We start from the raw sequence: 57671 nt of genomic DNA, 5'->3' as shown, positions 1-57671 counted from the left end.
GGCATTCATGCGGGCCATGCGTCCCGTCATCCAGGTCTGCATGCCCGAGCCGATCAGCGTGGCGATCAGCAGCGAGCCGCCCCCCGCGATGGCGGCGATGCCGAGCGTGCCGAACTGCATGAACGCCGCCACGCCCAGGCAGATGGCGATCAGGACCGCGCCGAAGTAGGGCACCAGGTGCAGCGCGGCGGCGGCCAGGGCCCAGGTGCCGGCATTGTCGATCGACAGGTACTTCAGCAGGACGTACACGCCGACGCCCAGCGAGGCATTGGTGATCAGCAGCATCAGCATGTAGCGCTGGATCGAGCGGTTGATTTCGTCGAGCATGTGTACGCTGATTTTCTTCTGGCTGATGGTGGTGCCCACCATCTTGACGAACTTGCGCTTGAAGATGTCGCCGGCTAGCAGCAGGAACCACGTCAGGAACAGCACCACGATGGTCTGGGCCACCATCTCGAACGCACCCCGCCAGCTGGCCAGCAGCACGGTATTGAGGCTGTCCGCCGGGCGTTCCACCATGATCGGTGCGCCACGCACCGGCAGCGGTTGCCCTGTGCCACTGAGCACCGTGGCCGCGCGGCGGATTTTCTGCAGCATGGAGTCGTCCCCGCTCAGCAAGGCGCCCACGGAGCGCGAGAGCTTGCGGGCGATCTCGGGCAGGCGGTCGACGATTGACTCCACCTGCCCCTGCAGCAGATACGCGCAGCAAAGCACGATCGCGAGCAGACCCATCAGCACGGCGGTGGCGCCAATCGCACGCGGAATGCGCTGGCGCTGCAACAGCGCGACCAGGGGATTGAGCAGGTAGGCCATGACAATCGCCACCACCACGGGAACGATGAACGCCTGGGCGATATGCAGCGCGGACAACGCGGCCAGCGTGGCCAGGATGGTGAGCGCGGTGCTGGCGCGGCGCAGGGACAGGGTCCAGGCGGGCGGCGTGTCCTCAGCCGGTTCCGTGGGTGCCGCAGGCGTCTTGTCCGGGACTTCGGAGGTGTCGGGGCTGTCGGCGTCAGCGGGGATTTCCGGGACAAAGGCCACCGGGTCCGCGGCAGGCGAGGCCGTAACCTCAGGTGAGGCGGCCCGCATGGCAGGCCGGGACGTGTCAGACGGCATGGGAAGCAGGGCGGCAAACCCGATACATGGATCGATACATGGATGGCGGCGCATCTGGAATCACAGGTGCGCCAGGCCCGCGCATGCAGGGCCGCACGACACCCTGTGGCGCCTGCTCTAACCATAGCGAGGGTGGCGATGCTGGATGTGTCGGCGCGTGGCGCCTTGTTGTGTAGGACAGCGGCGCAACGGCGGGTGGAAGCGGGAGCGTGTGCCGGGCGCGGCACGAGGAAGGGGCCGGTGGGCTGGTGATCCGGTGGCCGCTCCGGAGCGCTGGTGAGGCGGGAAAAAAGTAGGAAAGAGGAGGCCGGGAGGGCGACGCTGGAAGGCGCGTGCGAAACGCGCGCGAAAACAAAAAACCCGGTCTCGTGAACCGGGTTTTTCGATATTAGCGCGTCAGCGTGGGATGCTCGTCAGCGTGCGGGCCAGCGCCCGGGTCCAGCATGTGCTGCTGCTTGAGCAGCGGATCATTCTTGAGCACCCAACGGGCGCCAATGGCCAGTGCAACGATGCAGGCCAGCATATACGCAACGATCACAGTGAGGGTAAGCATGGTCTTCACAGGAGTGGGTTGCGACCGCAGTGCCAGCGCGATCCGCGGAGGTCGCGGGTCAATGTGGCGGGCCGGATGGGAACGAATTGTATGTGACACAAGACGTTATTCCGCCCCGAGATCGCCTGAAATTTTCTGTATGCCGATCTAAGCACCGCTAATATCGGCAGGTTGTCCGACGCACTGCGCCGCAGCACGCAAGACGAGCGCCTCATGTATGCGACATGGACGCACAAACGCCGCCGCAATCGGGCCGCAACCGGTTCACAACCGGGCCACCATCGATCGCGTCAGCGAAGAAAAATCAGAAGATTCCGACGCCAGGTGCCGCGCGCGTCAGAACACGCAACCCATCTCGTACTGCTGGGCGCGTAGCGCGCGGACGTCGTTGCGATAGCGGTCGGCGTAGCTCCAGTATTCGGTCTGGTGCATCGCACGCTCGGTCGCACGGGCCTGGTACTCGAGTGCCCGGCACTGGTTCCAGAACGCATTCTGGGCGCGCCAGTCCAGCTCGTCTTCCTGCGCGTTCCAATTCTGGATCTGCTGGGCCATCTGGGCGCGGTTGCGCAGGTATGCCTGCTCGTCCTGCCGGGTCTTGGCGGACTTGGCGACCGTGGTCACGTTGCCGCGCATGCCCGCGCTGACATCCTTGTAGCCGGCGGGGCAGGACGCCGTCGTGTAGAGCGTTTCCCGGCCGCTCTCGCACTTGGTCACGGCCTGTGCCGCACCTGTGGCGGCCAATAACAGCAGCATCACGGCAAAGTGTCTGGACATGGCGGCGATCCCGGCGGATGGCGATGACCTCAATGTAGGCAGCGATCGGGCCCACCGCCAGTCCGGCAAGGTATCCAGATATTTCACAGGCTTTCAGTTTGCTTGCAGCCGGCGCGCGGCCGTCCGCACGGTTGTCTGATCTCCCGCGTTGCGTCCCTTCTTGCGCCCCGTGTCGCCATCGGCGTTGGCGGTGAGCAACATGTCGTAAAGCTGCTGCGCTGCGGGAGACAGGGACCGGCCGCGCTTGCGGATCAGGCCCACGGTGCGCGACACCGTCGGCTCCACCAGCGGCACGCTGGTGAGCGTGGGATGCTTGCCCGGCGGCATGGCCAGCCGGGGCACCGCCGCCACGCCCAGCCCGGCTTCCACCAGGCTGACCAGCGTGCTGACGTGACGGACCTCGCAATACCACTGGGGGCGCGTCGGCACGTCCGTCAGCGCCAGGTCCAGCAGCATGCGGTTGCCGCTGGCCTTGCCCACGGTCATGTATTCGTAGTTGCCCAGCTCGGCCCAGGTCACCTTGCGCTTGCGCGCGAGCGGATGATCGGGCGGGCACGCCAGCACGAAGGATTCCTTGAGCACGGGCTCGAAGTCGACGTCCGGTTCCTGCGTGCCGATGTAGTTGAGCCCGAAATCGGCCTCGTTGCGTACGATCAGGTTCAGAACCTCGTTGGCGCCTTCGTCGATCAGGCGCACCACGATGCGCGGATAGGTCTCGTGGTATTTGCGCAGGACCGCCGGCAGGAAATAGCGCACGGCGGACGGCACGCAAGCCACCGTGACCTCGCCCGTGACGCGCGTGGCGACGTCGCGGATGCCCAGCAGGGACTCATCCAGCCCGTTCAGCAGCTCGCGCGCCTTGCGCGAAAACTCACGGCCCACGGCAGTCATTTCCACGGACCGCGTCGTGCGGTCGAACAGACGAACGCCCAGCGCGTCTTCCAGCTTCTCGATACGCCGCGACAGCGCGGGCTGTGACAGGTGCAGTTCCGCCGCCGCGGCGCGGAAGCTGCTCAGTTCCGCGACGGCCACGAAGGCGCGCAGGTCCGACAGGTTGAAATTCATGCAGTCCTTGCATCAATCTTGAGGAAATTTGCAATTCACAGTCTAGCACCGGGCGGCGATGATGCGGCTTCATCCAAGAACAAGGCGCCACGCGATAAAGGCGCATCTGGAGGAGACATGAATCCGAAACGCCGGGTCCTGATGAAAGCCAGCACCTTGCTGCTGGCCGTGCCTGGCCTCGCCGAGGCCCAGGACAGCTTTCCCACCAAGCCGATCCGCTACGTGGTGCCGGTGTCCGCCGGGGGCGGATCGGATCTCGTCGGCCGGACCGTGGCCGAGCGCTGGGGCAAGGTACTGGGGCAATCGATCGTGGTGGAAAACCAGGCTGGCGGTGGCGGTGTGATCGCCTGCCAGATGACCGCCAAGGCCAGTCCGGACGGCTACAGCCTGATGCAGGGGTACGTGGCCACGCATGGCACCAATCCGGCGACGCGCAAGGTGCCCTACGACCCGGTCAAGGACTTCACGCCGATCGGCATGATCGGCGGCACGCCCAACGTGCTGGTGGTCAACAGCGCGGTGCCGGTGGCCAATCTCAAGGAATTCATCGAGTACGCGCGCAAGCAGCCGGTGGCCTACGGATCGGCCGGGCCGGGATCGCTGACACACCTGACGATGGAATTGTTCGCCCAGCAGCTTGGCCTGAAGATGACCCACGCGGCCTATCGCGGCATTGCCCCGGCTTTCACTGACCTGATCGGCGGCCAAACGCAGGCGATGTTCCCGGGGCTGGCGGCGGCGCTGCCGAATATCCGCTCAGGCCGGGTCAGGCCGCTGGCCGTGACCGGCCACGCGCGCCATCCGCTGGCGAAGGACGTGCCGACGCTGGAAGAGGCCGGGCTCAAGGGCTTCGACGCCATGCAGTGGTACGGCGTGGTGGGCCCCGCCGGCATTCCGGCCGATGTGGTGAAGCGCCTGAATACGTCGCTGACCACGGTGCTGCAGAGCCCGGATCTGAAGGACAGGCTGTCGGCAGAGGCGCTGGACCCGACCCCGATGACCCCGGATCAGTTCGGCCATTTCATTGCCGACGAGGTGAACCGCTGGAGCCAGCTGGCCAAGGCGCGCGGCATCCGGCTCGACACCTGACATCCTCCCCTCGGCGCGCGCCTGACTATCCGGCCTGACTTCAGGCCAGATGCCAGATGCCGTCGATTTCCCGCGCCACACCGTCCGCCTCCAGCTTGCGCAGGTGGGCCAGCAGCGAGCGCTGTGCGACGGGATGCATGCGCGGAGGCACGTCGTCATAGACGCTGGCGAGGACGGTGGCAAGGTCCGCCGGGGCCAGCGCACGCAGTGCATTCACGACCTTGGCTTCGCGTTGCCGGCGATGGCGGATCAGCAGGCGGATGGCGTCATGGGGCCGTGACATCAGGAATCCGTGCCCGGGCGCGATCCACTCCAGGTCTTCGTCCAGCAGCGCCTGCAATGACGCCAGGTAGGCTTGCATATCGCCATCGGGCGGGTTGATGACGACCGTCGAGCCCTGCATGACATGGTCGCCGGTGAAGAGCGTCTTTTCTTCCTCCAGCAGGTAGCAGAGATGGTTCGACGCATGGCCCGGCGTGTGGATCACACGCAGCGTGGTCTGCGGCCCCAGCACGATCCGGTCGCCGTGGGCGGGCATGTGGTCCGGGGCGAAGGTTTGGTCCTGGCGGTCCTGCACGGCGGTCACGCGACCCCAGACCGGCGCGCCGGTGGCTTCGCGCATGCGGTTCGATGCCGGCGAGTGATCCAGGTGCGTATGCGTGACCAGGATCCATTTCACGGGCCCCGGCGCGGCGGCCAGCACGGCATCGATGTGCGCGGGATCGTCCGGGCCCGGATCGATCATGGCCCAGGTATTGTCCGGGGCACCGCCGACGAAATAGGTATTCGTGCCCGGGCCGGTCATCACGTTGCCATTGTTGGCCGTGACGCGCCAGACGCGATCCGACAGCTTCACCGCTACCCCGGGCTCCAGCGCATAGCGGCCGTGGCCAGCGCCATCCGGGTCGATGCGGGCGATTTCCGCGTAAGGCGATTCTTCCGGCATGACCGGCCGCACGCCCTTGGGTCCATTGGCCAGCCGGGGCATGATGAGGGAAACGCTGCGCAGTTGCCGCGCATGGTCGAAGCAGGCCTGCGCGCGATCGAAATGCACGATCGACTGAAGCATCTTGCGGGTGACATTGACCAGCGAGATGTTGTTGGCGGGGTCCAGTGCGTCCGCGGGGCGCATCCAGCGGTGTTCCTCCGCCTCCACGCCATCGTGCTGCGCGGTCTGGCCAGCCGGCGCCAGCGCCAGGAAAAATCGCGTATCGAAGCGCTTGGGCAGGCCCGGCGGCGTCAGCCAGTGGCTGCAGTACGCCAGCTTGTCCACGGCGATGCGCAGGCCCAGGCCTTCGCAGGCGTGGGCCAGGCCCTTGCCATCACGCGCAACGGCTTCGCGCAGTTGGGCGCGGGTGTCCGCGTCGAGCTGGTCGAGCGCGATGACCTCGCCGCGCGCATCGTAGGCGAACAGCAGGCTGGCTTCCTCGAAGGCTTCCCGCACCGCGCAAAGGTAGTAGTCCAGTCCGTTCGCATCGACATTCAGCCGGGCGCTGGCGGCGGCGTCATCGAGCCCCGCGCAGTGTGGATGCAGCGCGGCGTCCTGCGGATCGAGCGTGCCGCCCGGGAAAACGAAGGCGCCGGCGCTGCGGTCGTCGTCGCGCTGCGGGCGGCGCATCATCAGGACTTCCATGCCTTGTGGCCCGTCACGCAAGACCAGCAGGCTGGCAGCCTTGCGCAGGGCTTTGGAACGGTCGGTGGGAACTGCGGCAGCGGTGGTCTGGGACATGAACGGCAGGGCGGGGCGCACGGGGGAATTGGCGGGAAGCCGCCAGTGTACTGGTTCGTCGCCCCGTCATTTCCCCGCAGTGCAGCATCAAACCGGGTCATATCGGGGCATTGGCCGCCCGCGCGGGGCTTCCCGCTAGTCCGGGAACAACGCCATCTGCCCGGTCAGCAACGTTTCGAAGTCGTCGTCCAGGAACGGCAGGATCGCATCCGCCACCGGCTGTAGCTGGCGCGTGACGTAATGGTCATAGTCGATGGCGGCCTTGCGCGTCTCCAGCGGCTCCGGACCGCTCATCGTCATGACATAGCTGATCCAGCCGCCGTTCTGGTACTGACGGGGGCGTCCCTGCTGGTCGTTGAAGGCATCGGCCATGCGCGCCGCGCGCACGTGGGGCGGCACGTTGCGCTGGTAGTCGTCGAGCTGGCGGCGCAGGCGCTTGCGATAGATCAGCAGTTCGTCGAGCTCGCCCGCGCGCGTCCGGCGGACGATGTCGCGCACGTAGTCCTGATAGGGCTCGCGATTGAAGATCTTCGCGTAGAGCGCCTGCTGGAATTGCTGCGCCAACGGCGACCAGTCCGTGCGGACCGTTTCCAGCCCCTTGAACACCATTTCGACGCGACCGTCGGCATGCGCCACCTGGCCTGCATAGCGCTTCTTGCTGCCGAGTTCCGCGCCCCGGATCGTCGGCATCAGGAAGCGCTGGAAATGGGTCTCGAACTGGAGTTCGAGCGCGCTGTCGAGCCCGAACTGCTGCTGCAGATGGTCGCGCCACCACGCGTTGACGTGCGTGACCAGCTCGCGGCCGATGTGCGCGGCGTCCGCTTCCGCGTGGGCGCGCCGCAGCCAGACGAACGTGGAGTCGGTGTCGCCATAGATGACGTCGTAGCCCCTGGCCTCGATCAGGGCCCGCGTCTGGCGCATGATCTCGTGGCCGCGCATCGTGATCGACGAGGCCAGGCGCGGGTCGAAGAACCGGCAGCCGCTGGACCCCAGCACGCCGTAGAACGCGTTCATGATGATCTTGAGCGCCTGGGATAGCGGCTTGTTCTTGTCGCGCTTGGCGGCTTCGCGCCCCTGCCAGACCCGGGCGACGATGGCCGGCAGGCAGTGCTTCGTGCGCGAAAACCGTGCCCCGCGAAAACCCGGCACGGAATCGGCATCGCCCGGATGCGCGAGGCCTTCCACAAGGCCAATCGGATCAATCAGGAAGGTGCGGATGATCGACGGATACAGGCTCTTGTAGTCCAGCACCAGCACCGATTCATACAGCCCCGGGCGGGAATCCATGACGAATCCCCCCGGGCTGGCCTCGGGCTCCAGTTCGCCCAGGTTGGGCGCCACATAGCCCTGCCGGTGCATCAGCGGCATATACAGATGTGTGAACGCGGCGACCGAACCACCGTTGCGATCCGTCGGCAGGCCGGTGACCGTGGCGCGCTCCAGCAGGAAGCTCAGCAACTCGGTCTTCTCGAAGATGCGTGTCACCAGCTCGCAATCGCGCAGGTTGTACCGGGCCAGCGCCGGTTTGTCTTCGGCGAACATCCGGTCGATCGCGTCCATGCGGTCGTACGGATTGTCGATGGCCTTGCCTTCGCCCAGCAGGGTCTGCGCGACGGACTCCAGGCTGAACGACGGAAAACTCCACGTCGCCGAGCGCAGGGCCTCGATGCCGTCGATGATCAGCCGGCCCGCCGCCGCCGCAAAGTAGTGCTGCTGCCGGTTGTGTTCGCGCCATTCCATCTCGGCGCCCCCACGGCCCAGCCGCAGCGGCACCTGGAACTGCTTCGCGTGGGCTTGCAGTACGCGCAGATCGAACTGGACGAGGTTCCAGCCGATGATCGCGTCCGGATCATGCGTGGCCAGCCACAGGTTGAGTTGTTCCAGCAACTGCGCGCGGGTCTCGCAATACGCGAGATCGAAGTCGGTGGGAACGGTCTCGCCCTGCGGGGCCGTGCCGAGCATATAGACCTGGCGCTGGCCGCAGCCCTCGAGCGCAATCGAATACAACTCGCCGAAGGCATTGGTTTCGATGTCGAGCGAGGCGAGACGCAGCGTCGGGCGATAGTCGGCGGCGGGCTTCATCTGCGCGTCCCGCAGCACGCCGTCGTCGCCCGGCTGACCATCGAACCAGACCGGCGCGGTGATGAAGCGCTCCATCAGATAGCGTTCCGGCGGACGGATATCGGCCTCGAAGACATCCACGCCGCCCTGGCGCAGCGTCCTGTCGAGCTTGATCAGCTGGCGATGCTGCGGGCAATAGAGACCCAGCACGGGCCGGCGCCGGAAATCCTGGAGTTGCAGCGCACGCAGTTCGACATTGCGTTCGTTGCGCAGCAACGCCTCTGCCTGCTCGCGTTGCTCGGCGGGCAGGAAAGCGACGGACGGTTGATAGGGCAGGCGCAGCTGGCGCGGGCCGTGGTCGGTCGCCAGCCAGAAATCGACTTCCGTGCCGGCGGGGGTGTCGCGCCAATGTCGGGTCAGGATAAAACCCTGCTGAAGTGCCACGCTGGAAACCTTGGGGGGACGACTGGAGACTGTTACTGAGCGCGATTCTAGCGGAGATCGCCGCCATGCCAGCGCTGTCAGGAGACGGCAGCAAGCTCGGAAACCTGCGGAGGAAGACGTTGCAGGATGGGTTGTGCCGCATGGTGGCTGACATGGTGGCCGGCATGTCGCCGCTCGCCGAGGTGGGATGGCTGTTGCGGGTCGGACCTTCGCAGGGTCGGAACTATCTGGCTGAGAAGGCGTGCACCCAGCCTTCGGCGGCCGCATGGCCCAGGAAGTCGGGGTCCGAGATGGCAGCCAGGCGCCGTTTGATCGACACCTTCTGCGCACTGACCGTCTTGAAGCTTCGATCCAGCATCGATGCGATCGCCATGACGGGGAAGCCGCTCAGCAACAAGCCGAGGATCTCCAGTTCGCGCCGCGAAAGCGTCTTCAGCGCTTCCGCGGCCCTGACGCCTGCTGCGCTGGCGCGGGCGGCTTCCGCCATCGGCGACAAGTATTGCTGGCCGGCGACCGCCGACCTGACCGCCGTGACAATGTCGCCGGAAGCATCTCTCTTGCTGACGATGCCCGAGACCCCCAGCCTGGCAAGCGCCACGACGAGCTCGGGCGCGTCGAAGGCGGTATGGCAAACCACTGGCGTGCGTGGCAGCCGGTTCAGAAGGTTGACGAACAACGCCCATTTGTCGTTGGAAAGCCCCTCCGACATGGCGTAGTCCGTCACGATGGCGTCGCACGGCACGCGATCGAGCAATGCCGTCAGGCGTTCCGCGCTGTCGGCCGTGCCCACGACATGGATGCCGGATTGCGACAGGAGCGCGCACTTCAAACCATGAAGCGCGAATGGATGGTCATCGGCCAGGATGGTCCGGATATTGGCACGTTTATCTGTCATGGCGTCAGATTTACTCGGCAACCTTCAGGTGATCGATTCCCAGCGTATGACGCGGCGGAACTGACCCGATATCGGAATACTCCGAAAGTCGAGTATCCGCAAATAACAGCACAGGTTTTTTCGGGCGATCACAAAGATTAATGACGAGCGGACCGATAGCATTTCCGCACCTTGTTTCCACGCAATGCATTTTTGATATTTTTAATATTCTTTGGTGCTAATCGGCATGAAAATGATGCGCCTGGCGTCCGCTTCGGACCTGATTGGGTTGATTTTTGTGATGTCCGTGCTTCTGCTGTGGATTGGCTCGGTGATTGCGGTTCGAGTGCTGTCGTCGCACTGAATCCCCTCGGAATGCCATGTGGCGCGCCGGAGCCATCGGGCGCACTGCGAATGTGTCCGGATGGATATCGTGATGATTCAGCGGGAAATACCGGCACCGGCTGAGCGAATACGCGAGCCGGACTTCGGTCACTGCAGAAATAAAGCCGGCGTGCTTGTGCAAAAAGAACCCAGGCCAAAAAGGTAAATGCTGGCCTGGGCGACGGAAGTCCAGACGAGCGGGGTCAACGTCTCGGCTGATCCGACATCTTGCTGAATCGATATCGGACCGGCGGTATTTCCGCTGAAATCTCGACGCGCAACAATCGACAACCCTCGAAAATTCCGAAAATGCAGTGCGAGGGAGTATGTGGAACGTTATGCACATCGAGATGCCGTCATGATTCCGGGTTCCGTTGATAAGAATTCGTCTGTCGGTTTTCGAACTTCTCCCATTCACCATCCGGCGCATCGCCATTACCCTTGCGCGCAGGGATGTGCTGCAAGGTGGCGGGATTTTCAGTGCTGCATTGCGGCGCCCATCGGTTTGAAAGGATTCGAGGTAACTGTGGTGAATAAGGCAGGGATACCGGGTGAGGCGAGGGTACCGGGATGAAGGTGGCATGCGTAGGGGCGGGCCTCGGCAACTTGGCCAGGATGGACGACACGGGCCCGCTGGGCATGGTGTTCAACCACTTCGACAATATTCCAGACCTGCTCCACAGGCTTCGACATGAGGACCATTGCCTGATTGTCCTGGAGCAGCAGGGCGACAACCGGTGCGCCGCGGGACAAATCCGGGCCGTGCGCGGGGCGCTCGGCACAGAGATGCCGATCCTGGTCGTTGCCGAAAACGTGCGCGAGGACGCTGTCGTCGATGCACTCCACGCCGGGGCGGACGACTACATGGGATTTCCCCTGCGCCGCCGCGAGTTCATCGTTCGCCTGATGGCGCTGGATCGCCGCGGCCTGCGCCGGGCCGCCTGCCGCCGGATGGAGGTCAGCCGGGTGGGGCCGTATGAGATTGACCGCATCTCGCGCAGGATCATGATCGACGGCGGTCCCATCGCCATGACGGCGATGGTGTTCGAACTGGCTTGCCTGTTCTTCGCCAATGTGGGGACCGTGCTCGGACGGGGTTATCTCGAACGAGCGCTGTGGGGGCATGAACTCAGTGCGACGTCTCGCGCGCTCGACGCACTGATCTACCGGGTCCGCAGGGATCTTGGGCTGACGTCGGAGCGCGGCGTCATCCTGGCGACGATCCGTACCCGCGGCTACCAGTTGATAGCCATCAATCAAGCTTGAACCCGTCACAGGCTGACATATTCCGGCATGCGCCGGCCATGTCAGCTACCGCGCATTGCAGTAAAGGGCGGCACGCATTCAGCCGGATGCGTGCCGCCCAATTTATCGACGTCCGAATGGTCCACATCGACGCATGTCCCGATTGTTGCCCGGACCATCCTGGCGACCTTTGCAGTAAAGCGGTCAGGGATACGACAGGCCGATCCCGCGGTCCCGCTGCCTCCTGCCCCCATCATCACGGATATCCCGGAAGACGAACATGAAGGTTCAGGTCATTCTCGCTGACGATCACCCACTGATCATCTTTGGTGTAAAGCAGACGCTGGTTGGCACAAAAGGCGTCGAGGTCGTGGCGGAAGCATCCACCCCGCGGCAACTCATGGAAAAACTCGTGACCGTGCCGTGCGATGTGCTGATCACGGATTTCTCCATGCCTGCCGATGACGGTCCGGACGGACTCGTCATGCTGAATGCCATCCGCATCAAGTATCCCGGCGTAAGGGTTATCGTGCTGACGATGCTGGAGAACCCGGGCCTGCTGGTCAGCATGCGCGATGCGGGCGTGCGCGGCATCCTGAACAAGCGCGACGACATCCCCGAGTTGCCGGTGGCGCTGGTCGCCACCCACCAGGGGCGCACGTACTTCGGATCTTCAGTGCGCCGGGAAATCGCGCGAGTGGAATCCGGCGCGATCGCGCGCTCGCTCGAACGCACGCTGAGCCCGCGGGAGCTGGAGGTTGTCCGCCTTTACGTGAACGGCATGACGATGACTGAAGTGGCCCGGCATTTGCATCGCAGCGTCAATACGGTCAGCACCCAGAAGGGTAGCGCCATGCGCAAGCTCGGCCTGACCAGCGATGCCGAACTGTTCGACTATGCCGTCGAACATGGCATGCGGGGCTGACACAGGACGATCCGTCCACGACCCATGTAAGCCACTGATGTCCAGCAAGGGAACCGGAAGGTTCCCTTGTTGCTTTTCCGGCGCCCCCATTTCGGCGCGCCGTCTCGGCGCCCCCCGTTTCGCCTCCCCCTGTTTTGGCTCCCCCCCCCCCCGTTACGGCTCCCCATTCCGGCGCTGCGAGATCGCTAGGGTTTCCCCCCGGTTGAGTTCTTCGGTTGCGCGGTATTTAATTCACCGTGAATTAATTAATAGGAGCCGCCAGCAGCCATCCAGCTGCCAGAAGCGGCGCATCCGACACCGGAGACAGCATGACCCTTTCCAAAGCCGGCCGTGGCGTCAACTCGGCAAGCCTGCGGCTGTATAACGAACGTGCGCTGTTGCTGGCATTGCGTCGGGCAGGCGAGGCGTCCAAGGCCGACCTCGCGCGCATGGCCAGGCTCACCAACACGGCCGTTGGCAGCATCGTGCAGACGCTCACGGAGGACGGGCTGGTCCAGCCAGTCGGCCGGCGGGTGGAGGGGCAGCGCGGGCAGCCGGCAAGCCTGATCCGCCTGCAGTCCAAGGGCGCCTTCGGGATCGGTGTCCGGCTGGACCGTTCCGGCATCGAATGCGTGATGGTCGATTTTGGCGGTGCGATCCTTGCCAGCCGCAACCATCCCGGCATCCTCGCGCATCCCGACGCCGTGCTCGCGCAGGTCAGCCAGGACGTTGCCGAACTGCGCGCGACGCTCGATGCCAGCGAGCAGAAGCGCTTGCTGGGTATCGGCGTGGCGCAGCCGTATAACCTCGGCGCCTGGCTCCGTGAACTCGATATCGAGGACGCCGCCATGCGCGACAGCTTTCGCGCATGGGACGACGTGGACTTCGCCGCCGCACTGAGCGAGGCCACCGATCTGCCGGTGTTCAGCGAGAACGACGGCACCGCCGCGGCCGTTGCGGAGTTGTTCTATGGCCGCCATCACGCGCAGAACTTCCTCTATGTGTTCATGGGGCCGGCGGTCGGCGGCGGCGTGGTTCTCAACGGCGATTGCCTGCGCGGCATGACGGGCAATGCCGGAGACATCGGCATGATTCCGGTCACTCCCAGTACGCTGCCGTCGGCACCGCATACCGGCAAGCGCCGTGACATCCTGTTGGCGCGCGCGTCGCTCAACGCGCTGACACGGCATCTGCGCCATCACGGCATCGCCATCCACTCCCTCGCCGACCTGGAAGCGCAGGTTCTCGCGCGGCATCCCGCCGTGACCGAATGGCTCGAGGACTGCATCGACGCGCTGGTGCCCGCATTGCAATCGGCGCTGGCAGTGCTGGATGTGCCACTGATCATCTTCGATGCCGATATCGGGGACGCGCTGCTGCCCGAACTGATCGCCAGCCTGCAGGCCTCGCTCGAGGAAAGCGCACCGGAAGCGCGCCGCGCGCCGCGCATCGTGCGTGGTTGTTTCGGCTCCAACGCCGGCGCCATCGGCGCGGCGTCGCTCCCCATGTTCATCAATTTCTCCCCGCGCGCCGAGTTGCTGAAAGGCGGTTCGGCCATGATTCCGGAGGCAAACCATGCCATCGTCTGATTCCGATCTCCAGGCCGGCCACGGTGGCGCGGCTGCGCCACTGCTCGCGCTGCGCAATATCTCGAAGACGTTTCCGGGCGTCAAGGCGTTGTCCAACGTCGAACTCACGGCATGGCCCGGAGAGGTGCACGCGCTGATGGGGGAAAACGGCGCCGGCAAATCGACGCTGATGAAGATCCTCTCCGGCGCCTATATTGCCGACCCTGGCGGCGAGTGCCGTATCGGTGGCGACGTGGTGCATATCGACGGCCCGCAGGCCGCGAGAGAGCTGGGCGTGGCGGTGATCTACCAGGAGTTCAGTCTCGCGCCCAACCTGACCGTGGCGGAGAACATCTATCTTGGCCGCCACCTGCATCGCCGTGGCGTGGTGGACCGCGCCGGCATGGCCCGAGCCTGTGTGCCCACGCTGGAGCGGCTCGGAGCGGACTTCACGGCCACCACCACCGTCGCGGACTTGTCGATCGCGCAGCGCCAGCTGGTGGAAATCGCGCGCGCCGTGCACTTTGAAGCGCGCATCCTGGTGATGGACGAACCCACCACACCGCTCTCCACGCGCGAGACGGACCGGCTGTTCGCGCTGATCCGCAAGCTGCGCAGCGAGGGACTGGCCATCCTCTATATCAGCCACCGCATGGCGGAGATCGATGAGCTGGCCGACCGCGTCACCGTGTTGCGCGACGGCTGCTACGTGGGCACGATCGACCGCGCGCATCTGTCGCAGGCCGCGCTGGTCAAGATGATGGTGGGGCGGGATCTCTCGGGGTTCTATGCCCGCACCCACGAAGAACACCCGCCTCACGACAAGCCGGTGCTGACGGTGCGCGATGTTGCCGATGGACGGCGCGTGCGCGGATGCAGCTTCGACCTGCATGCCGGCGAAGTGCTGGGCCTGGCCGGGCTGGTCGGCGCGGGGCGCACGGAGCTTGCGCGGCTGGTGTTCGGCGCCGATCCACGCAAGGCGGGCGAAGTGTGCATCGCGGCCGAGGCGTCTGCTGATTCGTCGGCGGCTTCGGCTGCAGTGTCGACCGTCCCGGGCGCACTGAAACCGCTGCCGCCAGGCAGCCCGCGCGTGGCGATTGACGCCGGCATGGTTTACCTGACCGAAGACCGCAAGCTCCAGGGCCTGTTCCTGGACCAGAGCGTGCACGAGAACATCAACCTGATCGTGGCCTCGCGTGACGCAAAAGGGCTGGGGCGTCTCAATCGCCCGGCGGCGCGAGAGCGGACCCGCGCGGCAATTGGCGCGCTCGGCATCCGCGTGGCGCACGCGGGCGTCAATGTCGGCGCGCTGTCCGGTGGCAACCAGCAGAAGGTCATGCTTTCGCGCCTGCTGGAAATCCGCCCGCGCGTGCTGATCCTTGACGAACCGACTCGCGGCGTCGACATCGGCGCCAAATCGGAGATCTACCGCCTGATCGGCCAGCTGGCCGCGAGCGGCGTGGCGATCCTGCTGATCTCCAGCGAGCTTCCCGAGGTGGTGGCGCTGTGCGACCGCGTGCTGGTCATGCGCGAGGGTGAGCTGGCCGGCGAGGTTCGCGCGCAGGCCAGTGCCGCGTCGATGCAGGAACACATCATCGCGCTGGCCACCGGCGCCCCGTCCACCGCCATGCCAGCCGGCGCCGCACTGCACTAGCCCACGATTTCCACGCCACGCCAGACAGATTCACGGCGCCGCCACCAGGGCGACCGTGACAGGAGACAGCCATGCATCTTTCCCGCCCCCATCACAACGCCGCGGCCATCGCCGCACCCACCGGCCGCAGCGGCATCACCACGCAGGAGCGCCTGCGCGCGCTGGGCATGTTGCCGATCCTGGTGCTGCTTTGTATCGGCTTCGCGGTGCTCACGGAGAACTTCGCGAGCTGGCAGAACCTCTCCATCGTCGCGCAGCAGGCATCGATCAACATGGTGCTGGCCGCCGGCATGACCTTTGTGATCCTGACGGGCGGCATTGACCTCTCGGTGGGTTCCATCCTGTCGATCTCCGCCGTGGTGGCGATGCTCGTCTCGCTCATGCCGCAGCTGGGCGCGCTGAGCGTGCCGGCCGCGCTGCTGTGCGGGCTGTTGTTCGGGCTGGTGAACGGCGCGCTGGTGGCCTTCCTCAACCTGCCGCCGTTCATCGTCACGCTGGGCACGCTCACCGCGGTGCGCGGCCTGGCGCGGCTGGTGGGGCATGACAGCACGATCTACAACCCTGATATCGGCTTTGCCTTCATCGGCAATGGCGAAGTCCTCGGCGTGCCCTGGCTGGTGGTGATTGCCATCGCGGTCGTGGCGGTGGCCTGGTTCGTCCTGCGCCGGACCGTGCTTGGCCTGCATATCTATGCCGTGGGCGGCAATGCCGAGGCCGCGCGGCTCTCCGGCATCAAGGTGTGGATCGTGCTGCTGTTCGTCTATGCGGTGTCCGGCCTGCTGTCGGGGCTGGGCGGCGTGATGTCGGCCTCGCGGCTCTATGCCGCCAACGGGCTGCAGCTCGGGCAGTCCTATGAGCTGGATGCCATCGCGGCGGTCATTCTCGGCGGCACCAGCTTTGTCGGCGGCGTGGGCTCCATCGGCGGCACCCTGATCGGTGCGCTGATCATCGCGGTGCTGTCCAACGGACTGATCCTGCTGGGCGTGTCGGACATCTGGCAGTACATCATCAAGGGTCTGGTCATCATCGGCGCTGTGACGCTGGATCGCTATCGCCGCAAGGGTTCGGCCCGGACGTGATGCGACGCGACGCGACGCAACGTGACGTGACGTGACGCAACGACTGGCGAATCCCTGTTCAGGAGACATGACGTGTGGAAGCAAACTCTGATGGCCGTGACCATGGCCGCCTGCGCGGCGGGCGCCCAAGCGCAGGCGCAGGCACAGGGCCAGACGGCCCCGGCGACGTCCGCCGATAGCCGCCCGCTGAAGAAGGTTGGCGTAACGCTCGGCTCGCTTGGCAATCCTTACTTCGTCGCGCTGGCGCGCGGCGCGGAGGCCGCGGCCAAACAGGTCAATCCCGATGCCCGGGTCACCGTGCTGTCGGCCGACTACGACCTGAACAAGCAGTTCTCCCACATCGACAGCTTCATCGTGTCGAAGGTGGACCTTATCCTGATCAATGCAGCCGATGCCCGTGCGATCGAGCCCGCCGTGCGCAAGGCCCGCAAGGCTGGCATCGTCGTCGTGGCGGTGGACGTCGGGGCGGCTGGCGCCGATGCCACCGTCCAGACCGACAACACGCGCGCCGGCGAACTGGCATGCGGCTATATCGCGGACCGCCTGAAGGGCACCGGCGCCGTAATCATCCAGAACGGTCCGCCGGTTTCCGCCGTGCTCGACCGCGTGAAAGGGTGCAAGACCGTATTCGCCAGGCATCCGGCCATTCGAATTCTTTCCGACGACCAGGATGCGAAGGGATCGCGCGAGGGCGGCCTGAACGTGATGCAGCACTACCTGACTCGCTTCCCGAAGATCGATGCGGTCTTCACCATCAACGACCCGCAGGCGGTGGGGGCAGACCTGGCCGCGCGGCAGCTGAACCGCCGGGGCATCGTGATTGCCTCGGTGGACGGGGCACCCGATATCGAGGCCGCGCTCAAGGCCGATACGCTGGTGCAGGCGTCCGCCAGCCAGGACCCCTGGGCCATCGCCCGCACCGCCGTGGAGATCGGCGTCGGCCTGATGCACGGGCAGGCGCCCGCCAGCCGTACGGTGCTGCTGGCGCCGACGCTGGTCACGCGTGACAACGTGAAGGAATACCGCGGCTGGTCCGCGCCGCGATAGCGGATAGCCGATAGCTGGTAGCGCCAGCGAGAGCAATGCAACCCACGTGGATCGGCCCGCCAGTGCAGGCGGCGTCCACGTCCGATACAGGTGACACGATGCAGAACCCATCCATACCGGCGGTGCCGGAATTCGATTTCGTCCTTTTCGGCGGCACTGGCGACCTGGCCAGGCGCAAGCTGCTGCCGGCGCTGTTCGATGCGCACAGCGTGGGATCGCTGCATGAGCGGGGACGCATCATTGCACTCGGCAGCCAGCCGCTGACGCAGTCCGCCTACCTGAACATGCTGGAGGCCGAGGTCCGCCCGGCGTTGCCCGCCGCGGCGGCCGCCGAGGTATGGAACGCCTTCGTCGCCCGCATCACCTATCTGCAGGTCGACGCCAACGTACCGCAGCAATTCGACGCGCTGGCGGAACTGGTGCGGGCCCGTGCGGCGCCCGTCGTGGTCTGCTACTTCGCCACCGGCCCGCAGCTGTTCGTGCCGATCTGCCAGCAGCTGGCGCGCACGGGGCTCAATCATCCCGGCGTGCGCGTGGTGCTGGAGAAGCCGCTCGGCCATGACCTGCAATCGTCCGAATCCATCAATGCCGCGGTGGCCGAATTCTTTGCCGAAGACCAGATCTATCGCATCGACCACTACCTGGGCAAGGAGTCCGTTCAGAACCTGCTGGCCATGCGCTTCGGGAACGCGCTGTTCGAACCCCTCTGGCGGCGCGAATGGGTGCGGGATGTCCAGATCACCATCGCCGAAGAGCTTGGCGTGGAAAAGCGCGGTGGCTTCTATGACGGCACTGGTGCGCTGCGCGACATGGTGCAGAACCACCTGCTGCAACTGCTCTGCATGGTGGCGATGGAGCCTCCCGCCAGCCTGGCGGAAGACGCCATCCGCGACGAGAAGCTGAAGGTGCTCAAGGCGCTCAAGCCGATCGCGCTCCATGAGGTGGCGGAAAAGGCGGTGCGGGGCCAGTACTGCCGTGGCGCGGCGGTGGGCGGTCCGGTGCAGGGCTACGTGAACGAGCCGGGCATCCCCGCCGACAGTCGCACCGAGACCTTTGTGGCCGTCAAGGCCGAGATCGCCAACTGGCGCTGGGCGGGCGTGCCGTTCTACCTGCGCACCGGCAAGCGCATGCAGCAGCGCCTGGCCGAGATCGTGGTGCAGTTCCGCGACGTGCCGTACTCGCTGTTTCCGCGCCCGCTGGACCATGCGCCCGGCAACCGGCTGGTGATCACGTTGCAGCCCGAGGAAAGCATCCGGTTGCATTTCCTCGTCAAGCAGCCCGGCGATACCCAGGCGCTGCAGCCCGCCTCGCTGGATCTGCAACGCATCCTGCCGCGCGGGCAGGGTGCCCGCCATGAGCGCAAGGCCGGCGCGTATGAGCGGCTGTTGCTCGATGTCATCCGCGGCCGGTTGCGGCTGTTCGTGCGGCGCGACGAGCAGGCACAGGCCTGGCGCTGGGTGGCACCGATCCTGCGGGCGTGGGAGCACAACCGCGAGGCGCCCAAGCTCTACACGGCCGGCACCTGGGGCCCGGCGGCGTCGAGCGCGCTGCTGTCGCGCAACGGGGCAGTCTGGCACGAGGAACTATAGGCAACGCATGCTGCGCGGGCCAACGGGTCGACACGACGACGGACCGCTGAACAGCCCGCAATCCGGTCCGTCACACGGCAAGCCACGCAGCAAGCCAGGCAGTACACAACGCAGGAGGCCACATCATGTCCCACACGCTACCCGCCTGGCGGGCCCTGGAGATTCACGCCGAATCGCTCCGCCATGCGCATATGCGCGACTGGTTCGAGGGCGAGGCCGGCGCCGCGCGCAGCCAGCAATTCGTGGTGGAAGCCGCCGGCCTGACGCTCGACTATGCAAAGAACCTGATCACCACGGAAACGCTTTCGCTGCTGCGCGATCTCGCCAACCAGATCGGACTGGTGCAGCGGCGCGAGGCGATGTTCCGCGGCGAGACCGTGAACACGACCGAATGCCGCGCGGCGCTGCACATGGCGCTGCGCGCGCATCCCTCGGATGACTACCGGGCGCAGGGCCTGGCCGTGACAGCGACAGTGGCCGCCGTGCTCGACCAGATGGCGCGCTTTGCCGATGCCGTGCGCAGCGGCAAGTGGCGCGGCCACGACGGCCAGACGATTTCCGATGTGGTCAATATCGGCATCGGTGGCTCGGACCTTGGCCCACGCATGGTGTGCCGCGCGCTCGGCCATCTGGACCCGACCGGGCCGCGCATGCACTTCGTGGCCAATGTCGACGGCAGCGACCTCGCTACCGTGCTGGCGCACCTGGACCCGGCCCGCACGCTGGTGATCGTCTGCTCCAAGACGTTCACCACGCTGGAGACCATGGCCAACGCGCATACCGCGCGCGCGTGGTACCTGGACCGTGGCGTCAGGTCCGATCAACTGGCGCGTCATTTCGTGGCGGTGTCCACGCATCGCGAGGCCGTCGCGGCCTTCGGCATAGATCCGGTGAACATGTTCCCGTTCTGGGACTGGGTTGGTGGCCGCTTCTCGCTATGGTCCGCAGTGGGGTTGTCGATCGTGCTGGCGATCGGCTTCGAACGCTTTCGCGCATTGCTCGACGGCGCCCGCGCGATGGATCAGCACTTTGCGCAGGCGCCGCTGGCGCACAACATGCCGGTCATCCTCGGCTTGCTGGATGTCTGGTACCGCAGTTTCCTCGGCACGGGCAGCCGCTGCGTGGCGCCATACTGCGAACCGCTGGAACTGCTGCCGGCGTACCTCCAGCAACTGGAAATGGAAAGCAACGGCAAGTCGGTGCAGCACGACGGCTCGCCCGTTGTCGGCGGTACGGCGCCCGTGGTGTGGGGCACGACGGGCACCAACGGCCAGCACGCCTATTTTCAGATGGTGCATCAGGGCTCGCACTGGATGCCGGTGGATTTCATCACCACGCTGACTCCCGTGCGCGACGTGCCGGGCCATCACAGCAAGCTGCTGGCCAACTGCTTCGCCCAGGGCGAGGCATTGCTGCGCGGCCGCACGGCCGACGAGGTCCGCGCACTGGGCATCGACGACGAACGACTGGTGCCGCACATGGTCTTCCATGGCAATCGTCCGAGCCATACCATCCTGCTGCAGCGTCTGGACCCGTTCCACCTCGGCGCGCTGATCGCGCTGTCGGAGCACCGCACGTTCGTTCAGGGCGTGCTGTGGAATGTCAATTCGTTCGACCAGTGGGGCGTGGAACTCGGCAAGACGCTGGCCGGGCCGATCGAGCGCGAGCTGGAGGGCGGGCCGAGCCAATCGCACGATGCCTCCACCACGGCGCTGATCCGCCGGGCGCGGCTTGCCGCAGGCACTCGTCGTTCGCAACCCGTCGCGGCCGGATGCCGTATGGAGGCATCGCAATCATGACGCCGCTACCGTCCTATGTGGTCTTTGGCGAAGCGCTGACCGACATGGTCTGCCAGGGTGGCCAGCACTGGCTGGGGCTGCCGGGGGGCTCGTGCTGGAATGTGGCGCGTGTTGGCGCGCGCCAGGGCATCCCCACCGCCTTCGCGGGCGCCATCAGCCAGGACACGCTCGGTGACGCGCTGACCGAGGCGAGCCTGGAGGCCGGTCTGGACCTGCGTTACCTGCAGCGGGTGGACCGGTCACCGTTGCTGGCCTTCGTGACCGCCCAGCATCCGCCGCAATACTTCTTCGTGGGCGATGACAGTGCGGACCTGTATTTCGAGCCGGCGCGTCTCCCCCCGGGCTGGCGGGAAGCGGCACGCACCGTGCACTTCGGCTCCCTGAGCCTGGCACGCGAGCCCCTGGCCGGCAGGCTGTGCGCGGAAGCCGGGCAGGCTGCCGCCGCCGGCAAACGCATCGCCTTTGATCCCAATTTCCGCGAGCCGATGCGCGATCCGGCCTATGCGCGGGTGTTCGCCCATATGGCGGGGCTGGCCCACTACATCAAGGTATCCGACGAAGACCTGCGGGCCCTGTACCCATCGCTTGACGAGGGTGCGGCAGTGGCCGCGCTGCGCGCAATGGCGCCGAAGGCAGCGGTGCTGCTGACGCGCGGCGCGCATGGCATGACGCTCCTGCAAGGCGATGACATTGTGGAACAGCGGGCCCTGCCGGTGGAGGTCAGCGATACCGTGGGCTGTGGCGATGCGGCGATGGGGGGATGGATGACGGCGCTGCTGCGCAATCCGGCTGCCACACCGGCCGAGCAGGTTCACTGGGCGGCGGCCACGGCAGCCGCGGCCGCCATGCGATCCGGCGCTTATGCGCCGACGACGGAAGAAGTGGCCGACCTGCTGCGGGAGGCGCGTCCCCTTGGTTACGCCCGTTAACATCTGCTCACCATCGCGTAACCCACTGTAATGAATCGTCGTGCATGATGGATTCCATCTGGCAACGCCAATCTGGGCGACAAGGAGCCTGAAATGCGCAAGTCGATTCGTTACACCGGTATGGCCGTACTTTGTGCCGCGATGGTTGCCGCAGGGCCGGCCTCGGCCCATGGACGCTACCACGGCGGCGGATCAAACGATGGCATCGTGCTGGCGTTGGGGGCGCTCGCTGGTTTGGCCATCGGCGCCGCCGTGGTCGGCAGCCAGGTAGCCGTTGCCGCGCCGGCACCGGTCTATGCGCCCCCGCAACCGGTCAGCTATGCCGCGCCGCAGGTGCCGCCGGGCTACTGCTATCGCAACTACGACGGCGCCTACGTGCCATGCCAGCCGGCCGCGCCGGTGCGTTATATGGCGCCGCAACCTATGTACGGCTACTGAGGGGCATTGAACCGCGCTAACGGCAGTCCCGGCGGCGACGGTCACCATCGTGGGTGATTGACCGTTGCCGCCGTTGCCACCGTAGCCGGGCGTCTGACCGAGGCGCCGCCACGGTGCGCCACCTCGGCAGGCCATGTTCGACAACGGCCCGCAAGACGCACGGAAAACTTAGCCGCATCTCCCATGCGGCCATGACTTCGGCCCGCGGGGCCGCCCCGGGCTTCCGCCCCTCGTAACGAGGGCGGCCCGGCTTCTCTCCCGCTCACACCTCATCCCCGGCACAGGCCTGGCTGCCTTGACCACCGGCATGCCATTCGCCTTCCGCACGAGTGCGCCCGGGCGCCGCTTCCTGCATATATGTTCGAGCCCCCGTTTACTGACGCAAGCTGCGCAAGATTGGTGGACGAATAAAACTATTTAAATTACTATGTCCACAAACGTCGAACTAGAACAACCGAAGGAGACCCAATGTTGCGCCTCATGAAGTACACCATGTCGCTGGCCACCCTGCTGGCCGTCGGTTCAGCGCAGGCAGCCTTTCCGGAAAAGCCGGTGGTCCTGATCGTGCCGTTTGCGGCCGGGGGGCCGGCGGACGTCATGGCGAGAACCCTCGCCAAGTCCATGGGGACCCGCCTCGGGCAGACCATCGTGGTCGAAAACCGCCCGGGGGCGGGCGGCGTGGTGGGGATTTCATCGGTGGCAAGGGCGCAGGCCGATGGCTACACGCTCGGCATGGCCGGCACCGGTGCCATGGTCTATGCACCGTTCATCTCCCCCAAGATGCCGTTTGACCCGCTCAAGGATGTCACGTACCTGACCACGATGGTCCGTACGCCGAACCTGCTGGTCGTCAATGCCGGCTCGCCGATGAAGTCGGTCGCGGACTTGCTCGCCAGCGCCAAACGGGAGCCGGACAAGTTCACGGTCGCCTCCGCAGGCGTAGGCAGCAGTACCCATGTCGTCGGCGCGCTGTTCCAGCGTGAAGCGGCCGTCCGACTGCGACATATCCCCTACAAGGGGGGCGCACCGGCAGTGCAGGACCTGATGGGCGGACAGGTGGACATGTTCATCGCCGAGGTTCCTGCCGTGGCCCATCTGATCAAGTCCGGCAAGTTGCGCGGATTGATGGTGACGGACACCAAGCGGCTGCCCGCGCTGCCCGATGTGCCGACGGCCGCCGAAGTCGGCTTGCCCAAGGTCATCGCGTCGGGTGCCTACGGCATCGTCGCACCGCGAGGATTGCCGGACGACGTGGCGCGCAAGATCGTCGACGCCGCCACCGCAGCGTTGCGCTCGCCCGAGGTCGTGGAGAAGTTTGCAGAGCAGGGCGGCATCGCACAACCCGGCGGGCCGGATGCCTACCGCGCGCAGGTGAAGGCCGAACAGGATCGCTGGGGGCCGATCATCAAGGCGGCAGGCATCACGTCGGAGTGACCGGGTTTTCAAGAGGAAGCACAACATGAGCATCAAGACGCGCATCACCGAACTACTCGGGATTCGCTACCCCATTTTCCAGGCGGGCATGAGTTGGGCGTCGTCGAGTTCCCTGCTTGCCGGGACGGTGTCGAAAGCCGGCGGCCTTGGGGTCATCGCGGCCGGGCCGATGCGGCCCGAGGACCTGCGCAGCGCGATTCGCGAAGTGCGCGAGATCACCGATGCGCCGTTCGCCGTCAACGTCGCGCTGTACAACAAACGCGCGGCCGAGCACCTGCAGATCGTGCTCGATGAAGGGGTGCCGGTCCTGATCGCCTCGCAGGGAAGCCCGCGCGAACATATCGCGCGCTTCAAGAGCGCAGGGGTCAAGTGGCTGCATGTCGTGGCGCATCCGGATCACGCACGCAAGGCGGAAGCCGCAGGGGTGGACGGGCTGATCGTGGTTGGTGGCGAAGCCGGCGGACATCCGCCACCAAGCGGCACGAGCACGCTGGTCCTGGTGCGGATGATTGCCAGGGCGGTTGGCATCCCGGTCGTGGCGGGCGGGGGCGTGGCCGATGGCGCCGGCGTGGCGGCCATGCTGTGCCTGGGCGCCGATGCGGTCCAGATGGGAACACGCTTCCTGCTGACGCCCGAAGCGTCGCTGCATGATGCCTACAAGGAAAAGGTGCTGGCCGCCGGTGTCGGCGATACCACGCTGGTGGGCTGGCGCGGCTTGCCGATCCGCGCGGTACGCAACGCCTTTACGGCCGAGTACGAGGCCGCCGAGCAGGCCGGCCAGCCGCGCGAGGCACTTGAGGCGCTATTTGGCAGCCGATCACTGAAAATGGCGGCGCTCGACGGCGACGTCGAGCAAGGCAAGGTCGAAGCGGGCCAGTGTGCCGCGCTGATCGATGAGTTGGTGCCGGCGGCCACGCTGGTGGAGCGCATCATGGCCGAGACATGCGAAGCGGTAGGACATATTGCGAAACAACAAGGGTACAGACATGGATGAGCTCCTGATCGAGGACGTCGGCCACGTGCGCGTGCTGCGCATGAACCGGCCGGCCAAGCGCAATGCGCTGAACAATGCGCTGACCCGCGGGCTGGTCGACGCCCTGGCCGCCGCCGAAGCCGACGATGCGGTGCACGTGGTGGTGCTGACAGGAAACGGCCCCGCATTCTGCGCGGGTGCCGACATCTCCGAATTCAAGGATCTCACGCCTGACCAGATGTCACGCGTGGAGGATCGCGCCGAGCTGACGATGCAGCTTCACCTCAGCGTATCGCGCATGAGCAAGCCCGTGATTGCCGCCGTCAATGGCTTCGCGATGGGTGGCGGGGCGGGGCTGGCCATCGCCTGCGACCTGGCGCTTGCGGCACGCTCCGCGCGCATCGGTTATCCCGAGGTCAAGCATGGCATCGTCGCCGCCATCGTATTGCCGAACCTGACGCGCCAGATTGGCCGCAAGGCGGCCTTCCATCTGGTGGCGACCGGCGAGACCATCGACGCGGAACGTGCCGTCGAGCTGGGCATGTTCAACGCGGTGCACGCCGATGACGTGCTGATGGATGAAACCATGGCGCTCGCGAGCCGGCTCGCGGATGTCAGCCGTGCCGCCATGGCCACGACCAAGCGGACCTTCCACGAGGTGGTGGATGCCCCGCTCGCGCGCGGCCTGGAGATCGGCCGGGAAGCCAACAAGCGCATGCGCAGCTTCGTGCCGAAGGGGCAGTAGATCGCCATGGCAAAGCCACTCGAGCACATCACCATTCTCGACCTCTCGCGGGTGCTGGCATGCCCGTTCGCGTCGATGATTCTTGCGGAACTCGGCGCCACGGTGATCAAGGTCGAGCAGCCCGATGTCGGCGACGAGACACGCGGTTTCGAGCCGCGCGTCGAAACGTCTGCGGGCTCCGAGAGCGCCTATTACATGGCCTTCAACCGCAGCAAGCAGTCGATCACGGTCAACCTGCGCAGCGAGGCGGGCCAGCAGATCGTGCGGGATCTGGCGGCGGGCGTTGACGTGGTGATCGAGAACTTCCCCGTGGGTACGCTGAAGCGCTACGGACTGGGTCCCGAGACGCTCAGGGAAATCAATCCGCGCCTGGTCTACCTGTCTTGCACGGGCTTCGGACAAACCGGCCCCTACGCGCCGCGCAAGGGCTATGACACGGTGTTTCAGGCCATGGGCGGCATCATGAGCCTGACCGGAGAGCGCGATGGCGGCCCGGTCAAGCCGGGGCTGCCGGTGGCCGACCTGACCTCGGGCCTCTGGGCGGCCATCGCCGTCCTGTCCGCGTTGCAGGGCCGCAGCGCAACGGGCGAAGGCTGCCACATCGATCTTTCCATGTTCGATGGGCAGGTCAGCCTGCTGACGCTGGCCGCGGCGCGCTGGTTTGCGCTGCACGAGGTGCCGCCGCGCATGGGCACCGAGCATCCGGGGCGAGTGCCGTCGGCCAGCTTCCAGGCGGCGGACGGGCGCTGGCTGCATATCACCGCCAGCGATCAGCACTGGCTGCCGTTGTGCAAGGCGCTCGGACTCGAGGCCTGGGGCGCCGAGCCGGAGCTGCTGACCAATGCCGGCCGCGTGCGCCGGCGCGACGAGGTGATGCGGCAACTGACGCAGGCGATGGCCGCGCACGAACGCGACGCGCTTTGCGATCTGCTGGACGCCGCAGGCGTGCCTGCCGGGCCGATCAAGGCCGTCGATGAAATCCTGACGGATCCCCATGTGCTGGCACGCGGCATGGTCTCCAGTTTCGATCATCCCGTCATCGGCTCCTTTCCGGCGCTGCCGGTGCCCTTGCGCTTTGACGGCTGGGACAACCCCGAGGTCGGGAGGCCCCCGCTGCTCGGGGAGCATACGAGCGACGTTCTCCAGGCGCGGCTCGGGATCGATGCGGAACGCGTGCGGCAGTTGCGCGAAATGAAGGCCATTTGAGGGCCAATCGAGGCAATCATGACTGAAGCAAACGAACAGGCGGTGCGCTATGCCGTTGACGGCGGCATCGCCACCATCACGCTGAACCGGCCGGAAGCCCGCAATGCGCTGAACCTGGCGATGTGCGAAGGCCTGCAGGCCGCGGCCAGCGCGGCGGCTGCCAACCCGGAGGTCCGCGTGGTGCTGGTGCGAGCTGCCGGCTCCGTGTTCTGCGCGGGAGCCGACCTCAAAGAGCGCAAGACGATGGACGAGTCGCAGGTGCTGGCGCGCCGCATGCGCGGATTCTTCGCCTATGAGGCGCTGGAGAGCCTGCCGATGCCGGTGATCGCCGTGATCGAGGGCGCCGCGGCGGGCTCGGGCGTGGAAATCACCGCCGCTTGCGACTTCGCCGTTGCCACGCCGGATGCGACGTTCTGGACGCCGGAAGCGCAGTGGGGCACCGTGGGCGCGACCCAGCGCCTGTCGCGCATCGTCGGCAAGCGTCTGGCGAAGGACATGATGTTCACCGGGCGCCGCCTGACGGCTGCGGAGGCGCTCGAGGTGGGTCTCGTCACGCGCATCGTCGCGCGCGATGCGCTGGAAGCGGAAGTCGGCCAGATGGCCGCGACCATCGCCAAGGCGCCGCCGCTGGGGATGCGGCTGGCCAAGCGTTGCATCGATCGCGGCATCGAGCTGGGCCCGCGCGGCGCCCTGGCCGAGGAATTGCTGGCGATCGAGGAAAATCTGGCACGTTCCGACTGGCGGTCGGGGATCGGTGCCTTTGGAGAGACGAAATGAAATGGGAACCTCGCACGCTGAGTGCCAACCTGTCGTTGCAAGCGAGGCAACGGGGGGCACAGCAAGCCCTCGTGACGCAGGATGCATCCACCAGCTGGCGCGATCTCGAAGCGCAGGCGATCCGCGTTGCCAAGGCATTGCTGGCCCACGGCGTGCGCCGGGGGGACTTTGTCGGCCTGCTGTGCGGCAACGATGAACATTGGGTGGCTAGCTTCTACGGGGCCGCGCTGATCGGCGCCGTGACCGTGCCCGTGAATACCCGCTTCAAGGCGGCCGAGATCGAATACTGCCTGCGCCAGTCGGACGTGCGGCTGCTGATCCTGGCCGATCGCTTCCTCAAGATCGACTTCATGGCATTCCTCCGCGAGGTCGAGCCGGCGGTCGATCAGGCGCTCCCGGGGCAGGCGCTGCCGTTGCTGGACAACGTGGTGGTCATCGGCGAGGACGTGCCGCACGCCGGGCTTGACTGGTTTGCGTTCCTCGATGCCGGCGCCGCGGTGTCGGACGACGTGCTCGCCGAAGCCATGCGATGCGTGACGCCGTTCGACCTCTTGCTCATCCAGTTCACCTCCGGCACGACGGCGCACCCCAAGGGGGTGATGCTCACGCACGACAACATGTTGCGCAACGCCACCGCCGTGGGCCGGCGACTGGGCATCGAGGCTTCGGATCGCTACTTCAACTGCCGCCCGTTCTTCCACGTTGCGGGCTCGACGCTCTCGCTGTTGTGCGCGCTGTGCGCCGGCGCGTGCATCGTCACGCTGCCAACCTTCGAGCCGGGCGCCGCGCTGACGATGCTCGCGGACGAGCGCTGCACCTTCATTTCGGGCAACGACACGATCTTCCAGATGCTGATGGCGCATGCCTCGTTCGACCGCACGCGGCTCCACCTGCGGGGTGGGTGGGCCGCGGCGGGCCCGGACACCATGCGGCGCATCATCGACGAGATGGGCATCGACAAGATCTGCTGGGCCTACGGCCTGTCGGAAGCCTCGCCGAATGTCGCGATCAATGACTGGCGCGATGAGGAGTCGCTGCGCGTGGGCGGCTTTGCCTCGCCGCACGACGGCGTGGCCGTGCGCATCGTCGATGAAGCGTCCGGGCACCCGTGCGCGGCCGGGGAAGTGGGCGAGATCCAGGTGCGCGGCTGGGGGGTGATGAAGGGCTACTACAAGCAGGCCGAGGCCAACGCCAGGGTGTTCACCGCCGACGATTGGCTGAGGACCGGCGATCTGGGTGCCTTGCGCGCCGACGGGCGGCTGCGTCTGGTTGGCCGCCTGAAGGATGTGTTCCGCGTGGGCGGGGAGAACGTCGCGCCTGCCGAGGTGGAGCAGGTGCTGCTGTCTCATCCGGCAGTCGCGACCGCCCAGGTGGTGGGGGTGCCGGACGCGCGCCTCGGCGAGGTGCCTGCCGCGTTCGTGACGCTCAAGCCGGGCCAGACGCTGGACGCCGAGGCGCTTCTGGCCTGGAGCAAGCCGCGCATGGCCAACTTCCGGATCCCGCGCTATGCGCAGGTGGTGACGGATTTCGAACGCATCGGCATGACGGCCAGCGGCAAGGTGCAGAAGAACAAGCTGCGTGAACACGCGATTGCGCTGTTTCAACTGTCGGGCAAGCCATGATTGCGGAGACTGCCATGAATGCCGAAGTCGTGCTGTGTGAGTGCTTTGCCCGTGACGGGTTGCAGCATGAACCGGATTTTGTGCCCACCGAGATCAAGGCGGCACTGGTCGATCGCTTCGCGCAGATCGGATTTCCTCGCGTGGAGGCCACGTCGTACTCGAATCCGAAGGTCGTGCCGCAGTTCTCCGACGCGACGGCACTGCTGCGCACGCTGCCGCGACGCGATGGCGTCATGTACAAGGCGACCTGCGCCAATCTGCATGCCGTGGAACGCGCACTGACCGACCGCGAGGCCGGCATCGGCGCGAATGAGGTGAGCTTGCTGGTGTCCGCATCGGCGTCGCATTCCGAGCGCAACCTCAAGCGCAGCCGCGAGGCGCAGTGGGAAAACGTTCGCGCCATGGCGGAGGCGGCGCGGGGGCGCTTTCGCATGGTGGGGACCATTTCGGTGGCCTTCGGCTGCCCGTTCGAAGGCCGTGTCGATGCGCAGGAAGTGCTGCGCGATGTCGGCCGCTTCCGCGACCTGGGCGTCGGGCTGGTGACGCTGGGCGATACCACCGGCATGGCCACGCCGCACACGGTCCGCGCGCTGTTCCGCGCCATGCGCAAGGACTTCCCCGACGTCTCGCCGATCGCACATTTTCACGATACGCGGGGCACGGGCCTGGTCAACTACGTCGCCGCGCTGGAAGCCGGTGTCACCCACTTCGATTGCGCAATGGGCGGGGTCGGCGGGCATCCGGCCAAGGTGCAGTACGGCGGCGGCCATACCGGCAATGTGTGCACGGAGGACTGGGTCGGGCTGCTCGATTCCATGGGGGTGCGCACCGGCATCGACCTCGACGGGCTGCTGGAAGCATCGAGGCAGTGCGAAGCGGTGCTCGACCGGCCGCTGCACAGCCGGGTACTGCGCAGCGGATTCAATCCGCTGCGTGCCTCGTCAGTTGCCGCCAACCAGACGGTTGAGCCGTGACACCAGCGCGCGGATCTCGGCAAGATCGAGTCCGTCGCTGTTCCCCGAATCCGCCGGCGACGTGCCGGTCGCGGCGGGCTCGTCCTCGTCGATCGTCTCGCCGCTGGCTGCCCGCCGTTCGTCCTCCAGTACGCTGCGTGCGCTGACGGTCAGCGCCGCCAGCATCTCCATGAGCTGACTGCGCTGCTCGGTGCTGAGCGGGCTCAGCAGCCGTTCATTGCGTGCATTCGCATCGACAATCACCTTGCGGTAGAGCGCATCGCCTGCCTTGGTCAGGCTGAGCAGCACGGCGCGGGCATCCGCGTCACTGCGCTCGCTGGCGACGAGTCCGCGCTCGATCAGACCCGACACCGTACGGCTTGCATAGCTCTTGTCCAGGGCGGCACGGCGTGCGAGTTCCTTCAGCGAAAGCGGCGCGTGGGCGCCGAGCATCCCGATTGAACGCCATTCGAGCAGCGTGAGGTTGAACTTGCGCTGTACGCGCAACGACGCGCTCGCGGCGGAGAGGCCGGCCAGGTTATGCAGGCGCGAGGAGAGCAGGTCGGTAATGACCCGCGGTGCCGCGCTTGAGCCGCGTTTCGATCCGCTCATTGGCAAGGACTCCGGTTGGTTGTTTCCGTCAACGATTCTAACTGCATTGTCTGATGCGCAGGCGACACAGTGACGCGTCCATTTAGTTTACCTCGTCCATCATATAGTTTACATTCGAAACCACTTTAAACGAGAAGAGAGAGGAGACAGCATGTACGTCACAGCAGGAACGTTCGAGGTCAACGTGCGAGGCCGGACGACGCGATGAAGAAGATCTGGACTGTCGGCATCATGCTGACCATGACCGGCGCCGCGCACGCGCAAACCTCGATCACGCTTTACGGTCTGCTCGATACGGCGATTTCGTATCAGACGCACCAGGTCGCCGCGACGAACGCGGCAGGCCGCGCCACCAGCAGTGGTTCGGTGCTCGGCGTGGCACCGGGATTTTTCAACGGATCGCGTTGGGGCATCCTGGGGAGCGAGGACCTCGGTGGCGGCCTGTCCGCGGTGTTCCGGCTCGAATCCGGATTCGCCCCGGATACCGGCCTGTCGCTGCAGGGCGCGCGGCTGTTCGGTCGACAAGCCTTTGTCGGCCTGAACGGGGAATACGGACAGATCACGCTGGGTCGTCAATACAGCGTACCGTTCGACGTCCTGCTGCCGTTCGACACGATTGGCTGGGGCAACACGCCCGCAAGCGACGTCTGGGTGCAATTGCTGGCCGGGTCGCGCCTCGACAACTCGGTCAAGTACGCGCAGCAAATCGGGCCGCTCAAGCTGACGGCGGCGTATTCCGCCGGCGAACTGGCGGGAAGCGTCGCCAATGGATCGACGTTTGCGGCGGGCGTTGGCTACGCAAGCGGAAAGTTTGCAACCGGGATTGTCGGCCAGCAGGCCAAGGATCCGGCCGGACACAAGCAGACCAATTCCGGTGTGGGCGCGTCGTACGTGATCGGCCCGGTGACCTTGCATGGCTACTATCTCTTCGCGCGCCGCGATGGCGCCTTCGCGCCGTCGGGCGGCCAGGACTTTGCGCCGACCTATGGCACCTTCGCCCAGGCGTATGCCAATCCGGGACTGACCAACGTCGGGGCCAGCACCACGGCGCGGACGGATCACGTGTTCCAGTTCGGCACCACCTACCAGGTCACGTCAGCGCTGCAGGTGAAAGCGGCGGCCATCTATGACACGGCCAGGCATGTCAGCGCCGCCGGCGAGAATGGCTACAAGCTGTCCGCATTCCTGATCGGGGATTACTTCTTCTCCAAGCGCACGGACGTCTATCTCGCAGGGACCTACAACAAGGTCAGCGCCAGCCTGAACGCGCCCTATGGCGGTCACTCCGACAGCATCGGCGCACTGCTGGGGATGCGGCATCGGTTCTGAGGCCGACCGCATCGGAGGGGTCAATCGGTGGGGCTCACATCGCCTGCGCGCGATGTGAGCTCGCCGGGGCAGGCAGCATGGCCCCGGGATCTTTCATATTCGAGCGGTCAGAGCATGGATTTGCCCTGGGCGAGGATCTTGTCGCAGACCTGCTTGGTGACCTCGGCTTTCAGGCCGCTGCTGCTGAGATCCATCTTGCTGCCACTGCTGGTGGACAGGATGCCGCGCGAGCCGTCGCTATAGCCGCTGTCCTTCGTGCCGCCTGAAACCGAGCCGAGCAATTTGTCCTTCACCGCGGAGGTCGCGGCATCCGCGTTCAGATAGTTGTTCTTGACGCAGTATTCGATCACGCCGGCTGCGTTGCCGGCGCTGCCGGAACTGAGCGATGACATCGACAGGCCGCCGAGGCTGCCGAGCGCACCGGTGGCACTCTGGCCGGAGCCGCCGCCCAGCGGGGACGATTTCATCATGTCGCCGAGCTGCGCATTGGCAAGACCGGACATGACGAGAAGGCACGCGGGAACGGTCAGCCATGCCGTGCGGCGCACGGCGGCGGGGAGGGAAAACTCAGCCATGGGAAGACTCCTTGTGAGGTCATGCCGTGAATGGCCTCACTACTATATGCCGCGTAAAGCGGGCGAATCCGGAATCGACGCCGTGACATGATCTATCGGGCACAACCGCAGGGCCTCGGCCGACGTGGCGTTACGGCTGCGCCCGGTGACGCGGTGCCATGGCAAGCGCCGTGAGCGACAGTATTGCCAGCGCACTGCCGGTCAGTGCCACGCCGTGCCAGCCCAGGCGGGCGTACAGCCCGCTGGCCATCGCCGAGCCCGCGGCGCCGCCTGCGAAGATTGCCGTCATGTAGAGCGCATTGAGCCTGGCGCGGCTGGCGGCATCGAGCGCATAGATCGCGCGCTGGCCCAGCACCATGTTCATCTGCACCGCAAAGTCCAGCGCGATGCCGGTAAGGGCGAGCCAGTAGACGCCATGCGCCCCCCCCGTCATGCCGGGCACGAAGCTCAGCGCGGCGAGGATCATCGCGGCAAACGAGGCGATGCGGGTATGGCCCGCGTCCGCCAGGCGGCCAGCAATCGGTGCGGCGGCGGCGCCCAGCGCGCCGACCAGCGCGAACAGGCCGATCTGCGATTGCGACAAGCCATAGTGGCTGGCCAGCTCCATCGGCGCGGCCGTCCAGAACAAGCTGAACGCCGCGAACAACAGGGCCTGATACAGCGCGCGCTGGCGCAGCACCGCAAAGCGCGCGAATAGTTGCCACAACGACGCGAGCAGGCTCCGGTAGCTGGCCTTGTGCTGCGGCACATGGCGCGGCAGCGTGCTGGCCATGATGCCGACGGTCGCGAGCGTCATCGCCGCGGCCACCATGAAGACCGCGCGCCATCCGAAGTACTGGGCAAGCAGGCTCGACAGCGGGCGCGCCAGCAGGATGCCGGAAAGCAGGCCGCCCATGATCGTGCCGACGATGCGGCCGCGCATGGCCTCGGGTGCCAGATGTGCCGCGAGCGGAATCAGGATCTGCACGCTGACGGAGCTGAGGCCGAGCAGCAGCGACACCAGCAGGAACGGGCCCGGATGTGCGGCGAGCCCGGCGGCGACGAGGCTCACCGTGGCCGCTGCGCCACTGAGCATCAGCAGGCGGCGGTTCTCGTGGAGATCGGCCAGCGGCACCAGGAAGAACAGGCCGAACGCATAGCCGACTTGCGTGAGCGAGACGATCAGGCTGGCGCTGTGCGCGGACAAGCCGATTTCGGGGGCGATCAGCTCGATGATCGGCTGCGCATAGTAGAGATTGGCCACGAGCACGCCGGCGCAAAGCGCAAACAAGGCGATGAGTGCCGCCGGCATGGCGTGGGGCGCGGAACGGACGGTTTCGAGGGCAGGGGAGGTGGGTGTGGGGGTATCCATGGCGAAGGCGTTGGGCCTGTGCGGTTGCAATGCCCAAAGCTTAAAAACAGGATGGCGCCAGGGGAATGCCAACGCCTCGCAACTCAGCGTTGCGCCCAGGGCAATGCGCATGCCTCAGGCGTCACGGCGAAAGGGGCCGGGAAGCTCCGCGAGGAATGCGAGGAATGCACCAATGCGGCGCGAACCGCGTTGGTTTGGCAGGTAGAGCGCGGAGATCACGCCGCTGGTCTGGTCCGGATTGACCGTCCAGTCGTCGAACAGGGCGATCAGGTCGCCGCGTGCGATGTCGTCATCGATGAGCCAGTCGGGCAGCAGGCCGATGCCGCCGCCGGACAGCACGATCTCGCGCAGCACCTCGGCGTTGTTGGCGCGGAATGGGCCGCCGACCGGCACCCTGAGCTCATCGCCACCATCGCCGCCGCCGCGCCGGAACGTCCAGACCTGATCGCGTGCGCCATAACTGAATCGCAGGCAGCGGTGATTGACCAGCGCCATCGGCTCCGCCGGCGAACCGGCATCTTTCAGGTAAGGGGGGCTCGCCACCACGCGTCGCCGGAACTGTCCGATCTCGCGCGCGATGACGTTGTCATAGGTCGCCGCGGTGCCCAGACGTACCGAGAGGTCGATGCGCTCGCCGAGCAGGTCGACAATCTCGTCGGTCAGCGTGACTTCCAGCTCGAGTTGCGGATACCGGGCGAGCAGGCTGCCAAGGTGGGGCGCGATACAGCGCCGGCCGAAGGCGACGGGCATCGACACGCGTAGCTGCCCCACCGGCACCTCGCCGCGGTCCGCGATCAGCGCATCGGCTTCTTCCACGGCATCCAGGATCTTGCGCGCCTGCTGGTAATACGCCGCGCCAGCCTCGGTGACGGTCACCTGGCGTGTGGAGCGGTTCAGCAGCACGGCACCGAGCGAGTTCTCCAGGCCGTCCAGCGCACGGGTGACCGACGACGTGGCCAGATCCATGCGACGCGCGGCGGCGGAAAAGCCCTGCGCATCCACGGTCTCGACGAACATCTTCAATGCGAGCAGCTTGTCCATGGCGGTGTCAGCGTTTTGCAGCGCACAGGATGCGCAGGGTGGTGGCGGGCGCGCGGTGCAGGCATAGGTCGACCATATCGTCCCTCTGGCAAACGCCACATAATTTCGGTAGCGGCGATTCTACCAACCGGGTGCTACATCGGCCGTGAAATGGCAAGCCTCCCCCGGACGGCGCGGGGCTTGCCGCCCTGCGGGCGAAACGCCCGGGCAAGCCGGTTGCGGCGTTCTCAATGCACCGCGCCTGTGCCAGAATGTACCGTCATCATCCCAGACCGGCATTCACTGCCCGTGCCCTCGCTTGACAGGCCTGTCCGCTACCGTTCCCATCTCCGTCGTCAACGGCTTCCTGTCGGGCGCGGATCCGGCTGCTATCGCGCGGCTTGCCGAACGCTCGGGCATTGCCCATGAACTTCTGCGGGAACCCGCCGCACGGGTGACCCAGGAGCAATTCGCCACGCTCTATCGGCTGCTGGCGATGGAGCTCGACGATGAAATGCCCGGCATCTTCAGTCGTCCGCTGCGCAATGGCGTGCTGAAGTTCCTGGGTCTCAGCCTGCTCGACGCGCCGAAGCTGGAGGTCGCCCTGCATCGCTTTGGCCAGTTTTTCCATCTGATCCTGGACGAATTCCGCCTGACGTCACGGCGCGAAGGCAGCGCGGCGCACGTCGAGCTGGTGGCGAACCCTGAAGGCCCCGGCGTCAGCGTACTGGGCTGCGAGCTGATGCTGAAGCTGGTGCATGGGATGGCCTCGTGGCTCATCCTCCAGAGAATCCCGCTCCATGGCGCGGAGTTCGCATTTCCGGTCCCGCCGCAAAGCAGCGATCATCTCTACCTGTTTCCGGGCCCGGTCCGCTTTGACTGCGCCCACACGCGGATCAGCTTCGATGCGGCCTACCTGGACCTGCCGGTCAGGCAACGCAAGCCAGACCTCGAAAAGTTCCTGGCGCGTGCCCCCGAAGACTGGATCTTCGTCGCCTTCGCCGAGCAACTGACCTGCCACCGCGTGCGCCAGCACCTTGCCGAATGCCTGCCCGCGTCGCCCACCATCGACGCCGTTGCGCAGGCACTCCATCACTCCGTGCGCACCTTGTGCCGGCGCCTGTCGGCCGAAGGCACGACATTCCAGGCCATCAAGGATGAAGTGCGGCGCGATATCGCCATCCAGCGCCTGACGCGCTCCGAGGACTCCATCGCCGCGATTGCCTACGACGTCGGCTTCGACAATCCCACCGCCTTCCATCGCGCGTTCCGGCACTGGACGGGCAGCACGCCCAACGCCTACCGCCGCCCGCTCTGATCCGTCGATGGGCGCCGCCTGGCGCCGATCCATGCTGGTCGATGCCGACTGGCAATCCTGGCCGTCGACTTACAAATCCTGCCACTTCAGGCGGCGCAAACGCCGTCTGACGGCCGCGCACGCCCAGTCGTGGCGCAAAGCGGCAGGATTTGTCAGCGAATGGGCTGGTTCGGGTAATCGTCTTTGCGCCGTCTGACATTACGATCCATTCCGTCAATGTCGCAGCGCAGCGAGCCAACCAGCCGCGGGTGCTGCATCTCAAGATAAGAGGCACGAGATGAGCTATACCGCACCTACCAAAGATATGTTGTTTGTCATTCAGGACCTGGCCGGACTGACAAAGATTGCCACGCTTCCCGGTTTCGAGGACGCCACGCTGGAGACGGTCGAGGCCGTCCTCGACGAGGCCGCGAAATTCCACGGCGAGGTACTTGCGCCGCTGAACGCGGCAGGGGACACGGCGCCGAGCAGCTGGCACGACGGCGAAGTGCGCACGACGGCAGGCTTCAAGGAGGCGTTCCGCCAGTTCGGCGAAGGCGGCTGGCAAGGCATCGTCCATCCGACCGAATTCGGCGGCCAGGGCCTGCCCAAGCTGGTCGCCACGCCCTGCATCGAGATGATGAATGCGGCGAACATGTCCTTCGCGCTGTGCCCGCTGCTGACCGACGGTGCCATCGAGGCGCTGCTCACGGCGGGCTCCGACGAACTCCGTCAACGCTACCTGCCGCGCCTGATCGCTGGCGAGTGGACCGGGACGATGAACCTCACCGAGCCGCAAGCCGGCTCCGATCTGGCGCTGGTCCGCACGCGCGCCGTGCGCCAGCCGAACGGTACCTACAAGGTATCGGGCACCAAGATCTTCATCACCTACGGTGAGCACGACATGGCCGAAAACATCGTCCATCTGGTGCTGGCGCGCACGCCGGACGCGCCCGAAGGCGTGAAGGGCATCTCGCTGTTCCTGGTGCCCAAGTTCCTCGTCAACGAAGACGGCTCCCTCGGTGCGCGCAACGACGTCGAGTGCGTGTCGATCGAGCACAAGCTCGGCATCAAGGCCAGCCCTACCGCCGTGCTTCAGTTCGGCGACAACGGCGGCGCCACGGGCTACCTGATCGGCGAGGAGAACCGCGGGCTGGAGTACATGTTCGTCATGATGAATGCGGCACGCTTTGGCGTGGGCGTGCAGGGCATCGCGATCTCGGATCGCGCCTACCAGCAGGCCGTCGCCTACGCGAAGGATCGCGTCCAGAGCCGGCCGGTGGATGGATCGGCAAAGGAAGCCGTACCGATCATCCGGCACCCTGACGTACGCCGCATGCTGACGGAAATGCGTGCGCTGACCGAAGGCGCACGGGCGCTCGCGCTGGTGGCGGCCGGCTACTCGGACATCGCGCACCACGCCGCCGATGCCGAAACGCGCGAGCAATATGCCGCGGCCTATGAATACCTCGTCCCGGTCATCAAGGGATGGAGCACGGAGATGTCCGTGGAAGTGACCAGCCTCGGCGTGCAGGTGCACGGTGGCATGGGCTTTATCGAGGAAACCGGTGCGGCGCAACACTACCGCGATGCGCGCATCCTGCCGATCTACGAAGGCACCACCGCCATCCAGGCCAACGACCTGGTGGGCCGCAAGACGGTCCGCGATGGCGGCGCCACTGCACGGGCCATCCTCGCGCAGATCGACGACACGCTGGCCGCGCTCGCAGAGCGTGGCGCGAACGCGGCGTGCAGTGCGATGTACGCCCGCCTCGGCGCGGCACACACCGCACTGGCCAATGTCGTCGAGTTCATCGTCGCGAAGACGCGCACCGATGCCAACGCCGTGTTTGGCACCAGCGTGGCCTACCTGAAGCTGGCCGGCATCGTGCTGACCGGCTGGCAGATGGCGCGGGCGCTCATCGTTGCCATCGAGAAGCATCACGAAGACGAGGCCTTCTACGGCGCCAAGATCGCCACCGCGGAATTCTTTGCCAACCATATCCTGACCCGCGCGCCGGGCATGGAGGTGGCTATCACCAGTGCCGCCGGCACGGACGGATTCCTTGCCCTGAATGACGCACAGTTCTGAGGCAGCCAGACCAAAATCAGAGACATAGAAGGAAAACAACATGGCAATCGATGGATACAGCATGGCGACGCTTGACGCGTTCGTCGGCCAGGAGTTGGGCGTATCGGAGTGGGTCGAAGTGGACCAGGCGCGCATCGACGCGTTTGCAGACTGCACGAACGATCATCAGTGGATTCACGTGGACGTGGACCGGGCGGGCCGCGAGAGCCCGTTTGGCGGCACTGTCGCGCACGGCTTCCTCACGCTTTCGCTGCTGGGCGGCCAGCTCACCCGCATGGGCATCGTCCCTGACGATGCGAAGGCGGCAGTGAACTGCGGTCTGGAGAAGACGCGCTTCCTGACGCCGGTAAAGGCCGGTGCCCGGGTGCGCAATCGCGTGAAGCTGCTGGCGGCAGAAGACAAGGGCGAAGGCCGCGTCATGCTGAGGACGGAGAACACGATGGAGATCGAAGGGCAGGCCAGGCCGGCCCTGGTCGCCGAGTCGCTGGCATTGCTGGTGGCCTGAGGAGATACGTCATGACAATCACAAAGCAACGTACCAGCAACGCCGGCAAGGGTAGCAAGGCCGGCAAGCCGGCCAGCGTCACCCGGCCGGTCGCGCCCGACAACGGCGGTCCGCTCGTGGCTGGCCTCAATCCCTTCGTGGGCTTGCGTCCGGAGGATCTGATGTCCACGGCCCAGCAGATCGGCGCGCAATGCGTTCAGGAGCCCGCACTGCTGCTTGAGCAGCAGACGCGGCTGGCCGACGACCTGCTGCGCGTGCTGGATGGCACGGCTTCCGCGCCCCCAGCCCGCGACCGTCGCTTCGCGGACCGCGAATGGCACGACAACCCGCTGTACCGCATGCCGCTGCAAGGCTACCTGGCCTGGCGCGATGCCGCGGCCGGCTTTGTCAGCCGATCCGTCATGGATGCGCGCAGCAAGGAACGCGCGCAGTTCTTCACGTCACTCGTGTTCGACGCGCTGGCGCCGACCAATATGCTGCTGGGCAACCCGGCTGCGCTGAGGGAGACGTTCGAGTCCTGCGGTCTCAACCTGCTTTCGGGCATGACCAACCTGCTGACCGATGCCCTGACCAATCAGGGCATGCCTTCCCAGGTCGACAAGAGCGCGTTTCGTGTTGGCCGCGACCTGGCGAGCACGCCGGGGACGGTGGTCTTCCGCAATGACGTACTCGAACTGATCCAGTACGCGCCCGTCACGGCCAAAGTCCACGCACGGCCCCAACTCATCGTGCCGCCGCAGGTCAACAAGTTCTACGTGTTCGACCTCGCGTCGGGCAAGAGCATCGTCGAGTACCTGCTGGGGCAGGAGTTCCAGGTGTTCATGGTGAGCTGGCGCAATCCGACTGCGGCGCAGCGCGAGTGGGACCTCGACACCTACGTGGCCGCGTTGATCGAGGCTATCCATGCCATCCGCGAGATCACCGGCAGTGACGATGTGAACCTGCACGGCGCCTGCGCCGGCGCGATGACGATGGCCGCGCTGATGGGCTATTGCGCAAGCCGTGGCGAGAAGCTGGTGAATGCCGCCACGCTGATGGTGTCCGTGTTCGGCCTGGACGAGCAGTCTCAGCTCGGCCTGTTCGCCACGCCGGAGGCCGTCACCACCGCGCGGCAAAGCAGCCAGGCAAGAGGCGTGCTCGACGGCGAGGAACTGGGCCGGGTGTTCGCATGGATGCGGCCCAATGACCTGGTGTGGAACTACTGGGTGAACAACTACCTGCTCGGCAAGGCGCCGCCGGCGTTTGACGTGCTGTACTGGAACAACGACACGACGCGGCTGCCCGCGGGGTTCCATTGCCAGTTGCTCGACATTCTCTCGGACAACCTGCTTGCCACGCCGGGCGCCTTGACGGTACTCGGCGCGCCGATCGATCTGTCCAAGGTCGACTGCGACAAGTTCGTGGTCGGCGGCATGACCGACCATATCACCCCGTGGCAGGGCGTATTCCGCTCGGCACGCGCCTTTGGCGGACAGACCGAATTCGTCCTGAGCTCCAGCGGCCACATTCAAAGCCTGATCAATCCCCCCGGCAACCCGAAGGCAAAGTTCTTCGTGAATGACGACAGTACGTCTGATCCGGAGGCCTGGCTGGACGGCGCCACATCCACGTCCGATTCGTGGTGGAGCCACTGGAGCCAGTGGCTGAAGCAGCGCTCCGGCCCGAAGCGGAATGCGCCCACTGCGCCGGGCAGCGCCCGTTATGCGCCGTGTGGCGATGCCCCCGGACGCTACGTGATCGAAGCCTGACGCGCCGCATCCCGCAGTTTTTTAGTTTCTCAACGCAACCTGAATGGAGACCATGAAGATGGAATCGACCAACACCGCGAGCACGTTTGCTCCGCACAAGAAGCTGCTGGACTTCGTCAAGCAGAACCGCCTTGACCCCGTGGCAATCCTGGAGTCGCGCCGCAAGGACATCGAGGCGCTGGCCAGTGTCAATCTGACGCTGCTGGGCGGCCTGCAATCGCTGGTTCGTCTGCAGGCCGAGTACCTGTGTGGCACCGCAGCCGATCTGCAATCGCTCGGCACCAAGAAAGAGGGCGATGACGCCAAGACCGTCCGCGTGACCGAACTGCTGCCGGCGACCCTGAACAAGGCCGTGACCAGCCTGCGCGGCCTGACCGACACCGTGTACAAGACGCAGGCCGACAGCTTTGCCGTGGTCGGCAAGCGCTTTGCGGAGAACGTGGAAGAAGCGAAGGGCATCCTCCGCCCCAAGCAGTAAGCGCCACGGCACGGCCTTACCGGGTCGTGCCGTCTCGCCCGTTTCAGGGCAATGCATCCAGGATGACTTGATGACAATAAGCGGTGCCAGCGTTGAATCTGGCCACAAGATGGCAATCCGGACGGTAGACCTGGATGGACAAGTGCTGCGGGTCGGCATCCGGCCCGGCAGCGATGCAGGGCCGCCGCTGCTCATCTTTAACGGCATCGGCGCCAACCTGGAGCTCGTCGAGCCATTCGTCGATGCGCTCGAGGGTGTCGAAGTGATCATCTTCGACGTCCCCGGCGCCGGCGGGTCCCCCGCGCCGTTGCTGCCCTATCGCCTTTCCAACCTGTGCGTGCTCGCCGACAAGCTGCTTGGCCATCTCGGCTATGCAGGACAGGTCGACACGCTCGGCGTTTCCTGGGGCGGGGCGCTCGCGCAGGAGTTCGCGCATCTCTATCCGGAGCGCTGCCGGCGGCTTGTGCTGGCGGCGACGTCGCCGGGCGTGATCATGGTGCCGGGCAGCGTGTCGGTGCTCTCGAAGATGATCGGTGCGCGTCGCTATACCGACCCGGACTACCTGCGCCGCGTGGGTGCCGACATCTATGGTGGCGCGTTTCGCGACGATCCGGCATTGCTGGAAGAGCACGGCCGGCATATGCATCCGCCGCGCGGTCGTGGCTATGTCTATCAGTTGCTGGCGGCATGGGGATGGAGCAGCTTGTTGTGGCTCGGTGCCCTGGGCCAGCCCACGCTGATCCTGCACGGGTCTGACGACCCCATCGTGCCCGTCGTCAATGCGAGGATCCTCGCTTCGCGCATTCGCAATGCCGCACTCCACGTATTCGAGGACGGCCACCTCTTCCTGCTGACGCGCGTCAGCGAAGTGGCACCGGTGGTGCTGCGCTTCCTGCGTCGGCCTCAGGCCTGACGCCGCGGGCGCCCGGATTCCCGGGCGCCCCGCATTCCATATCCCATCCGCTCAGAACTTGTGACGCAGGCCGACGGCCGCGCCGATCATCGTGCTTTGCCCGTTGCCGAGCGCATAGTTGTTGCCCAGCGAAAGGCTGTTGGCGTAGACCGTTGCGAGTGATTCGAGCATCAGGCCGGCGTTCTTGGCGAACGCGGTGCTGACATAGACATCCGTACGCTTCGAAAATGCATAGTTCGCGACGAAGGCGACCTGCCACGGGTTGGCGACCTGCGTGTTGCCGAACAAATTCTTCAGGTTGTCGTAGTTGTATTCGAGCGTGAGGCCCACGGCAGCGGTGGCCTGATAGGTCGCGCCAATCCAGTAGAAATCGTCCCGCTGGAACAGCACGTCCGCCGCGTTCGTGTTCCGCCCCCAGCGATAGCCGCCCATGACCTTGGCCGGGCCGTAGGTGTAGCTGGCCCCGACCACGGCCTTCCTGACGGTGCCGCTGCTGGTGCCGATGGTCGGATTCCACTGGTCATAGCCAACGGTGACGCCAAACGGGCCCGCCTCGTACGCCACGGCGGCGCCATACGCGGTGTCGCGCCGGAACTGGCCGGGGACTTCGCCGTTGCCGCCAATCGGCGTGGCGATGCCGACCGTCGCGGGCAGGGCCACGCCGACGCCGAACGACCAGTGTGCAAGGGCCTTTACCGGGCCGAACTGGCCGGTGTACTTGACGGTATTGTCTTCGCGGAAGTTGGGGCCAGATTGCAGGATGATGGGCTCATACTGCGTGGCATAGGCGGTCGGCGAGTAATTGGCGAGCGCCTCGAACATCGAGGTGTACTGGCGGCCGAAACTGATCTGGCCATAGGGGCTTTGCAGGCCCACAAACGCCTGGCGGCCGAATAGCCGGCCGCTTTGCTGGGAGGTGCCGCTGTCGAGGTTGAAACCGCTTTCCAGGACAAACACGGCTTTCATGCCACCACCGAGGTCTTCGGCGCCGCGCAGACCCCAGCGCGAGCCGGATAGTCCACCCGAACTCATCCGGACGACATCATGGGCGGGCCCGCGATTGAACTGGTTGAACGCCGTGGGCACCACGCCCAGGTGATTGACATACTCGATGTTGGTGTCGACCACGCCGTACAGCGTGACGTTCGACTGCGCAAAGGCTGCCCCCGAGCAGATGGGCAGCGATGCCATGGCAAGGCTCTTCAGTTTCACCTGGTCTCCTCCTGTTTTCCTTCATGGAGATGCGACGCCGGATCATCCCGTAAATCCCATCATAGGAGAGCGCAGGGGAAAGAGGTCAGGTCTGCGCTTGTGCGGCGCGGTGGCTTTCAATGCGACGCAGGTCGGCGGCGTAGTACTTGCGGCCGATCGCGAAACACAATGTGGCGCACAGGCCAGCCAGCGGAATGATCTGCAGGGCGCCGAGCAGGCCGATCCTGTCGGCAATCAGGCCGGTCACGAAGGGGCCGGGCGCCAGGCCCAGCAGGTTGTTGGCAAGCGTGAGCGTGGCGAAGGCAGTCGCGTGAATGCTGGGATGCGTGAGGTTGGCCACCACGGCGCTCGCCGGTCCGGCCGTACCGCCAACCAGCAACATGCCGGCGAAGATCAGGGCCATTTGCGCGGCGCCTGCCGGCGTGTGGAAGGCAGCCACGAGCAGCGTGCAACTGGTGATGCTGTAGGCAATGGCCATCAGCCACTTGCGGGTCGGGGCCTTGCGGGCCACCCAGTCGGTCAGCGCGCCGCAGGCAATCATGCCTGCGCCGGCGGCCAGCACGAAGCCGGCGGCTGTCAGGCCTGCGCGGTCCGTTGCCATGCCGTAGTAGCGCGACAGGTAGCTCGGCATCCACGCCAGCAGGGCACCCGTGACGAGCAGCTGCATGGCGCTGCCGACATAGGCACAAAGAATCGAAGGGGCCGAAAACAGGGCGGATACCATGGGCCGCAAAGCCAGGCGCTTGGGTGCCGACGCGTCGCCTTGTTCCTCGCCGATCCGTTCGCGCTGCGCCTTCAGGCGCGGCTCCGTCACCACGAATCGAAACACGGCCACCAGCACCAGTCCGAAGATGGCCATGGCGGCAAACGCCCAGCGCCACCCGAGGTGGGCGGAGAGGGTGCCGCCGAGTGCCATCCCCAGCACCGACCCGAACGGGCCGCCGGCGATGAACGCCGCGCTCAGGCTGGATCGCAGTCGGCGGGGAAACACCGACAGCACCATCGCAATGCCCACGCTGCCATAGGCGGCTTCACCGATTCCCACGAACAGCCGGGCGATGAACATTTCGCCGAAGTTGGTCGCCACCGCGCAGCCAAGCGTCGCGAGGCTCCACAGGCCGGCCATCAGCATGAGGCTTCTGACGCGGCCCCAGCGGTCGGCCAGGACCGACAGCGGCAAGGTCAGGACGCCCACCATCAGCGCAACAATGCCGCCAAGCGCGCCCAGCTCAGTATCGGTCAGCGTCCATTCGTGCTTCAGCAGCGGAAATACCGCATTGAGCACCTGGCGCGACATGTAGTCGGAAAGCAGCAGGCCAAAGCCGAGTGCGAAAACCACCCACGAGTAGTAATGGATACCGACTGGCCGGTCCGGATTGGCTGTCATAGTGGGAAGTGTGGAACGTTGGCCGTACATGAATACCTCAGAAGGAACATTTTGACGACTCCCGGCTACTGAGCCGAGGCGCTGCCGCTCCCTTCCAACGGCACTTGCCGGGCCGGTCGCAACTGAAGCAAGTATCTAGTATCAGTAGCGTCCGGTTTGATCATCCGGGACATGCATTTTGCTTTCTGGGACAGTTCGGGAAAACCTCAGGCCCTTGTTGTGGCGTTGTCGTGGCCGGTCAGCATCGCAGGTTTTCGCAGGTCTTCGCAGGTCTTCGCCCGCGCCGATTTCGTCACGTGCGCCGGTAGCGATTTTCGATGCGCTGGGCGGCGGTAATCAGACGCGGCCGCACGACCGAAAGGAACTTCTCCGCCGTGATCGTCCGGGCCGGCGCGGCGGCATTGATGACAATCGGCGGCAAGGTGCTGCCCAGTTTCAGCGGCACGGCGATCCCGTTGATTTCCTTGTTCCAGTCGCCAAAGGAAGTCACGCACCCCAGTTCCGCAATCTCGACGGATGCTTTCGCGATGCCTTGCTCGATGGCCGGCCAGTTGGCCTCGTTCAGCGCCTGGAGCCGTCCCATGACACTGCGGCGTTCGGTAGCGCTCATCATCGCGATATGCGCCCGGCCCATCGCTGTCGTGCCAAGCGGCAGCCGGCTGCCGATGTCGAGATTGAGAGTCACGGCGGTGGACTGGCTCCGGCGGCAGTCGATATACAGGACGGACAGGTCTTCGCGAATACCCAGCGAGATCATGGATCGCGTACTGTCGGCCAGTTCCTGCAGCAGCGTCTCGCTGGCCTCGCGCAGATCCAGCCGCGAATGCGCCACGTGGGACAGCGTAAGCGTGGCCAGGCCGATGCGATAGCGGCCGAGGTCGGGGATGTGGTGCAGAAAGCCGAGCGTGGTCAGGGTATAGGTCAGCCGGGTCACGGTGGACTTCGGCAGGCCGCAACGGTGAGCGATTTCAAGGTTGCTCAGGCGCTCCTCGCTGGAGTGGAAGGCTTGCAGGATGCGCAGCCCCCGCGCGAGGGCCTCGACGAAGTTGCGATCGGCACCTTCCCCGATGATGGACGTCACGGCATCGGCGTCCGCAATGGTGTCGGTGGAAGGCTGCTCCTGTCCCGATCTCTTCAAGTTGACCCTCCCGAAGGCTGATAGCGTTCGCGCATGGCGCGCTTGTCATACTTGCCGACGCTGGTACGCGGCAGTGCGTCCACAAAGTGTATCGCCTCCGGAATCGCATATCGCGGAATCCGACCCGACGTGACGTAATCGCCCAGATGCTTGCGGAGGGCGCTGGCATCAAACCAGCTCGGGGTTGCGATTTCCGTGACCACGATCGCCATCGGCCGTTCGCCCCACCGCGCGTCCGGCACGGCGATGACCGCGGCCTCCCTGACATACGGGTGCTGGCAGATCAGGTCCTCCAGCGTGCCAGATGACAGCCATTCCCCGCCGCTCTTGATGACGTCCTTGAGGCGGTCGGTAATGCGCAGGTATCCATCTGCGCTGATGACGCCGATATCGCCAGTGTGAAGATACCCGCCACGCCAGAGGTCCTGCGTGGCCTGGTCATTCGCCAGGTATCCCGGCGTGAGCCACGGCGCGCGCAGGACAACCTCTCCCTGAGCCTGGTTTCCCGGCGGCAGTGCGTGCATCGATTCATCCACGATTTGCATGTCGACCAGCGGCAAGGCCCGTCCTGCGCGGGTGCGGGCGGCAAGCGCCGCGTCGAAATCCCCGGCATCGCCGGCATCGTCGCTCTCGTTGATATCGGCGATGGCCTGGACCTGGTGCGAGGCGGTCACGAACGGAGCGGTCTCCGACATGCCATAGCCCGCAAACGCATCGATGCCATGTTTCATGGCCCTGCGGGCGAGGTGCGTGGAGAACGGCGCGCCACCGACAATGATCTTCCAGCCGGACAGGTCGCTCTGGTCGGTCTGGTCGGTCTGGTCGGACTCCGCACGATCCAGGATCATCTGCAGGAGGGTCGGCACGCAATGGGAGAACGTCACGCCTTCGCGGGTGCGCAGCGTCAGCAACATCTCCGGCGTATAGCGCCCGGGATAGACCTGCTTGACGCCCAGCATGGTCGCCACATAGGGCATGCCCCAGGCGTGGACGTGGAACATCGGGGTGATCGGCATATAGACGTCTTCCCGGTGAAACCGGCCATGGCTGCTCGTGCCGAAGGCGACGCACACGGCAAGCGTGTGGAGCACCAACTGCCGATGGCTGAAGAAGACGCCCTTGGGCAGGCCCGTGGTGCCACTTGTGTAGAACTGGGTGGCGCGGGTGTTCTCGTCGAAATCGGGGAAGACGAAATCCGGCCGGCTGCCGGCGAGCAGGGCCTCGTAGCCATCGGCGGCGGTGCCGTCATCGCCGTCATCGAGGATCACCATGGCCGCCGCGTCGACCACACCGCGCAGGGAGGAGACGAGCTCAAGGAAATCGCGGTGTACCAGAAGGACTTTGGGCTTCGATTGCTCCAGCGTGTACTGGATCTGCTGCGGGCTTAGCCGAATGTTGGCGGTCATCAGCACGGCACCCATCATCGGCACCGCAAAAAAGCCTTCCAGGTACCGATGGCTGTCCCAGTCCAGGATGGCGACCGTATCGCCGTGGCCAACGCCCAGCGATTGCAGCCCGGACGCCAGCCGGCCAATCCGCTCGCGCAGCCCGCGGTAGGTGTATCGGCAGATGTCGCGATAGACAATGGTCTGGTCAGGCGTCTGCGCCAACGGCGTGAGCAACAGTTGCTTGATCAGCAGTGGGTACTGCGCCCCCGGTGGCGACGCGTGGGTGTCGCTGGCTTGCATTCCAAGTCTCCTGTGTGGCGTTCGGAAGTTCAGGGTTGCCGCGCGGTGGTCTGGCGCTGCGCATGGACGAAGTTCGTCAGGACCCGCGCCAAGGCTTCCGGTTGTTCCAGTTGTGGCCAGTGGCCGGCGCCAGATACTTTCGCGACGGCGCCTTGTGCAAACCGTCGCGCCGTTGCCTTGATCAGATCCTCTGTGAAGAACTTGTCGTCAGTGGCAATGCAGAGGGTGGGGGGCTTGATTGGCGATGGAGACTCGCCGTCGGGATGCCCCCCAGTCCACGCATGCAGCTGTGCAATTGACTCGTCGCGGCGGGTGGCAAGCGTGCCATCGACCAGGATCTCCAGTCCTTCCTGATCGAGCGCCACCGCCAGGCCTCGCTTGCCATCGGCGATGACGCTGCGGTCGGTCAGGCCGGCCCGCGAGATGAAGCGCTCCATGACCGGCGGCGGCAGCGCATAGCCGCCCAGCGGGGCGGAGGTGATCAGCACCAGCCCCGCCAGCCGATCGCCAAGCCGCCGCGCCACCAGTTCGGCAATCTGCCCGCCCATGCTGTGCCCAACCACGACAACGCGCGCCGATGGATTGACGCTGGCCTCCTGAATCTGCGCCATGACGTGGCTGGCGTATTGCTCGAGCTGTTGTGCGGAGGTCGCTGCCGGTGGTCGGTCGGATTTCAAGGCGACGGGCAGGAGATGCCAGCCCGGCAGATCCAGCCGGCCGATCAGGCGATCCCAGACTTTCGGCCCGTCGAGATAGCCATGCACGAGCACCACGATGCCGTCGGGCGTGGGCATGTCATGCGGCGTGGTCATGCCGGTGCTCCGGGCTTCAGATGGGTCCGGAACCAGTCGAGCGCCGCCGAGCTGGAGGCCTCGAATTCCTTGCGATAGGCGTCGAAATGGCCGCCACCGATGATCTGCAGGCGCTTCGGCTCCACGGCGCGCTCATAGGCGGCCAGCGCCAGATCCGTGGGGGTTACCACGTCGTTTTCCGCCACCACCATCAGCAGCGGCTTCGGTCCAATGCGCGGAATCCACTGACCCGGCTCATACATCTGCGACAGCTTCGACGAGCGTATCGTGACATACTCGCTTGGCTCCACGCCGTCCGGAATCTCGTAGGCGTCGTGGAATGCCAGCATGTCCGTGGAACGGTAGACGGCGCGTACCGCAGGGTCGAGGCTCACCACGCGCTGCAGCATCGGTGGCTCGCCGCGCAACTGCGCACGCTCGTCTTCATTGAACAGCGCTTGCTGGGCCGCGCGGGCATCCGGCGGCACGCGCCGGAGGCTTTGTTCGTATCCGCTGACGATCGGCACCTGCGCCACGACCACGCGCAGGCGGGCGTCGGTAGCGGCCAACACCGTGGCATGCCCGCCTGCATAGCTCGTGCCCCAGATGCCGAGGCGATTTCTGTCGACGCCATCGAGCAATTCGAGATAGCTGATGACACGGCGCCAGTCCGCAATTTGCTGCCATGGATCGATATCGCCGCGCACCGCGCCGCCGCTGAGCCCGAAGTTGCGGTGATCGTGGACGATCACGACGAAGCCGGCTGCGGCGAATCGCTCGGCGTACTCGCGCAGGCCACGATACTTCAGGCCGGAGAAGCCGTGCGCCATCGTAATCGCGGGAGCCGGGCCGGTGACGCCGGTTGGCCGGAAGACCCAGGCATGGAGTTCAATACCGCCCTCGGCGGGAATGTAGTGTTCTTCTGCTTGCATCGGACGCCTGCCTTTATTGACCGTTGAATGAGATGTCCGGCCGGGCCACGCCGGCCTCGATCGCCTGGATGGCGGAGCTCACGCCGCGCTGCACGTCGTCGGTAGCCAGCAGCACCGAGACGTGCTCGATCATGGCCTCGTCGGCACTGCGCACACCGCCGGCGGACCACGCCGCCAGCACCGACTTGGTCACGGCGTGGGCACGCGTGGGGCCGGCGGCGAGCGCTTGCGCATGGGCCAGCGCAACGTCCGCGAGCTGCTCGTCGGGCACCACCTTGGCGACGATGTTCAGCGACAGGGCTTCCGCCGCCGTGATTTCTTCGGACAGCATCACCAGCCGCGCCGCCACGCTGCGTCCGCTGCGTTCGGCAATGCGCTGGACCCCACCCGCCAGCGGCGATACGCCCAGCGTCGCCTCGGTAAAGCGGAACCTGGCGGACTCGGCGGCGATGATCAGGTCGGTGTGCAGCGCGAATTCGAAGCCGCCGCCGTAGGCCCGGCCATTGACTGCGGTGATGGTGGGAATCGGCAGCGATTCAATCGCGTTCAGGATGCCGTTGGAGTAGCCGAAGCGTTCGCGCCGGGCGGCATGGGTTTCCAGATGGGGCCACTCGCGAAAGTCGCCGCCGAGGCAGAAATCATCGAGATCGCTGCGAAACAGCATGCATCGGGCGCCCTCGCGGACGGCCTGGCGGACCGCGGTTTCCAGCTCGGCATAGAGCGGCCGGGTCAGGCGGTTCTGCGGCGGCCGGTTGAGCGTGACGATCGCCACGCCGTTCTGCAGTGCGTACCGCACCAGTCCGGTTTCGGTGGAAGGCTTCATCTTGATTTCCTCGTGCTTTAGAGCTTCAGACGGTTTCCCAGATTTCGCTGAGCGAGGTCTGGTCGGTCAACGTGCTGGCCACGGTGACCACGCGCCAGCCTTCGCTGGTGCGATGGATGTCGAAGTGGACCGCGCGGCGCTCGATCTCACTTTCGTCAGCGCGGCGGCGTGACCAGATCACGTCGATCGATCCGGCGTTGCTGTTGTAGCCCTTGACGGCGCGGTCCAGGACCACGGTGTGGGTGTACTGCTGGGCCTGCAATGGCGCCTGGTTCGCGCGCAGCAGTCCGATGACCTGGTCGCCGGTCAACAGGCATTTGGTCATGTTGACCGATGCGGCGTGCAGGGGCGCGCCCCAGTACTGCAGGATGGCGTCGTCGCTGGTGGCGGCGTCGGCACCCATCCGGACCCAGTCGGGCAGGTAGGTGTCGAAGAACCAGCTGTTCATTTCGCGCACTGCGGTGCGATCAGCGGTCGTGGCCGTGGTCTGGGTCTTGGTCGTTTCGGGGGAGGTCATGTTGCGCGCTCTTGGTGAGGGGGAGCTAGTCGAGCTTGGCGCCGGACTGGCGTACCACTTCCTTCCAGATCGGCGCCTCGCGTCGATACGTCGCGGCGATGTCTTCGGGCCCCTGGTAGCTGGGCGCCCAGCCCAGGTCGCGGATGCGCTTCTGCACGTCGGGCTTGCGGAGGGCCTTGTCGATTTCGCTCGCCAACCGGTCGACCACGGGCGCCGGCGTGCCGGCGGGCGCGGCGACGCCAACCCAGCCCACGGCGCGGAGCAGCGGGTCACTGATGCCGGTTTCGCTCAACGTTGGCACTTCAGGTAACGCGGTGAGCCGCGCCGGACCAGTGACGCCGATCGCCTTCAGCCGCCCGGCCGCGATGAACTGTGGCGCCTGTGCGCCCGTCACGAAGGAAACCTGGATGTTCCCGGCGACCAGGTCGTTGATCATTGGCGATTCCCCGCGATAGGCAACGTGCGCCATGTCGCCGCCAAGCAGGTCGTTCAGCCGGCTGGCACTCAGATGGGAAATCGTGCCCACGCCCCACGATCCGTAGGACATCTTGCCCTTGTGCGACTGCACATACTTGCGTAGCTCGGCGATGTTGCTGACTTCAAGGTGCGAGTTCACGACCAGCACCAGCGGGGCTTCGGCGACTTTCGCCACCAGCTTCAGGTCTTTTTCAGGGTGGTAGGGCAGCTTCGTATAGAGAAACTGGTTGATCATCAGGTTGGAACTCAGCGCGACGGTCAGCGTGTAGCCATCGGGCGGTGCCTTGGCCACGGCATCCACGCCGAGGTTGCCCGCCGCACCGGTACGGTTGTCGACCACCAGCGGCTGGCCCAGCGCCCGGCCCACCGGTTCCGACAGGGTGCGCGCAACGATGTCGATGGCCCCGCCCGCCGCGTACGGCGCCACGACCTTGATGGGTCGGGAAGGGTAAGACTCCGCGGCGAACGAGAATTGACCGAGGGCCAGCAGTGCGGTGCCGAGCAAGCCGGCGCACGCGGGGCGCAATTGCAGATGCATGATGGTCTCCGTTGGGTTTTGTTTTTTGGGGGGCGGCTTACATCCAGCTGAGGATTTGTCCGCCATCGATGGGAATGACGGCGCCTGTCATGTAGCGGCCAGCTTCGGAGGCCAGCAGCAACGTGGCGCCGTCGAGGTCGGACGGCTCGCCAAAGCGGCGCATCGGGATGCGCTTGAGGATGCCGTCCTCGATGCCGCGTTCGGCGAACTCGGCCTGCATGTCGGTCAGGATGTTGCCCGGCGCCAGCGCGTTGACACGCACCCCCTTGCTGGCCAGTTCCAGGGCCATGATGTGCGTCAGGTGAATCAGCCCGGCCTTGGAGGCGCCATAGCTCGACATCTGGCCGCCGGCACGCAAGCCCGACGAGGAGGCGATATTGATGATGCTGCCGCTGCCGCGCGCCGCCATGCGACGGGCGGCCTCCTGGGCCATCAGGAAGGCGCCCTTGAGGTTGGTATCGAAGATGCGCGATACCTCGTCGTGGCTTTGCGAGATGAAGCGCTCGACGTAGATCACGCCGGCGTTGTTGAACAGGATGTCGATCGGCTGGCCGAGCTGGCTCTCGGCTTCCTGCCAGGCGGGGGCGATGCGGGCCGGATCGGTGACATCGAGCGGGACAGCGCATGCCGTGTGGCCCTGTGCGCGGAGTTCGGCGACAACGGCATCAAGACGATCGGCACGCCGCGCGCCCAGCGCCACCGCCGCGCCGGCTTCCGCCAGTGTGCGTGCCGTATGCAGACCGATGCCGCTTGAGGCACCGGAGATGAATGCGGCTTTGCCGCTCAGATCGAAGCGTGACATCGGGTGGTTCATAGGGGGCCTGATTTCCATGCCCGGCGTTGACGGGTCTCCGGGAGTCGGAGCCCGTGAGCGGCGGTGTGGAGAGTCTAGGTTGGGGTCGGCCCGCTCTCCAACGTCGCGTTCCGCTCTGCGGTCTGAAGTTGAGCGCGCCGTGAAGGCCGGGCTGCGGGGGAATCCGTGAACGCGGGCATGCTTCAGCGCGGAAGCGACGTGAACGCCGGGGTGACGGCCCGCTCAACGGATCGCGAAGCGGCTCCTGAAGGCGCTCCAGTTGCCGAAGGCCATTGAAGGCCAACTGGTCGACGTGGGGGCAAGCATCGGCATCCGCAGAACGGCGCAGACGTGGCCGTGCTGCTGCGTCGCGCGGATATCGCGATGTACGCCGCCAATGGGATGTGATTGAATCTGGCGAAACGACCTGGCAGCGCGGTCCGCCATCGCGCTTTCGTGACTACTCTTTGGACTCCTGCCGAACGCTCGGCATGCGGTGCCGCACAGGCTTACGCCGTCCACTCCTGCGCCGGATTGCAGGCAAGATAACGCGCCGGTTCGGCGATGCCGAGCCGCTCTCGCGCCGCCTCGATCGGCTCGCGAAGCAGCTTCTCGTAGTCCTCGCCGAGCAGCCAGCTTGCCCGGCGGCCCAGGCGGTAGCCTTCCAGCACCGCGCGGGCGAAGGCCAGGCTGCCGGTCACGCGCAGGCTTTTCAGCGAGGCCGCGACGGCGATGAAGGCCCAGCCGGTGCCGCCGGTCTGCGCGTAGCTGAACGCAACCAGCGCGGCCTCGCCGAGGCTTTCGTCGGCGCGATAGCCGGTCAGCACATGCCAGATGTCATGGATGTCGCGCGTCCGGCGGCCAAACCACATATAGGCGTCCTCGATCAGCGGCTCCTGGTTCAGGTTGGATACCTGGGCCAGGCCGTCGGCGCTGTAGCCGGTCTTTTCGAGGAACGCGCGATAGGCGGCGCCGACCGTACCCGGTGCGAAGCTGGCGATGTAGGCCGGATCGGTAAGGCGCTCGGCCAGTTCGATGCGCTGATAGGCCAGCCGCCTGCCGTCGGGTGTGCTCAGCAGCCGGCGGTAGTTCTTCGGCATGGCAGGGCCGTTCATCGCCCGCATGATGCGGAACACCTGCTCGGTGTCGTTGCCGTCCGCCAGCAGCTTGCGCACGGCGCGGAATGCCGTGAGCAGGTCGCGCCTGTAGGGATCGATACCGGTTGAAGCAGCCATGGCAGGGTTCCTTTCAGTCATCACGATCAGGCTCAGGCGGGTACCGCGTCGCCCAGGCTTGCCGCGGCGGTACGCACGAAATCGACGCTGGCGTCGACGGCAGTCACGGGCAGCATGTGCCCGCCGGTGACCAGGGTCAGTCTGGCGGCCGGCACCTTGGCGACGAACGCTTCACCGTTCATCCGGTAGTCGAGGATGCGGTCTTCGCGGCCAAACAGGATGCTGACCGGCACGCGCAGTTCGCCATAGCGCGGCAGCAGCGGCGGCAGGCTGTGCGCCACGCCGATCAGGTCTTCCGACGCGCCGATGAAATGGCTGGGCCGCAGTGCAAGCAGGCCGCCACCGCGCGTGGGGAAGTCCGCCGGCACCGCGTCGGGGCCGAAGACGATATTCATGACTTGCTCGCGGCGGCGGATCGACATCGGGATGACAAGCGTCCAGGCGATCAGCTTGCGCATCAGCGCGCCTTGCACCGTCATCGCCTTGAATACCGGCGACACCTCGCCCGGGGGATGCGTCAGCGGGGCGATCAGCGCCAGGCCGCCGACGCGTTCGGGGTAGTGGGTGGCCAGCGCCAGGGAGATGGCACCGCCGAGCGAATGGCCGACCACGAGCGGTTTTTCCAGCCCCAGCGTGTCGATCAGCGCGGCCAGCGTGTCGGCCTGCGCGCGGAGGTCGGCGGGCGAACCGGGCTCGCGCGTGGAATAGCCTGCGCCGGGGCGGTCGACGGCGATGACGCGGAAGTCGCGCGACAACGGCGCGATCATGCCGTAGTCGAAGTTGCCAAGCTGGCCGGACAAGCCGTGCACCAGCAGCACGGCGGGGCCCCGGCCACGTTCGACGATATGCAGGCGCGCGCCGGGCACATCGACGAACTGGCCGGCGGGTGGCAGGGCGGCCTCGATCTTGCGCGTGGTGCGCCAGGTAAACAGGAAGAGCAGGGCGAGCAGCGCCAGTAGCGGCACCGCGATGACAAGCGCGAGAATCAGGAGGGCGTTCATGGCTGGGCTTCTGCGATCGGCTCGTTGTTTGGCATCGTGGCGGATTGCGTGGGGTCGAACCGGAGCACGCCGTCGTCGATGCGGCCGTGACGGATCGTCAGCATATCCATCAGGTAGTTCTGGTAGACCCGCCAGGGCTTGCGATGCCCCTGCCGGGGCAGCACCGTGGCAGCACGCTGCACGTAGCCCGAGGTGAAATCGAGGAACGGCACCGCCTGTATGTCAGGGTCAATCTGTGGCATGGCGTAGCGGTAGCTGCGGCGATCCATGAACCGGAGCAGGCGGCAGACGTACTCGGCGGTCAGGTCTGCCTTCAGCGTCCATGACGCATTGGTGTAGCCGAAGGCCAGCACAAGGTTCGGCACGTTGCTCAGCATCATGCCCTTGTACGCGAGCGATTCCGACGGGCGGCGCGGCTGGCCATCGACGCTGAGCGCGATGTCGCCCAGCATGTTGAGCTTCAGCCCGGTGGCGACCACGACGATATCGGCGGGCAGCGTCTTGCCTGACTTGAGAAGGAGGCCAGCTTCCGTGAATCGGTCGATCTGGTCGGTCACCACCGACGCGCGGCCATCGCGGATTTCGCGGAACAGGTCGCCATCGGGGACCAGGCAGACGCGCTGGTCCCACGGGTTGTAGCGCGGGGTGAAATGCGTATCGACATCGAAACCGGGTTCGAGCTGCGCGGCGGCCAGGCTGACCAGGCGCTGCTTGACCTTTGCCGGCCGACGGCGCGCCAGCTGGAAGAAGAACATGCCCAGCAGCACGTTCTTCCAGCGCGTGGCGCGATAGGCCAGGTGCTCGGGCAGCACGCGTCGCAGTTGCTGCGCGATGGCATCTTCGCCGGGGCGGGTCACGATAAAGGTGGGCGAACGCTGGAGCATCGTCACGTGCGCGGCGGTCTGCGCCATGGCTGGCACCAGCGTCACGGCGGTGGCGCCGCTGCCGATCACCACCACGCGCTTGCCGGCATAGTCGAGCGAGTCGTCCCAGAACTGGGGATGCACCATCTGGCCGCGGAAGTTTTCCTCGCCCGGGAAGGTGGGCCGGTGGCCTTCGGCATAGCTGTAGTAGCCGGCGCAAACGTACAGGAACCGGGCGCGCAGCCGTATCCGGGTGCTGTCCGTCGCGCGATCGACCTCGACGGTCCAGCAGGCTTCCCGGCTATCCCACGCCGCGCTGACGACCTTGTGGCCGAAGCGGATGTGGCGGGTAATGCCGGCTTCCTCGGCGGTTTCGCGGATATAGGCCAGGATCGACGGTCCGTCGGCGATGGCTTTGGCGCCACGCCACGGCTTGAATCGGTAGCCCAGGGTGTACATGTCCGAGTCCGACCGGATGCCCGGATAGCGGAACAGGTCCCAGGTGCCGCCCATTGATTCACGGGCCTCGAGGATCACATAGCGCTTGCCGGCGCAGCGCTGCTGCAGCTGCCGGGCGGCGCCGATGCCGGACAGGCCGGCGCCGACGATCAGGACATCAAGGACTGCGTCACTGGAAGAGGGGGCTGTCATGACGGAAATCCGAATCGGGGATGTATTTGACAACATAGGTTGTCAGACGCAATCTGACAATAGGGAATGTCATAATGGCTTCCATGACTGCCGAGCTAGCCCCCGCACGCCGCTACCGCGGCGCCGAAGCCGACGAGCGCCGCGCCCAGCGTCGCGCCCAGCTGATTGCTGCCGCCGTGCAGGTCTATGGCGAACGTGGCTACCAGAACGCGACCGTCAAGGCCGTGTGCGAGGCCGCTGGCCTGACCGAGCGCTATTTCTACGAATCGTTTGCCAACAGCGAGGCCTTGCTGCTGGCATCGTTTGAAACGGTCACGCAGCTGTTGCTGCAGAAGATCGAGAAAGCGGGGGAGGCGGCCGGTGGAGATGGCCAGCACCGGGCACTGGCGATGCTGCGCACGTACTTCGGCACGCTGCAATGTGAACCGCGCTCGGCGCGGGTGTTCCTGGTGGAAATCCGTGGCGTGAGCCGGCCGGTGGATGCCGCGCTGGGCTTGTCGCTACGCGAATTTGGCGGACTACTGTCGCGCGCGCTGTTGCCGGGCGAAGCCGAGCCCGATCCGATGCTGCTGGCCGGCGTGGCAGGCGGGATCATCCACGTGGCGCTGCACTGGATCCGCCATGGTTACTCGCCCGATGTCGACACGGTGGCCGCCACGGCGCTACAGCTGGCGCTGGTGCTGAAGCGCGGCGCGGACTGAAGCCGCACCGCCTATATCCGATCAGCGATCCGCCGATCGGCCGCCCGCCAGCGCTGCGGCGGCATTCACGCTTTTGCGAGTGCGACAGCCGTGACTATGCGGTGGTCGCCACGTCGACCGTCCCCGATTCACTCCGGAGTTCCCTCCGGTAGCGGTTCAGGTCCTGGACCGTATCAAACGTGCGCTCGAACAGCAGCGACATGTTGTGCAGGATCCGTTCGATCACCTTCTTTTCCCAGCCTTCGTCAAAGCGGATCTGCTCGTCGAGCCAGTGCTCGAGCCAGTCCGGGTCCGGCAGGCGCGACTGCACCGTGTCGCGGGGGAACAACGCCTTGTTCACGTGCAGGTTGGTCGGGTGCAGCGGCTTTTCCGTGCGGCGGGCCGATGCCATCAGCACGCCGATTTTGGCAAACGCCGCGCGTGCCGAGTCGCCAAACTGGGCCAGGTACTTCTTCATGTAGCGCAGGTACGCGCCGCCGTGGCGGGCTTCGTCCTGGGACAGCGTGCGGTAGATGTGCTTGATCACCGGTTCCGAGTGCCATTCGGCGGCGCGGCGATACCAGTGGTTCAGGCGGATCTCGCCGCAGAAATGCAGCATCAGCGTTTCCAGCGGCGGGGCCGGGTCGAACTCGAAGCGCACGGCGTGCAGCTCCTCCTCGGTCGGCACCAGGTCGGGGCGGAAGCGGCGCAGGTACTCCATCAGCACCAGCGAGTGCTTCTGTTCCTCGAAGAACCAGATGCTCATGAACGCCGAAAAGTCGGAATCGTGGCGGTTGTCGCGCAGGAACATCTCCGTGGCCGGCAGGGCGGACCATTCGGTGATGGCATTCATGCGGATGGTTTTCGCCTGGTCATCGGTCAGCAGACTGGCGTCGAAGGAATCCCATGGGATGTCCTTGTCCATGTGCCAGCGGACCGATTCCAACGATTTGAACAGTTCGGGGTAGAGCATG

At 65.9% G+C, this 57671-nt stretch carries 52 protein-coding genes (1 of these 52 running past the window's edge); 27 read left to right on the top strand and 25 right to left on the bottom strand.

The genetic code is table 11. The features are described from left to right. From BLR29_RS15325 to BLR29_RS15315, 4 genes are all read right to left on the bottom strand, one after another. A protein-coding gene (locus BLR29_RS15325) for an AI-2E family transporter (RefSeq protein ID WP_255371266.1) crosses the window boundary here: on the bottom strand, positions 1–1041 show its 5' portion. 147 nt of this gene lie to the left of the window's left edge; 1041 of the gene's 1188 nt are visible here — the first part of the coding sequence; it begins with the start codon at positions 1039–1041; its stop codon lies off the left edge, out of view. Positions 1042–1504: 463 nt separating this feature from the next. Further along, a complete protein-coding gene (locus BLR29_RS32460; RefSeq protein WP_176860967.1) occupies positions 1505–1669 on the bottom strand; it encodes a hypothetical protein in 165 nt (54 codons plus the stop codon). 336 nt (positions 1670–2005) lie between these two features. Continuing rightward, on the bottom strand, positions 2006–2443 hold the full coding sequence (locus BLR29_RS15320; RefSeq protein ID WP_092137882.1) for a hypothetical protein: 438 nt from the start codon (positions 2441–2443) through the stop codon (positions 2006–2008). Between the two features lie 93 nt (positions 2444–2536). Further along, positions 2537–3508 (bottom strand): LysR family transcriptional regulator, encoded by a 972-nt coding sequence (locus BLR29_RS15315; protein ID WP_092137881.1) that lies wholly within the window; start codon positions 3506–3508, stop codon positions 2537–2539. Positions 3509–3625: 117 nt separating this feature from the next. Here BLR29_RS15315 and BLR29_RS15310 point away from each other — a divergent pair, with 117 nt between their 5' ends. After that, positions 3626–4597: a Bug family tripartite tricarboxylate transporter substrate binding protein gene (locus BLR29_RS15310; RefSeq protein WP_092137880.1), complete on the top strand. Its 972-nt coding sequence runs from the start codon at positions 3626–3628 to the stop codon at positions 4595–4597. 40 nt (positions 4598–4637) lie between these two features. Here the strand turns inward: BLR29_RS15310 and BLR29_RS15305 are convergent, their stop codons facing one another. From BLR29_RS15305 to BLR29_RS15295, 3 genes are all read right to left on the bottom strand, one after another. After that, on the bottom strand, positions 4638–6326 hold the full coding sequence (locus BLR29_RS15305) for an MBL fold metallo-hydrolase (RefSeq protein WP_218132701.1): 1689 nt from the start codon (positions 6324–6326) through the stop codon (positions 4638–4640). Between the two features lie 135 nt (positions 6327–6461). Then, positions 6462–8831 carry a DNA polymerase II gene (locus tag BLR29_RS15300; RefSeq protein WP_092137879.1) on the bottom strand — a complete coding sequence of 790 codons (2370 nt, stop codon included), beginning with the start codon at positions 8829–8831 and terminating at the stop codon, positions 6462–6464. A 223-nt stretch (positions 8832–9054) separates the two neighbouring features. Then, positions 9055–9726, bottom strand: coding sequence for a response regulator (locus BLR29_RS15295; RefSeq protein ID WP_092137878.1), 672 nt, complete (start codon positions 9724–9726; stop codon positions 9055–9057). Positions 9727–10704: 978 nt separating this feature from the next. On the opposite strand from BLR29_RS15295, the gene BLR29_RS15290 reads away from it, so the two are divergent. From BLR29_RS15290 to BLR29_RS15210, 17 genes are all read left to right on the top strand, one after another. Beyond that, positions 10705–11355: a response regulator transcription factor gene (locus BLR29_RS15290; RefSeq protein ID WP_176860966.1), complete on the top strand. Its 651-nt coding sequence runs from the start codon at positions 10705–10707 to the stop codon at positions 11353–11355. Between the two features lie 259 nt (positions 11356–11614). After that, complete coding sequence (locus BLR29_RS15285; RefSeq protein ID WP_092137876.1) at positions 11615–12259, top strand: response regulator; 645 nt, start codon at positions 11615–11617, stop codon at positions 12257–12259. A gap of 308 nt (positions 12260–12567) precedes the next feature. Continuing rightward, positions 12568–13827, top strand: coding sequence for an ROK family protein (locus tag BLR29_RS15280; RefSeq protein WP_092137875.1), 1260 nt, complete (start codon positions 12568–12570; stop codon positions 13825–13827). Beyond that, positions 13814–15460 carry a sugar ABC transporter ATP-binding protein gene (locus BLR29_RS15275; protein WP_092137874.1) on the top strand — a complete coding sequence of 549 codons (1647 nt, stop codon included), beginning with the start codon at positions 13814–13816 and terminating at the stop codon, positions 15458–15460. Before BLR29_RS15280 ends, BLR29_RS15275 begins: the two co-directional genes overlap by 14 nt. Positions 15461–15531: 71 nt before the next feature. Continuing rightward, positions 15532–16539 (top strand): ABC transporter permease subunit, encoded by a 1008-nt coding sequence (locus BLR29_RS15270; RefSeq protein ID WP_092137873.1) that lies wholly within the window; start codon positions 15532–15534, stop codon positions 16537–16539. A gap of 102 nt (positions 16540–16641) precedes the next feature. Beyond that, positions 16642–17586 (top strand): ABC transporter substrate-binding protein, encoded by a 945-nt coding sequence (locus BLR29_RS15265; protein WP_176860978.1) that lies wholly within the window; start codon positions 16642–16644, stop codon positions 17584–17586. A gap of 98 nt (positions 17587–17684) precedes the next feature. Continuing rightward, entirely contained in the window at positions 17685–19175 is a 1491-nt protein-coding gene (zwf, locus tag BLR29_RS15260; protein WP_092138233.1) for a glucose-6-phosphate dehydrogenase, read from the top strand. A gap of 125 nt (positions 19176–19300) precedes the next feature. Next, positions 19301–20974, top strand: a complete 1674-nt coding sequence (gene pgi / locus BLR29_RS15255; protein WP_092137871.1) for a glucose-6-phosphate isomerase — start codon at positions 19301–19303, stop codon at positions 20972–20974. Beyond that, positions 20968–21903, top strand: a complete 936-nt coding sequence (locus BLR29_RS15250) for a carbohydrate kinase family protein (protein ID WP_092138232.1) — start codon at positions 20968–20970, stop codon at positions 21901–21903. The genes pgi and BLR29_RS15250 overlap by 7 nt, the downstream gene beginning before the upstream one ends. A 93-nt stretch (positions 21904–21996) precedes the next feature. Then, a complete protein-coding gene (locus BLR29_RS15245) occupies positions 21997–22341 on the top strand; it encodes a mechanosensitive ion channel protein MscS (protein ID WP_092137870.1) in 345 nt (114 codons plus the stop codon). A gap of 468 nt (positions 22342–22809) precedes the next feature. Continuing rightward, positions 22810–23775, top strand: coding sequence for a Bug family tripartite tricarboxylate transporter substrate binding protein (locus BLR29_RS15240; protein ID WP_092137869.1), 966 nt, complete (start codon positions 22810–22812; stop codon positions 23773–23775). Positions 23776–23800: 25 nt separating this feature from the next. After that, entirely contained in the window at positions 23801–24769 is a 969-nt protein-coding gene (locus BLR29_RS15235) for an NAD(P)H-dependent flavin oxidoreductase (protein ID WP_092137868.1), read from the top strand. Further along, positions 24762–25493, top strand: a complete 732-nt coding sequence (locus tag BLR29_RS15230) for an enoyl-CoA hydratase/isomerase family protein (RefSeq protein WP_092137867.1) — start codon at positions 24762–24764, stop codon at positions 25491–25493. Before BLR29_RS15235 ends, BLR29_RS15230 begins: the two co-directional genes overlap by 8 nt. A gap of 6 nt (positions 25494–25499) precedes the next feature. Then, the gene (locus BLR29_RS15225; protein ID WP_092137866.1) at positions 25500–26699 is read left to right on the top strand and encodes a CaiB/BaiF CoA transferase family protein; all 1200 of its coding nucleotides are present in this window, start codon (positions 25500–25502) and stop codon (positions 26697–26699) included. Positions 26700–26717: 18 nt separating this feature from the next. After that, positions 26718–27476: an enoyl-CoA hydratase/isomerase family protein gene (locus tag BLR29_RS15220; RefSeq protein WP_092137865.1), complete on the top strand. Its 759-nt coding sequence runs from the start codon at positions 26718–26720 to the stop codon at positions 27474–27476. Further along, positions 27473–29098, top strand: a complete 1626-nt coding sequence (locus tag BLR29_RS15215) for an AMP-binding protein (protein WP_092137864.1) — start codon at positions 27473–27475, stop codon at positions 29096–29098. Before BLR29_RS15220 ends, BLR29_RS15215 begins: the two co-directional genes overlap by 4 nt. 14 nt (positions 29099–29112) lie before the next feature. After that, entirely contained in the window at positions 29113–30072 is a 960-nt protein-coding gene (locus BLR29_RS15210; protein ID WP_092137863.1) for a hydroxymethylglutaryl-CoA lyase, read from the top strand. On the opposite strand, the gene BLR29_RS15205 is transcribed toward BLR29_RS15210, so the two are convergent. Further along, positions 30040–30663, bottom strand: coding sequence for a MarR family winged helix-turn-helix transcriptional regulator (locus BLR29_RS15205; RefSeq protein WP_092137862.1), 624 nt, complete (start codon positions 30661–30663; stop codon positions 30040–30042). The genes BLR29_RS15210 and BLR29_RS15205 overlap by 33 nt on opposite strands. A 204-nt stretch (positions 30664–30867) precedes the next feature. On the opposite strand from BLR29_RS15205, the gene BLR29_RS15200 reads away from it, so the two are divergent. Next, the gene (locus tag BLR29_RS15200; protein WP_092137861.1) at positions 30868–31992 is read left to right on the top strand and encodes a porin; all 1125 of its coding nucleotides are present in this window, start codon (positions 30868–30870) and stop codon (positions 31990–31992) included. 107 nt (positions 31993–32099) lie between these two features. On the opposite strand, the gene BLR29_RS15195 is transcribed toward BLR29_RS15200, so the two are convergent. From BLR29_RS15195 to BLR29_RS15185, 3 genes are all read right to left on the bottom strand, one after another. Then, a complete protein-coding gene (locus tag BLR29_RS15195; RefSeq protein WP_369804631.1) occupies positions 32100–32495 on the bottom strand; it encodes a DUF2501 domain-containing protein in 396 nt (131 codons plus the stop codon). 202 nt (positions 32496–32697) lie between these two features. Continuing rightward, entirely contained in the window at positions 32698–33918 is a 1221-nt protein-coding gene (locus tag BLR29_RS15190; RefSeq protein WP_369804623.1) for an MFS transporter, read from the bottom strand. Positions 33919–34032: 114 nt separating this feature from the next. Continuing rightward, positions 34033–34959 carry a LysR family transcriptional regulator gene (locus BLR29_RS15185; protein WP_092137858.1) on the bottom strand — a complete coding sequence of 309 codons (927 nt, stop codon included), beginning with the start codon at positions 34957–34959 and terminating at the stop codon, positions 34033–34035. 298 nt (positions 34960–35257) lie between these two features. On the opposite strand from BLR29_RS15185, the gene BLR29_RS15180 reads away from it, so the two are divergent. From BLR29_RS15180 to phaZ, 7 genes are all read left to right on the top strand, one after another. After that, complete coding sequence (locus tag BLR29_RS15180) at positions 35258–36256, top strand: AraC family transcriptional regulator (RefSeq protein WP_092137857.1); 999 nt, start codon at positions 35258–35260, stop codon at positions 36254–36256. Positions 36257–36287: 31 nt separating this feature from the next. Beyond that, positions 36288–36452 carry a hypothetical protein gene (locus BLR29_RS32455; RefSeq protein ID WP_176860965.1) on the top strand — a complete coding sequence of 55 codons (165 nt, stop codon included), beginning with the start codon at positions 36288–36290 and terminating at the stop codon, positions 36450–36452. An 81-nt stretch (positions 36453–36533) separates the two neighbouring features. Further along, positions 36534–38327 (top strand): acyl-CoA dehydrogenase, encoded by a 1794-nt coding sequence (locus BLR29_RS15175; RefSeq protein ID WP_092137856.1) that lies wholly within the window; start codon positions 36534–36536, stop codon positions 38325–38327. Between the two features lie 40 nt (positions 38328–38367). Further along, complete coding sequence (locus BLR29_RS15170; RefSeq protein ID WP_092137855.1) at positions 38368–38832, top strand: MaoC family dehydratase; 465 nt, start codon at positions 38368–38370, stop codon at positions 38830–38832. Positions 38833–38843: 11 nt separating this feature from the next. Further along, positions 38844–40580 carry an alpha/beta fold hydrolase gene (locus BLR29_RS15165; protein ID WP_092137854.1) on the top strand — a complete coding sequence of 579 codons (1737 nt, stop codon included), beginning with the start codon at positions 38844–38846 and terminating at the stop codon, positions 40578–40580. 58 nt (positions 40581–40638) lie between these two features. After that, a complete protein-coding gene (locus BLR29_RS15160; protein WP_092138231.1) occupies positions 40639–41058 on the top strand; it encodes a phasin family protein in 420 nt (139 codons plus the stop codon). A gap of 70 nt (positions 41059–41128) precedes the next feature. Further along, positions 41129–41971 carry a poly(3-hydroxyalkanoate) depolymerase gene (phaZ, locus tag BLR29_RS15155; protein WP_092137853.1) on the top strand — a complete coding sequence of 281 codons (843 nt, stop codon included), beginning with the start codon at positions 41129–41131 and terminating at the stop codon, positions 41969–41971. A gap of 51 nt (positions 41972–42022) precedes the next feature. Here the strand turns inward: phaZ and BLR29_RS15150 are convergent, their stop codons facing one another. From BLR29_RS15150 to BLR29_RS15085, 13 genes are all read right to left on the bottom strand, one after another. Continuing rightward, entirely contained in the window at positions 42023–43183 is a 1161-nt protein-coding gene (locus BLR29_RS15150) for a porin (RefSeq protein WP_092137852.1), read from the bottom strand. Positions 43184–43268: 85 nt separating this feature from the next. Continuing rightward, entirely contained in the window at positions 43269–44570 is a 1302-nt protein-coding gene (locus tag BLR29_RS15145) for an MFS transporter (protein ID WP_255371265.1), read from the bottom strand. A 292-nt stretch (positions 44571–44862) separates the two neighbouring features. Further along, on the bottom strand, positions 44863–45708 hold the full coding sequence (locus BLR29_RS15140; protein WP_092137850.1) for an IclR family transcriptional regulator: 846 nt from the start codon (positions 45706–45708) through the stop codon (positions 44863–44865). Beyond that, the gene (locus BLR29_RS15135) at positions 45705–47396 is read right to left on the bottom strand and encodes a fatty acid--CoA ligase (RefSeq protein ID WP_092137849.1); all 1692 of its coding nucleotides are present in this window, start codon (positions 47394–47396) and stop codon (positions 45705–45707) included. Before BLR29_RS15135 ends, BLR29_RS15140 begins: the two co-directional genes overlap by 4 nt. A gap of 29 nt (positions 47397–47425) precedes the next feature. Beyond that, complete coding sequence (locus tag BLR29_RS15130) at positions 47426–48208, bottom strand: alpha/beta fold hydrolase (protein WP_092137848.1); 783 nt, start codon at positions 48206–48208, stop codon at positions 47426–47428. Further along, complete coding sequence (locus BLR29_RS15125; RefSeq protein WP_092137847.1) at positions 48205–49119, bottom strand: alpha/beta hydrolase; 915 nt, start codon at positions 49117–49119, stop codon at positions 48205–48207. The genes BLR29_RS15130 and BLR29_RS15125 overlap by 4 nt, the downstream gene beginning before the upstream one ends. 13 nt (positions 49120–49132) lie before the next feature. Next, positions 49133–49942, bottom strand: a complete 810-nt coding sequence (locus tag BLR29_RS15120; protein ID WP_092137846.1) for an enoyl-CoA hydratase/isomerase family protein — start codon at positions 49940–49942, stop codon at positions 49133–49135. Between the two features lie 25 nt (positions 49943–49967). Then, positions 49968–50459, bottom strand: a complete 492-nt coding sequence (locus BLR29_RS15115) for a DUF6841 family protein (protein WP_092137845.1) — start codon at positions 50457–50459, stop codon at positions 49968–49970. 25 nt (positions 50460–50484) lie between these two features. Further along, entirely contained in the window at positions 50485–51474 is a 990-nt protein-coding gene (locus BLR29_RS15110) for a Bug family tripartite tricarboxylate transporter substrate binding protein (protein ID WP_092137844.1), read from the bottom strand. Between the two features lie 37 nt (positions 51475–51511). Next, positions 51512–52276, bottom strand: coding sequence for an SDR family NAD(P)-dependent oxidoreductase (locus BLR29_RS15105; protein ID WP_255371264.1), 765 nt, complete (start codon positions 52274–52276; stop codon positions 51512–51514). A gap of 500 nt (positions 52277–52776) precedes the next feature. Further along, complete coding sequence (locus BLR29_RS15095; RefSeq protein ID WP_092137841.1) at positions 52777–53502, bottom strand: Coq4 family protein; 726 nt, start codon at positions 53500–53502, stop codon at positions 52777–52779. Between the two features lie 32 nt (positions 53503–53534). After that, complete coding sequence (locus BLR29_RS15090) at positions 53535–54503, bottom strand: alpha/beta fold hydrolase (RefSeq protein WP_092137840.1); 969 nt, start codon at positions 54501–54503, stop codon at positions 53535–53537. Continuing rightward, entirely contained in the window at positions 54500–56017 is a 1518-nt protein-coding gene (locus BLR29_RS15085) for a flavin-containing monooxygenase (protein ID WP_092137839.1), read from the bottom strand. The genes BLR29_RS15090 and BLR29_RS15085 overlap by 4 nt, the downstream gene beginning before the upstream one ends. 74 nt (positions 56018–56091) lie before the next feature. On the opposite strand from BLR29_RS15085, the gene BLR29_RS15080 reads away from it, so the two are divergent. After that, positions 56092–56718, top strand: coding sequence for a TetR/AcrR family transcriptional regulator (locus BLR29_RS15080; protein ID WP_092137838.1), 627 nt, complete (start codon positions 56092–56094; stop codon positions 56716–56718). Positions 56719–56812: 94 nt separating this feature from the next. Here BLR29_RS15080 and BLR29_RS15075 read toward each other — a convergent pair whose 3' ends face one another. Beyond that, positions 56813–57670: a ferritin family protein gene (locus BLR29_RS15075; protein ID WP_092137837.1), complete on the bottom strand. Its 858-nt coding sequence runs from the start codon at positions 57668–57670 to the stop codon at positions 56813–56815. Position 57671: the final 1 nt, after the last annotated feature.

Origin of the sequence: Cupriavidus sp. YR651 (genome assembly GCF_900101625.1) — a bacterium.
Classification (GTDB): Bacteria; Pseudomonadota; Gammaproteobacteria; order Burkholderiales; family Burkholderiaceae; genus Cupriavidus.
This window is presented reverse-complemented; position numbering and strand designations above follow the sequence as displayed.

Coding starts and splice junctions, on each gene's coding strand:
- BLR29_RS32460 (WP_176860967.1), bottom strand. CDS start 1,669: ATGCTTACCCTCACTGTGATCGTTGCGTATATGCTGGCCTGCATCGTT.
- BLR29_RS15320 (WP_092137882.1), bottom strand. CDS start 2,443: ATGTCCAGACACTTTGCCGTGATGCTGCTGTTATTGGCCGCCACAGGT.
- BLR29_RS15315 (WP_092137881.1), bottom strand. CDS start 3,508: ATGAATTTCAACCTGTCGGACCTGCGCGCCTTCGTGGCCGTCGCGGAA.
- BLR29_RS15310 (WP_092137880.1), top strand. CDS start 3,626: ATGAATCCGAAACGCCGGGTCCTGATGAAAGCCAGCACCTTGCTGCTG.
- BLR29_RS15305 (WP_218132701.1), bottom strand. CDS start 6,326: ATGTCCCAGACCACCGCTGCCGCAGTTCCCACCGACCGTTCCAAAGCC.
- BLR29_RS15295 (WP_092137878.1), bottom strand. CDS start 9,726: ATGACAGATAAACGTGCCAATATCCGGACCATCCTGGCCGATGACCAT.
- BLR29_RS15290 (WP_176860966.1), top strand. CDS start 10,705: ATGGACGACACGGGCCCGCTGGGCATGGTGTTCAACCACTTCGACAAT.
- BLR29_RS15285 (WP_092137876.1), top strand. CDS start 11,615: ATGAAGGTTCAGGTCATTCTCGCTGACGATCACCCACTGATCATCTTT.
- BLR29_RS15280 (WP_092137875.1), top strand. CDS start 12,568: ATGACCCTTTCCAAAGCCGGCCGTGGCGTCAACTCGGCAAGCCTGCGG.
- BLR29_RS15275 (WP_092137874.1), top strand. CDS start 13,814: ATGCCATCGTCTGATTCCGATCTCCAGGCCGGCCACGGTGGCGCGGCT.
- BLR29_RS15270 (WP_092137873.1), top strand. CDS start 15,532: ATGCATCTTTCCCGCCCCCATCACAACGCCGCGGCCATCGCCGCACCC.
- BLR29_RS15265 (WP_176860978.1), top strand. CDS start 16,642: ATGGCCGCCTGCGCGGCGGGCGCCCAAGCGCAGGCGCAGGCACAGGGC.
- zwf (WP_092138233.1), top strand. CDS start 17,685: ATGCAGAACCCATCCATACCGGCGGTGCCGGAATTCGATTTCGTCCTT.
- pgi (WP_092137871.1), top strand. CDS start 19,301: ATGTCCCACACGCTACCCGCCTGGCGGGCCCTGGAGATTCACGCCGAA.
- BLR29_RS15245 (WP_092137870.1), top strand. CDS start 21,997: ATGCGCAAGTCGATTCGTTACACCGGTATGGCCGTACTTTGTGCCGCG.
- BLR29_RS15240 (WP_092137869.1), top strand. CDS start 22,810: ATGTTGCGCCTCATGAAGTACACCATGTCGCTGGCCACCCTGCTGGCC.
- BLR29_RS15235 (WP_092137868.1), top strand. CDS start 23,801: ATGAGCATCAAGACGCGCATCACCGAACTACTCGGGATTCGCTACCCC.
- BLR29_RS15230 (WP_092137867.1), top strand. CDS start 24,762: ATGGATGAGCTCCTGATCGAGGACGTCGGCCACGTGCGCGTGCTGCGC.
- BLR29_RS15225 (WP_092137866.1), top strand. CDS start 25,500: ATGGCAAAGCCACTCGAGCACATCACCATTCTCGACCTCTCGCGGGTG.
- BLR29_RS15220 (WP_092137865.1), top strand. CDS start 26,718: ATGACTGAAGCAAACGAACAGGCGGTGCGCTATGCCGTTGACGGCGGC.
- BLR29_RS15215 (WP_092137864.1), top strand. CDS start 27,473: ATGAAATGGGAACCTCGCACGCTGAGTGCCAACCTGTCGTTGCAAGCG.
- BLR29_RS15210 (WP_092137863.1), top strand. CDS start 29,113: ATGAATGCCGAAGTCGTGCTGTGTGAGTGCTTTGCCCGTGACGGGTTG.
- BLR29_RS15205 (WP_092137862.1), bottom strand. CDS start 30,663: ATGAGCGGATCGAAACGCGGCTCAAGCGCGGCACCGCGGGTCATTACC.
- BLR29_RS15200 (WP_092137861.1), top strand. CDS start 30,868: ATGAAGAAGATCTGGACTGTCGGCATCATGCTGACCATGACCGGCGCC.
- BLR29_RS15195 (WP_369804631.1), bottom strand. CDS start 32,495: ATGTCCGGTCTTGCCAATGCGCAGCTCGGCGACATGATGAAATCGTCC.
- BLR29_RS15190 (WP_369804623.1), bottom strand. CDS start 33,918: ATGGATACCCCCACACCCACCTCCCCTGCCCTCGAAACCGTCCGTTCC.
- BLR29_RS15185 (WP_092137858.1), bottom strand. CDS start 34,959: ATGGACAAGCTGCTCGCATTGAAGATGTTCGTCGAGACCGTGGATGCG.
- BLR29_RS32455 (WP_176860965.1), top strand. CDS start 36,288: ATGCTGGTCGATGCCGACTGGCAATCCTGGCCGTCGACTTACAAATCC.
- BLR29_RS15175 (WP_092137856.1), top strand. CDS start 36,534: ATGAGCTATACCGCACCTACCAAAGATATGTTGTTTGTCATTCAGGAC.
- BLR29_RS15170 (WP_092137855.1), top strand. CDS start 38,368: ATGGCAATCGATGGATACAGCATGGCGACGCTTGACGCGTTCGTCGGC.
- BLR29_RS15165 (WP_092137854.1), top strand. CDS start 38,844: ATGACAATCACAAAGCAACGTACCAGCAACGCCGGCAAGGGTAGCAAG.
- BLR29_RS15160 (WP_092138231.1), top strand. CDS start 40,639: ATGGAATCGACCAACACCGCGAGCACGTTTGCTCCGCACAAGAAGCTG.
- phaZ (WP_092137853.1), top strand. CDS start 41,129: ATGACAATAAGCGGTGCCAGCGTTGAATCTGGCCACAAGATGGCAATC.
- BLR29_RS15145 (WP_255371265.1), bottom strand. CDS start 44,570: ATGACAGCCAATCCGGACCGGCCAGTCGGTATCCATTACTACTCGTGG.
- BLR29_RS15135 (WP_092137849.1), bottom strand. CDS start 47,396: ATGCAAGCCAGCGACACCCACGCGTCGCCACCGGGGGCGCAGTACCCA.
- BLR29_RS15130 (WP_092137848.1), bottom strand. CDS start 48,208: ATGACCACGCCGCATGACATGCCCACGCCCGACGGCATCGTGGTGCTC.
- BLR29_RS15125 (WP_092137847.1), bottom strand. CDS start 49,119: ATGCAAGCAGAAGAACACTACATTCCCGCCGAGGGCGGTATTGAACTC.
- BLR29_RS15120 (WP_092137846.1), bottom strand. CDS start 49,942: ATGAAGCCTTCCACCGAAACCGGACTGGTGCGGTACGCACTGCAGAAC.
- BLR29_RS15115 (WP_092137845.1), bottom strand. CDS start 50,459: ATGACCTCCCCCGAAACGACCAAGACCCAGACCACGGCCACGACCGCT.
- BLR29_RS15110 (WP_092137844.1), bottom strand. CDS start 51,474: ATGCATCTGCAATTGCGCCCCGCGTGCGCCGGCTTGCTCGGCACCGCA.
- BLR29_RS15105 (WP_255371264.1), bottom strand. CDS start 52,276: ATGTCACGCTTCGATCTGAGCGGCAAAGCCGCATTCATCTCCGGTGCC.
- BLR29_RS15095 (WP_092137841.1), bottom strand. CDS start 53,502: ATGGCTGCTTCAACCGGTATCGATCCCTACAGGCGCGACCTGCTCACG.
- BLR29_RS15090 (WP_092137840.1), bottom strand. CDS start 54,503: ATGAACGCCCTCCTGATTCTCGCGCTTGTCATCGCGGTGCCGCTACTG.
- BLR29_RS15085 (WP_092137839.1), bottom strand. CDS start 56,017: ATGACAGCCCCCTCTTCCAGTGACGCAGTCCTTGATGTCCTGATCGTC.
- BLR29_RS15080 (WP_092137838.1), top strand. CDS start 56,092: ATGGCTTCCATGACTGCCGAGCTAGCCCCCGCACGCCGCTACCGCGGC.
- BLR29_RS15075 (WP_092137837.1), bottom strand. CDS start 57,670: ATGCTCTACCCCGAACTGTTCAAATCGTTGGAATCGGTCCGCTGGCAC.